We start from the raw sequence: 57,671 nt of genomic DNA on the forward strand, positions 1-57,671 counted from the left end.
CTGTCGCAACCGACCTGGCTGACCGTCACCGCCGATGATCGCGGGGCAACGTTTAAGAGACGGCTCAGGGTGCAGCCGCGACCACGTTTTCTACAGGGAGTCATCAAGGCGGCGCAACTGTGAGCATGTTCTCCCGATCCGTGGTGGCGCTGGGCGAGGCCGCCTTCATCGGCACCGACGACAACAGCGTGCCCGATGGCCTCTACTGGCGCGTGACCCCGGGTGGATCCGCAGACCTGCCGTCCGGGCCGATTCTGCTGCGCCACCTCGATGTCGCCGCTGCGGCGGTGGACGCCGTGGATGCCGCCACCGGCGCCGCGCCCGACGGGCAGACGCGGGTCACCCCGGACGCACCGGTACTGCTGCTGCCGCAGTCGTTTCCCGGCGCGATCATCTGCTGGGCTCACTTACAGATCGAAGGCGACGTCCGAGTGGCGGCGATCTCGGGGCGGGTGGCCGTCGGCGGCGCGTGCGTCGAACTGTCGGCGCGCACCCACGAGCCGTACACCGTTGCCGGCCACGACATGGCGGGTGTGCTGGTCTCCGGGGACGGTCGCATCATCGAATCCGCGTTCTTCGCCCTGCCAACCGAATTCTCCGGCGACACTGGAGATATCCCGTTCGGTCCACACGTCCACGCACCTCCGGAGGACGTGATTCCCGGTCGTGGCTACGCGTTTCCCGGCGAACCGGCCTCGTGGAAGGATCGTGTCGCCCTCAGTGCGCCGCGAGCGAAGGTCCCCTATGCCCATCTCGATCCACACGGACCGTGGGATGCGGAGGCCGAGTTGAACCGGGTTGAGCACCTGTGCCGCACCGACCGCTCCGTCGCCGAATGGCTCCACATCGCCTACAACGCAGTGGTTTCCGGTGAACGCGGCATTCTCACCGGCACCACCAGGGCTGCCGGTGACCCCTACCGCGTGGTGGCGGTGCAAACCTGTGCGACGGCGTTGACGGTCGGCGCGCTGGATCCGGGTGTCGGACGCTGGTTGGGCCGCTCCGGGATGCTGCCACACGGCGTGGTCGACGCCCAGGGATTCAGCCTGCTGGTGGCGACGGTGCCGCTGCACGTGTACAGCGGCAGCCTGCCGATCGGCGTGACAGTGGTGCACGACTCCTCCGACGAATCCCTCTACGACAACCGGATCGGAGCCGACGGTGGCTATCTGAACCTTGTCGACGAGGTGCGGAACTGGCCGCCGCACCCTGAGTTCGGACCACCGGACCTTCTCCTGGCGCATATCCCGATGCCGTACACCGTCGGAGTGACGCCGGCCCGTCCGGTGCAACCGGTGCTCGAGGTTGCTCCGGTCCATGCCGCCGCACCCGGCGGTGCTGCTCCGTGGTGGGCTCCCGACCGTCCCCGACGCTGGGAACAATCCATCACAATCGGAAGCCGGCCGGTTTCGGCCTACGCACTGCACGGCCCGATCCCCCGCGGGCCTGTCGCCTTCGTGCGCTCCGCGCCTACGCAGCAGAGCCTGCATCCGGTGCTGGAAGGCACCGATCTGGCCGCGCCGATGGTGCCGGGTTGGTCTGCTGTCGGCGCCTCGGTGCTGACAGGTGCAGAGGAAGTGGCCGAGGAAACCGAGGCGACGCCGGTGACCTGGTCGGTGACGCTCAGCGACTGGATCGGCCGGTGGGGTGAACCGGGCGTCCTCAGTCCGGTCGAACCACCCGAGCCCCCACCGCCCGCACCGCCCACCATCGAGGCCGGATTGGATCGGAGTGTCCTGCCCGCCGGATCCGCTTCGACGTCACCCGGTGACGTTCACGTGTTGTTTCGTGTTCCTCCGGCCACACTGCCGGGCGCGCTACGGCCGCACAGCATCATCTGGTCCGTCAACGGAGGCGATCCCCGGTCACTGGATCTCGTCAGTGCGGCCACCGATCCCGGCGAGGCGGCGATTCTGGTCCGGACGCGGTTCCCCGCGCCGCCAACCACTCCCGGCGAACATGCGACCGTTCTCATCAAAGCGCATGTTGTCGACAGTCGCGGCACCTCGTCGGAATCGGTTTCGTCGATCGTCGACGTCAGCGACGGACGTCCCCTGCGGCCTCCTACCGTGTCACCGCACCTGCTGTTGACGTCACGCCGCTCGGGAGATCCGCATGTGTCGATCACGGTGACTGTCCGCGCACCCGGTGGTCTCAGCGACGGGGCCTATCGCTTCTACGTCGCTTCGGAGTCGGCGCTGCGCACCGCAGCGGGCATCCCGAACCCGGGAGGCGTCACCCGCGCTGCCCGCGCCCAACAGATCGGTGGCGTGACCGGCGCGGCGGCCCGGCGGGCATCGATGCCGGCGCTGCCCGCGCCCGTCCAGGTGGACTCCGGACTTGCCAGCGCCCGATTGGAGATACCCGCGGGCACCGTCGATGTGCTCGCGGTCCGTGCCGTCCCTGTCACTGCCGAGGTGAACGGGCAGGGGCGCATCGTGCGCGACGGGGTGGAAGCGCCGTTCGCGACGGTCCGGCCGGCGTTCGTCGTCGTCCCTCTCGACGACGTTCCGCCCACCCCGGAACTCGAACTCGTCCCGACAGCCGCAGCTTCGGGGTCCGAATCCACCCGGGTTCTTGCTCGGATCACTGTGCGCGGCGTTCCAGCAAACGTGCTGGACCATTATGCGCAGGAGCCACTTCAGGCACGTGTCGTAGAAGCGTCAACGGAGGGTGACCCGTGGTTCTGGCCCGAGATTGCCACAGTCGCGTTGCAACAGTCTGGCGATGATCCATCATTGTTCACTGCCGAGGTGGGCGTCGATGTCCCGGCGTGGTCGTGTGCCGGGTTGGCCGTCGCGGTGCGCTACCCGCCCGAGGACATGGTCATTCCCGGCGCCGACGTCGTGCTCGCCCCCGAGTTGACGGCGACCGGAGTGCAAGGCTCCCGCATCGAGTCACCGTGGGGGCCGGTCTCGGTACCGGCATGGGTGCAGGTCACCGGAAACGAACCCGGAGTCTTCTCTGCCCCCGACGGACTGGGTGGCGTACGAGTCACGACCTTCGGACTGCCCGAACTCGCCTCGGGCGCAGCGACCTTCCGGATGAAGATCCACAGCGGACTGGGTGGTGCGATGCAGGAGGTCGCCGACGTGGCGGTGACGCCGCAGACCCCCGAGGTGTTCGTGACATCCGGAATGATCGGTACCCCTGGGGCACGTGTGTTCGCCGTGCTGCAGACACCCTTCGGTGAGTACCTGACGCCGGTCGACGTGACGCCGTGAACTGATCACGCCGGCATCGCGCCAGCTGACACCTCCTGTCATGCGGATATCAAGAGCCGAAATAGGCACCGCCCCAAAGTGAATGCGATATCGCTGTGCCCGACAGCGTTACACCGACCTCGGCCGGACGGTCGCCGTCGGTGCGTCCCACATCGCACTGAGCGGCATCGTTCTCAGACCGGACAGTGAGCTCACTTCTGGCTGGCTCCGGAGTTCAACACTTCTCTACGACAACGGTTTTCACCATCTGCGCGACGGTGACCAGCACTGATGACCGCGCGAGGATCGGTGCACCGTATGTAGGATTTCCCCATGGGAACAGCTGCATGACGGTGCGTGATTGATGTGTCCATGCCCGAGGAACAGAGCACGGACTCCGGAGCATCGGGGTCTCGGTTGCGACGTCGGCTCCTGACCTTCGGCCTCCCGCTCGTGGCGTTGGCCGCGCTGTACGCTGCTGACCTGGCGGTTACCTCGTCCAAGCTACCCAGGGGCGTCACCGCGGCTGGTGTGTCGATCGGCGGATTGACGCCAGACGAAGCCCACCAACGCCTGCATGACGAGATCACTCCACGACAATCACGACCGGTTCCCGTGACGCTGGAAACGCTCGAGGCCACCATCGACCCGGAGACGGTCGACCTCACCGCTGATCTGCAGGCCACCGTCGAACAGGCCGGCGGGCAACCGCTGAACCCGGCCGCCCGGATCATGTCGTTCTTCGTCGATACCCCGGTGGAGCTGGTGACCTCGGTGAACGACGAGGCGCTGACCGCACGGCTCGAGGAGCTCGGTTCCTCCGTGGCCGAGGCCCCCGTCGAAGGCTCCATCGTCTTCGTCGACGGCAGCCCCGAGTCCTCCGATCCGAGATCCGGCCGCCGCCTCGACGTCGATGCCGCCGCAGACCTGTTCATCCACAACTGGGCCCGCGGACAAACACTGGAGCTGCCGATCCTGGAACTCGAGCCGCGCACCACTGCCGATGACGTCGCGGCCGCTGTCGGTGACATCGCCGAACCCGCGATGACCGGACCCGTTGTCATCACCGGCGACAACAGCACCGAAGGCGTCATCAGCACAGACGTCATCGCAGCGGCGCTGACCTTCCGCCCGGCGCAGGGGCGGTTGGTGCCCGAGATCGACGAGACCCTGATCATCGACGCGCTCCGCCCCCAGCTCGCGGCCTCCGAGATCCCCGGACGCGCCGCCGATATCGATTTCGCCGCCGTCCCGCCGGCGAAAGTGCCCGCGCAGGACGGCCGCCGGGTGGACTACGAAGCCACACTGGAGGACCTGCTCACGGTCGTCAGCAGCACCGAGGACCGCGAGATCACCGCGGTGTACGTCGACGACGACCCCACCTTCACCTTCGAGGAGCTGCAGGCGCTCGGTCCCATCGAGGTCATCGGCGAGTTCCAGACGGGTGGATTTTCCAGTGACTCGGGCCGCAACATCCGACGCGCCGCCGAACAGATCAACGGCATCGTGGTCCGCCCCGGCGAGACGTTCAGCCTCAACTCGGCGACCAATCCACGCAACACGGCCGCCGGTTACGTGGAGGCGGGCATCATCGAGAACGGCAGGCCGGCCCGCGGTGTCGGTGGCGGGGTGTCCCAAGTGGCCACCACGCTGTTCAATGCCGCCTACTTCGCCGGCATGGAGGACGTCGAACACCACGAACACAGCTACTACATCAGCCGCTATCCAGCGGGCCGGGAAGCCACGGTGTTCGGCGACGTGTTGGACGTGAAGTTCCGCAACGACGGTCCGACGTCGGTGCAGATCCAGACCGAGTGGACGCCGAGTTCGGTCACCGTCCGACTGGTCGGCATCAAGCGGTTCGAGGTGACGTCCTCGCAGAGCTCGCGCAGCCGCCCGACACCCCCTCCGACGATCACGATTCCTTCCGGTGAAGCATGCAGCGCCAGCGGCGGCGCGTCGGGGTTCACCATCACCGACACCCGCACGTTGCGCGACATCACCAGCGGAGAGACACGCAGCGAGTCCCACACCGTCGTCTACGACCCCATTCCCCAGGTGGTGTGTGGCGTTGCGGAGCCCGAAGTGCAAGCGGAAGTCGACGCAGCACAAGAATGACACCCACCCCGGCAAAAGATCTTCTGCTGCTGTTGGTGGTCAACAGCGTCACTGTTGCGACGACGGTGGCACCGCGGAACTGGTCGCAGGCTTGACGGCACCTGCTGCCAGAACGCAGATCAACGCCGCGCAGGCAGGTACCAGTAACGCGGAGTTCAGCGACGTCATCTCCGCGATCCACCCGATGAGCGCGGGCCCGGCAAGCAGAGCCACGTACCCCAGGCCCACCACTCGGGAGAGGGCACGGCCCGAGGAGTCGCTCGCGTTTCCCGCGGCAGTGAGCACCTGGGGAACACCACCTGAGAGTCCCAACCCGAACAGGACCCATCCAGCGAGGGTGAGTGGCAGCGCCGGCGACAGAAAGACCAGAACCAGTCCGGTCGCGGCCACCAGCGAGCCCCAACGCAGCACCCGCGCCGCACCCAGGTGTTGGGCCACCCGATCCGCGGTGAAGCGACCGACCGTCATCGCAGCGACGAAGGCGCCGAGCGCAAGTGATCCCACCGCCGCACTTGTTCCGAGGTGTTCTTGGGCGTGCAGGCTGCTCCAGTCCATCGCCGATCCCTCGCAGAGGAGAAGCAGAAACGCCAGTAAGCCCAACACGAGCAGCCGAGCGAAGGGCAAGCGCCCATCCGAGGCCATCTGCGCGGTAGTCGGTGCGTTCGCCGCCAGCGTGGACCGGTCACGTGATCGTCCCACCCCGAGGAGGGTCGGCGTGGCGATCGCCAGACCCGCCACGCACAGCACCACCACGGCTCCGGTGGCAGGCAGCACCGAGACTCCTGCCGCGTAGCACACCGCAGCGACGAGCGAACCCGCCACGCTGCCTACGGAGAACATCGCGTGGAACGCCGCCATGATCGGACGTTCGTAGTCGCGTTCGACATCGACGGCGGCGGCGTTCATCCCGACCTCGACGGCGCCGACGGTAGTCCCCAGGATGAACGCACCCACTGCGGCATGCCAGAAAGTGTTGGCCGCCAACGGGATCGCGACCACCACCGCCATTGCACCCGCTCCGGCAAGGGCCACCACGCCGCTACCGGCACGGTCCACCAAGAACCCGCTGACCTGCATGCTCGTCAGAGAACCCGCCCCGAGTATCAACAGCACCGCGCCCAGCTGCCCCGTCGACATATCCGTCTGCTGCTGCAGAGCGGGTAGGTGAACCGCCCAGGTGGCGATCACCATTCCGAACGACGCGAAGACGACGAACACCGCCGCACGCGATCGTCGCAGGGTCGCGCGGTGCGTGGTCTCGGTCATCGTGACGCAGCTTAGTCAGCCTGTTGTCGCCGCCAACCAACCACGTTGCGCAGTGAACGCCCCTCGGCGAAACGGCTCACCTGCTCCCCGACGAAACGCATCATCCTCGGCGCCAACGCCTCCGATCGCGCACCGACATGTGGGGTCAGGATCAGGTTGGGGGCATCCCACAGCGGGGAGTCCTCGGGCAGCGGTTCCGGATCCGTGACGTCCAAGGCCGCGCTGACGTGTCCGCGATGCAATGCCGCGAGCAGTGCCCGGGTATCGACCACCGCTCCCCTGGCTACGTTGACCAGTAGTGCCCCGGCCCGCATCCGCGCCAGGAAGTCGGCGTTGACCAGCCCACGGGTCTCCGGCGTCAGTGGCAGTGACAGGACGACGACGTCGGCATCGGGCAACAACGCCGAAAGATCCGACATCCCGCTCACTCCAGGACGCGGCGTGCGGGCCACCGGCACCACGTGTGCCTCGAAGCACTCCAATCGCGCCGCGATGGCCGCGCCGATCGATCCGTAACCGACCACGAGCACCGTCTTGTCTGCAAGGCCCGGCGTCGTCCGTGGTTGCCAACGGCGCTGAGCCTGGTCGCGGGTGAATCCGGCCACGCCGCGTAAGGCGCTGAGCGTCAACGTGACCGCCAGCTCGGCAGTGGCGGTGTCGTGCACGCCGCGGGCACTGCACAACGTCGCTGCCGGCGGGATGAACGGCAACACCCGGTCCACCCCGGCCGCCAGGCTCTGCACCACCCGGAGTACGGGCATCTCGGCCAGACCGGCCAGGGTGTTGTCGTCGGGGCCGTACGGCAGCACCACCATTTCGACGTCACCGCATCGCTCCCACGGCGGCTGGGCATAGTCGACCACCTCGCCGCGCAGCCCCTCCGGCATCGGCCACGACGGGGTGAACGGCAACCAGACTCCGCTCATGTCAGCGGGATCAACGCACCTTGAACTTGGCGTCACGCCAGGCGAAGGCGGCCCGCATGCCCTCGGCCTCGGCGATCTTGTCGAACTCCTCGCGCTCCGGCGAGGTGCTGGACTGCAGCATCACGAACGTCTCACGTCCGGCGTCGATGGCCGCACGCAGGCCCTGCACCTCATAAGCGCGGTTGAAGGTGCGCTTGTTCATCGCCATCGAGATGGTGGGCGACTTCGCCAGGTCGGCAGCCATCTCGAACACCCGCTGTTCCAGCTCCTCCGGTTCAGCCACCGCGTTGACCATGCCGAGTTCCAGCGCCTCTTGCGCTCCGACGCGGCGCCCCGTCAGGATCAGCTCCCTGGCCTTCTTCATCCCGACGATCCAGGGCAGGATGTTGAACGGCGGCGAAGCCTGGAACTGGACGTCGGGGATCCCGAACTGCACGTCGGTGGAACAGATGGTGAAGTCGCAGACCAGAGCCAGTTCGTTGGCCCCGCCCAAGCAGTAGCCGTGCACCTGCGCGATCCACGGCAGTCGGCTGTTCCAGATTCGCCACCAGGGAGCGGCGTTGCGCTCGGTGTAAGACAGCAGATCCGGCGGGGTCTCGCGCGGGATCAACTCGTCGGTCATGTCGTGCCCAGCCGAGAAGGCGCGTCCCGCTCCCTTGATGATCGCGACTCTGATCTCGGAGTCGCTCTCCAATTCGTCAATCGCAGAGCCCAATTCGGCGAAGGTGCGTTCATCGATGGCGTTCAGTTTCTCCGGGCGGTTCAGGGTGACGATGCCCAGGTAATCCTTCTTGGTCAGGTCGATGGTCTGATAGTCGGTCACTGGACTCCTTGCGAACTCTCGGCGATCGCCCGCCCGATGCGGGTGATCATGTCTTCCAGAACTGGTGAAGGGGTGGCGAAGTTGAACCGTGCGTACCGGCGGTCGGCACCGAACTTCTCGCCGTTGTTGAGCGAGACCCTGGCGCGCTGGAGGAAGAACTCAGTGGCGCTCTGCCCGTCACCGAGCCCCACGGCAGAGCAGTCAAACCACGCCATGTAGGTGCCCTGGGGAACATCCCAGACCACTTCCGGTGCATGCTCTGCCATGAGCTCGACCAGTTGGCGGCGGTTACGTGCCAGGTAGCCGACTACATCGGCGAGCCACGATCCGCCGTCCCGATAGGCCGCGGTGTTGGCCACCAGACCCGGGACGCCGGCGCTGAGGGTCTGCGGAAGCCGGACCGGCGCGAGCACATCCAGATCGGCAGGATTGGTGAGTATCAGCTGAGCGCATTTGAGCCCCTGCAGATTCCAGCCCTTGGATGCCGACGTGGCGGTGATCGCGTGCGCGGCCGCGGTGGCCGAGATGGCCGCGTAGGGCACATGGCGGTGATCGCCGAACACGAACGGTGAGTGCACCTCGTCGGCGAACACCCGGACCCCGTAGCGATCGGCCAGGTCGGCAAGTGCTTGCAGTTCCTCGACCGAGTGCACCACGCCCAGGGGATTGTGCGGGTTGCAGAGTGTGAACAGCCCGGCGCCGGCGCGGAAGGCCCGCTCGATCCCGTCGAGGTCGAGCACCCAGCCACTGCCGGAGCGCAGCATCGGCACGCGCACCACTTCTCGGCCGAAGGCAGCGGGCACCTGCAAAAAGGACAGGTAACCCGGAGTGGGCACCACGACCGGCGCACCGGGGCGTCCCAACACCCCCAGGGTGATCTCGAATGCCTTGACGACATCGCCGACAGGGACGATCAGCGCGGGATCGAAGACCACCCCGAAGTTCTGCCTGTGCCAGTCGGCGCAGGCCTGCGAAACCTCTTGCAGCAAAGCAGGTGTGGCGTATCCGAGCGACATACCGTCGGTGTGGAGACGCCGGAGTGCCTCGGTGACCGCGGGGGCGGTGCCAAAGTCCATCTCGGCAATCCAGGCACCAAGCACGTCGTCCGGGTGAGCCAGCCACTTCATCGCACCGCGGCGCCGCAACTGCGCAGGCGTCAAAGCGTCATAGGCGACCCATGAGGCGGGCGAGGCTGTCTGCAGGTCCGTGCTCAACCGGCGTCGACCCACCGCCGGCCGGGGATGGCACGCAGCAACTCCTGTGTGTACGTCTCCTGCGGATCCTCGAAGATCTGGGCGGCTGGGCCCGATTCGACGATCTTGCCTTTGCGCATCACGCCGACATGATCGGAGACCTGCCGCACCACCGCGAGATCGTGGGAGATGAACAGGTACGCCAGGCCGCGTTCCTCCTGCAGGCGAACCAGCAGGTCGAGGATCTGCGCCTGCACGGTCACGTCCAGCGCCGAGACCGCCTCGTCACACACGACGAACTCAGGGTCCAATGCCAGCGCCCGCGCGATGGCGACGCGCTGACGCTGACCACCGGAGAGTTCGGCGGGCAGACGGCGCAGCATCTTGGTAGGCAACGCCACCTGTTCGATGAGCTCGAGTGCCTTGGCTCGGCGCTGGTCCTTGCTGCCGATCCCGAACGACACCAGTGGCTCGGTGATGATCTGCTCGACGGTGAAGCGGGGATCCAGTGAGGCGTAAGGGTTCTGGTAGACCAGCTGCATGCGGCGGCGCATCTCGCGCATCTTCTTGGCCGGCAGCTTGGTGACCTCGATGCCGTCGAAGTTGACATCACCACTGGTCGGAGTCTCCAGTCGCAGCACCATCCGGGCCGTGGTGCTCTTGCCGGAACCGGACTCCCCCACCAGGCTGTAGGTCTGGCCGCGCTGGACGTCGAACGACACCGAGTCCACCGCACGCAGCGTACGAGGTCCGGTGGCGGTGCGCGGCAGGCCGAACTCCTTGGTGAGCCCCGCCACCACCAGCAATGGCCAGTTGGCCGCCGGGGTCGACACCTCGTCGGCCGGACGTTCGGACTCGGTGACGGTGGTACGAGTCCGGCCCAGGCGCACACTGGACATACTGGGCGCGTTGGACAGCAGTGTCTGGGTGTACGGGTGCTGCGGATCACCGAGCACCTTGTCGGTGGGGCCTGCCTCCACCACCTGGCCGCGAGACATCACCACGACCTTGCCCGCTCGGTCGGCGGCGACTCCCAGATCGTGGGTGATCAGCAGCATGGCCGTGCCGGTCTCACGGATCAACGCTTCGATGTGATCCAGGATCTGACGCTGCACGGTGACGTCCAGCGCGCTGGTCGGCTCGTCGGCGATGATCAGCTTCGGCTTGGCGGCCATGGCCGCGGCGATCAGCACCCTCTGGCGCATACCACCGGAGAGCTGGTGGGGGAACTGCCGGGCACGTGAGGCCGGGTCACTGAGCCCGGCCTGTTCCAGCAGTTCGACGGCACGGGCCGCGGCGTCTTTCCGGCCTGCCAGACCGTGGATCCGCAGGACCTCGCCGATCTGGTCGCCGATGCGTTTCACCGGGTTCAGCGAGACGATGGGATCCTGTGGTACCAGCCCGATCTGGCGGCCACGGACGTGCTGCCACTCCTTCTCGGACAACCTGGTCATGTCGGCGCCGTCGAATGTGATGGATCCGGAGGTGATCTTGCCATTGCGGGCGAGCATGCCGATGACCGCCTGGGCGCTGGTCGACTTTCCGGAGCCGGATTCTCCGACGATAGCCACGACTTCACCGGCGTCGACGTCGAAGGCAACGTTCTCGGCGGCGGTGAAGGTGCCTTCAGACGTCTCGTAGGAGACCGTCAGGTCCCGGACCCGCAGCAGTGGTGTGCTGTCCTGGTCGGTGTGCTCGAGTTCTGCAGATCCTGCCACGGCAGTCATCAGTGCTCCTCCTCGCGCTCGATTGCGCGAGCAATACGGTTGGCCGCCAACACGATTGCGGTAACAACCACACCCGGCAGCACGGTGAGCCACCATGCCGTGGCCATGTAGTCGCGGCCCGCGGAGATCAGCGAACCCCATTCCGGGTCAGGCGGCTGGGCGCCGTAGCCCAGGAAGCTCAGCGACGAGACGGCCAGGACCGCACCGCCGAGTTCCAAGGCGGCCATCGCCAGCACCGGCCCGGTGGAGTTGGGCAGGACGTGGCGGACCAGGATGTGGCTGCGGCGCGCCCCGACGGCGCTCGCGGCTTCGACGTAGGTGGCGGTGCGCACTCTCATCACCTCGGCACGCATCAGACGCGCGAAGCTGGCGACGCTGGCCAGACCAACGGCGAGAGCGACATTGGTGGTTCCGGGGCCCAGCACGGTGATCAGTGCCAGCGATAGCAGCAGACTCGGGATGGACATCAGCAGATCCACCACCCGCATGATGGTGGTGTCGACCGCGCCGCCGAGGAAGCCGGCCACCAGGCCGAAGAACGAACCGACGCACAGGGCGATCGCCACCGCCATCACGATTGACTGCAGGGACAGCCGCGATCCGTACACCAGTCGGGCGTAGTTGTCTCGGCCCAGTTGATCAGTGCCGAACAGATGGGTGAAGCTGGGCGCCTGCAGCGCCTCCGATGTCTGGCCGGCCATCGGATCGTAACTGGTGAAGACCCCGGGGATGACGGCCCACAGGACCGCCAGAACCAGGATCGCCACCGACAGTGCCAACCCCCAACTCATGCGCTTGCGCAGCCGTTGGGCCAGCCGCCGGCGTGGCGTGGGGCCGGCGTCCGGAGTGCCGTCGCCTGCGGGCTCAAGGCTCTTCTGCTGAGCAATGATGAGTTCGGTCACTACAGATGTCTCTTTCTGGGCTGCAGACTACGTGGGCTGTTGGACCAGGCTGGCGGACGCCGTTGTCCGCCGTCTCGACCCGGTGCCGAGCTGTCGGTCAGGACAGCCAGGTGTCGTAGAGCCGCAGGCGCGACCCCGCCTCGAATGCGAACCCCTGCACGGATTCACTCATCGCCCACAGGTTCACAAAATCGTGGATCGGGATGATGACACCCTCGCCGATGATGTAGTCCATCGCCTGCTTGAGGATCGCCGCACGATCGTCCTCGGTCGGGGCGACGGCCTGCGCCTGGAGCATGGCGTCAAGCTCACTGGGGGCGTTGCGGTAAGGGTTCTCGCCCGTCGAATCCAGGATGATACGCAGGATGTCCGGATCGGTGCGGGTCCAGTTGGCGTACATGGTGTCCCAGTCACCCGCGGCTTCCACCGCGTCAGACTCGGTACCGCTCATCGCGCGAATCTCGACACCGATGCCGATGTCGGCCAACTGCTGCTGCATCAGCTCGATGGTGGGGGTTTCGTTGGCATAGAACTGGATGACGTCGAAACTGACCGGCACGCCGTTCTTCTCGTACAGGCCGGTACCGCCCGCCCTGGTGTAGCCGGCGCCCTCGAGCAGCGCCTTGGCGCCGTCGGGATCGTAGGCGAGCATCTCGGACTGGTCGATGAAGCCGGTGGTGGTGTCGGCCAGCGCACCCTTGGCCGGCGGAGTCACGTCGGTGAACAGCGTATCCATCAGCTGCTGACGGTCGATTCCGATCTGCACAGCCTTGCGGACGGCCGGGTCCTGCCAGACCGCCTTCTCCCGGTTGAGGAACAGCACCATCGGGATACCGGGGTTGGCGCGTCCTTCGATCACGAAGCCGCTGGCTTCCAGGTTCGGCACATCCTGGGGCGCGGTGCCGTCGATGATGTCGAGCTCGCCCGACATGAGGCTGCCACTGCGGACGCTGGATTCGGGGACGATGTTGAACTCGATGGAATCGAGGTAGGCATCACCGGTGTGGTTGACAACCTCCGAAGCCCAGTCATAGCCGGTGCGCTTGGTCAGCACGGTCGAGGCATCCTGGGTGCGGCTCTCCACCACGAACGGCCCCGATCCGATCAGGCCGGTGCCGTCGCACAGCGATTCAGGTGCTGCCGAAAGGGATTCGGGGGCGAGCATGCCCAGCGTGACGGTTGAGGTGGCGTTGAGGAACTGGGCGTTGGGTTCAGCAAAACTCACCACCACCGTCTTGGGGTCCGGAGCCTCCACCGAGCTCATGCCGTTGAGCATGGCGGTTCCCAGCGACGACAGCGCACCCAGACCCGCGATCGACTCGAAGTTGGCCTTCACCACGCTCGCGTCGAACGTCTCGCCGTTGCTGAACGTCACACCGTCGCGCAGGGTGAAGGTGAACTCGGTGTTGGTGTCGTTCGCTTTCCATGACTCGGCCAGCCACGGCTTGAATTCCATGGTTTCCGGATCCTGGTCGATCAGCGAGTCGACGAACTGCCGACCCATCGTGATCAGGGTGCTGTTGCCGGTCTGATGGGGGTCCAGACACGACGAATCGGACGACAGACCAATGCGAAGTGTTCCGCCGGACTGCGGCGTGCCGTCACCGGAACCGCTGCCGCCGCTGTCGGTTGGGCTGGACCCACAGGCCGCCACGAACGTTGTCGCAGCGGCGGTCACGAACACGCCGGCAAGCCGGGCGCGTCGTTTCCGATGGGACGTTGTCATCTTGTCTCCTCGAGAAATCAGATTCGATGCACCGGTGCTCATTGGGCGGCGTGGCCGGTTGTAACGCAACGTCGAGGATGCGTCCGGTTTGATTCAGTCAGATAGAACTACATTCAGCAACACTTAAACATGATTGGGACGTGCACGTAACCTGGCCGTCACGGCTGGGTCTGGGTGACCACGACGTCGACCACTCTCAAACCCTGTTCCAACACGATCACCGGGTTGAACTCGACCTCGGCAACACGTTCGTCGAGCGTCTCGGCCAGATGATCGAGGCCGGCGAGGAACTCCTCGACCGCACCTCGGTCGGCAGGCGCAGCACCGCGCACACCGGCAAGGAACTCCGCGGCACGGGAGTCCCGGAGCAACCTGGACACGTCGTAGTCAGACAGCGGAGCAAGGGCGCTGGCGGTGGATCCGATGAGCTCCACCAGGATGCCACCGAGGCCGACAGTGACCAGCACGCCGAATGCGGTGCGCCGCAACGATACCAGGAGTTCGACCCCAGCCGGGACCATCTCCTCGACGAGGTAACCGTCGATGCGCGCCTCCGGTTCGGCCGCGGCCACCGCGGCGACCATCCGCTCGAAGGCCGCCGTCATGTCCTCTGCCGACGAGATGCCCAGCGCGACGCCGCCCGCCTCCGTCTTGTGCAGGATGTCCGGCGAGGAAACCTTCAGCGCCACCGGAAATCCGATGCGCGTGGCCGCTTCGGCGGCCGACTTCGCATCCGAGACAAGGGCGCTGCCGGGAACCGGAAGCTGGTAGGCCTGCACCAGGGCTCGTCCGGCTACCTCGGGAAGGGTCACCTGCGCAGCAGGTTTCGCCGTGTCCAGCGCCGTGCGCCGGGCGTTGGCGCGATCTCGCAAACCTTGGTAGGACAGTGCGGCGCCGGCGGCGACCATGCCCTCGCGGATACCTTGCAGGCCGGGCACCTCACCGAGCGCACCGCGCACCAGAGGGTCGATCTCGGCGCCGACGCTGGAGAGGAAGAAGATCGGCTTGTCGGCCTGCGCCGCCACGTCAGCGACATCGCCTGCGATGCGCGCGTAATTGTGTGCGTGCGGCCGGTCCAGACCGGTGGGCGCGTCCAAACCGACTCCCACCAAACCGATCCCGGTGTCGTCGACCAAAGCGCGCAGGGCAGCCCGGTACATGTCGCCGTCGTGCACGGCGCTGCCGGTGGCGTCGAGAGGGTTGCGGGGGTTGGCGAAGTCCGGCAGCACCGTGCGCAGACGGTCGATCGTGGTGTCGGTGAGCTCCGGAAACGTGATACCGGCGTCCGTGGCGAGATCGGAGACCAGCGAGTTCTCACCGCCGGAGAGGCTCAGGATGGCCAACCCTCCGCCGGCGGGCAACACCCCGTGTGAGAACAATTCCACCGTCTCGGTCAGCTCATCGAGGTCGCCCACCACGACCACGCCCAACGACTCTGCGAATGCCAGGAATTCACCGTAGCTGCCGACGAGTGCACCCGTGTGCGCAGCGGCGGCCTTGGCGCCGACATCGGTGCGTCCCAGCTTCAGGCACACCACGGGCTTGCCCGCAGCAGCTGCGGCCCGCGCGCCGGCACGGAAGGACTCGACATCCCGAACAGTCTCGACCACCAGCGCGATCACCTCGACCGAGGGGTCGGAGGCAAAATGGTGCAGGTAGGCGCCGGCATCGAGAATGGCTTCGTTGCCCGCCGAGACCACGTGCGAGAAGGCGAACCGGCCGCAGGACACCATGGCGATGCAGATCGAACCGGAGTGCGACAGCAGCGCGACCTTTCCTGCAGGCATGTCGTCCGGCAGCGTCGAGTAGTACAGCGCCGAGCCGTGGCCCGGGGAGAAGACGCCCAGGCAGTTCGGTCCGGCCAGCGCCAGGCCATGAGTACGGCACACCTCGGTCAGACGTGCCTGCAACTCGTCGCCGCCGGCCACCTCGGAAAAGCCGGATGCGTACGTCACTGCCGCCTTGACACCCAGCTTGCCGGCCTCCTCGGCCACGGTGACGACGTTCTCTCCCCCCACACAGATGATCACGGCATCAGGAATCGCCGGAAGATCGGACAACGCTGGGTAACAACGGATTCCGGAAACCTCATCCCGCTTGGGATGCACGCCCCAGATCTCGCCGGTGTAGCCGAACCGTCTGAGGTTGGCCAGCGACCCGGCCCCCACGGACCCCTTGCGGTCGGACAACCCGACGATGGCCACCGAGGCGGGTGAGAAGAGCGCGGAGATGTTGTCGGCGCTCACTGCTGATCCTTCTTCGCAAGGCGGGCCACGAAAGGGTCGAGTTCGATGACAAACCGCTCGTGTGTGCCACGTCCGATCACTTCGACGTCGTCGCGCGCTTCGACGTCGAAGCTGACCCGGCGACGGTCCACCCCGGTGACAGTGGCGGTGGCGGTGACGGTCATGCCCAGCGGCGTCGCGGCGAGGTGTACTACGTCCACGGTGCTGCCGACCGTCTCCTGCGCTGAGGTGATGAAGGGTGCCAGCGCCACCATGGCTGCCTCCTCCATCAGCAGGACCATGTTGGGGGTCGAGAAGACCTCAACCGGTCCGCGCACGATGGTGCGGGTGCTGTCGACGGTCCACGACTTGGATCCGGTCGCGCCTATGGGTATGGGGCCTGACATGAGTTCCTCTCAATTGGTGATGGTGGGGCGGGCAGCCAGTGCGGAAAGTCGCCGCACCGCCCAGGTGGAAAAGAATTCGACGCCGGTGGGCATGACCGAGCTGTCGAGGATCACGTGTGACGAGTGCAGGGAGTCGACGTGGCGCCAGGCGCCCGGAGGCGATCCGCCGAGACGGTACATCGCGCCCGGAACCTGTTGCAGCACACGGGAAAAATCTTCGGACCCGGTGCTGGGCTGCGGCAGGTGGTGATAACCGTCGTCGCCCAGCATGTCGCGGGCCACCTGTGCCCCGAAGTCCACCTCGGCGGCATCGTTGACCGTGGGCGGGTAGAGCACTTCGTAGTCGATGTCGACGCCGACTCCGTGAGCATCGGCGATGCCGCGGCAGACCCGGTGGCACAGCGCTTCGACCTGATCACGCACCGCAGGCTCGACCGCGCGCACGGTGGCCTGGAACCAGGCGTCGTCGCTGATGATGTTCCGGCGGGTGCCGGCGTGGAACTGTCCCACCGTGATGACGGCCGTCTCGCCGGCGTCGATGGTGCGCGTCATCGCGGTCTGCAGCGCCAGCACCATCTCCGCAGCCGGCGGAATCGGGTCGAGAGCCGCGCTGGGACGCGACCCGTGTCCACCACGTCCCCGCACGGTCACCGTCAGGCTGTCGGCCGCCGCGTTCAGTGTCCCTGGGCGGCCGGCCAGTGCGCCCGGGGCGACCTCGTTGACCGACATGTGCAGTGCCACTGCGGCGTCCGGACATCTGCCGCCGATCTGCAGCAAGCCCTCCTCCAGCATGACACCCGCCCCGTTGCTGCCCTCTTCGCCGGGCTGGAACATGAACAGCACGTCACCGTCGAGTTCGTGCCGATGTGCGGCCAGAACTCGTGCCGCCCCCACCAGCATCGTGGTGTGCATGTCGTGCCCGCAGGCGTGCATCACCCCGTCGATCTCGGAGGCATAGTCCAGCCCGGTTGCCTCGGTGAGGGTGAGCGCGTCCATGTCGCCGCGCAGCAGGACCAGCGGCACGTCGGCGCCTCGATCCAGCGACGGCTTGGTCGACCGCAGGACGGCGACCACCGACGTGCACCGACGGCCGACAGTGATCTCCATCCCCAGGCCGTCCAACTGCTGCAGCACGGCCGCCTGAGTCAGCGGCAGGTCGAGCCCGAGTTCGGGATGGCGGTGCAGACGATGACGCAAAGCGGTCAGTTCGCCACGCAGACAACGTGCTTCCTCGGCAAATGTCGATGCACTTGTCATGGTCAGGCGTGTCCAATCAGCGAGCGGCGAGTGAACGGACGTTGACCCGCGGGTCGATCACCGAGTACACGAGATCGACGATCAGGCTGGTCACGACGAACAGGACTGCGGAGAGCACGACCACGCCGAGCACCACCGGGATGTCCTGGCGATTCACCGCAGAGACGGTCAGCCGTCCCAGACCCGTTCTACTGAACACGGTTTCGGTCACCACAGCGCTGGCCACCAGCTGGCCGACCAGGAGTCCCATCATGGTCAGCGGCGGAATTGCCGCATTGCGGATCGCGTGGTGCAGCAGTACCCGCATTCGCGAGGCGCCTTTGGCCCGCGCCGTCACGACGTAGGGTTCCGCCATGGCGGTCCGCAGGCTGCGCGCCAAGACCTGCGCGATGGCCGCGCCCACCGGAAGAGACAGTGTCACAACGGGCATCACCAGGCTTGCCCAACCCTTGTTGCCCATCGGTGGGAACCAACCCAGCTGGAACGAGAACACCTGGATCAGGAGCAGACCCAGCCAGAATGCGGGCACCGAGGCACCGACAGCCGGAAGCGACAGCAGGAGCTGGCGCAGCCAGCCCATCCGGGTGTACGTGCTCAGCACCGCCAGCACCGTCCCCCACAACACCGCGAAGATCAGCGCAAGTGCAGCCAGGGTCAAAGTGCTGGGCAGTACGGAGGCGATCTCCTGGACCACAGGCCGGCGGGTCTGCAGCGAGGTGCCGAAATCGCCGTGAAGCGCGTTGCCCAACGCACTGAAGTACTGCACTATCAGCGGGCGGTCGAACCCGAACTGGGCATTGATCGCCGCGATCTGCTCCGGAGACACCGTGGCCGCGACGTTCCCGGCTCCGCCAGAGTTCAGCACCAGCCTGACGGGATCAGACGGCATGGCGAACAAGATCAAGAAGGCGAGGGTGAATGCCGCCCAGAGCACGAGTGCAGCTTGGGCGAGCCGACGGACCAGGTACCAGAACACACCCCGACTTTAATCACACTTAGATTGGGGACGCACATTTTAAGTGCAAATGAAATCTGGTCTTAACTTAAGGTCCTCAGACCCTTGACCGGGGCGGTTTCAGAGTCTTCGCAGCTCGCTCAGTATCCGAGACACACCGTCGGGGAGCCAGCGGAGGCCCGGCAGGGTGAGCGACACCACTTTGACCCCGCAGACTCACGTCGGCTCCCGCTGCAGCACGGACGCGGAAATTTCAGTGCCAGTACTCGCCCGCAACAGGCAGACGCATCACCACACGGTATGCGAGGCAGCCCGGCCGTCGCTGGCGAATCGACGCCGATGGCGGGCGTCGAAGCTGGCCGCATCACCGGCCCGCCCCCCTCTCCGGATGCCCCAGCCCGAGCGAGCGTCCCAGCGTCCGAACCGATTACGAGCATCCCGCCCGTCGCCACCATTTCGCGCCGCGGCACCGGATCGACGAGGGCCGCGGTGGGAACATCGACTACCGACGTGTTGCGGCGTCCGAATGACCGAGTTACAGTGACATTGAAATCCTGGTTTGAGGCCATCCACCGACGCATGGCTGGCGAGCCCTGCTGGTTACGTCACAGCGACGACGATCCAGCCCCACATTTCTTGAATTTCCTTAGGAGTCTTGGTGTCTGAAGGCAAGATCGTCATTGTCGGTGCGGGTATTGGTGGGTTGGTGCTTACCCTGGCCTTGCAGCGCGTTGGGATCGAGGTGGAGGTTTACGAGGCGGCTGAGTCTCTTGATGAGGTGGGTGCGGGGGTGGCGTTGTGGTCGAACGCGACTCGGTTGTTGCATGGTTTGGGTTTGGAGGAGGAGTTGGCTGAGTTCGGTTCTGAGCCGACTCAGTTGATCATCCGTGACGGTGTCGATGGCACCGACATCATTCGGCATGAACTGACGGAGAACAACTGGTACCGCAACGAGTTTGGTGCTCCTTACTACGGGATCCACCGCAGGAGTTTTCAGAAGATCCTCGCCGATCGGGTGAAGCCTGGGACGATCAATCTGGGGCACCGGTTGGTCGGTATCGAGCGTGTCGATGCCGGTGTCACCCGCTTGCGGTGGGCCAACGGCAGCAGCACCGATGCCGGCCTGGTGGTGGGCGCTGACGGTATCCGTTCGGTGGTGCGGTCCTGGATGTACGACGGCTTGGACTACACGATGTTCTCCAAGACCAGTGGGTTCCGTGGTGTGGTGCCGCTGGCTGATCTTAAGGAGTTGCCTGATCCGACGGCCACTCAGTTCTGGGTCGGCGACGGAAAGCACTTTCTGCACTTCCCGATCGGCCCCGACTACACCCACGCCACCTTCCTGGCCGTCGTGGAGGACCCGAAGATCTGGACCAACCCCTCTGGTTCCCGGGTCAGCTGTACCCCGCAGGATGCGGTGGCACCGTTCTTGGATTGGCACCCGGCGATCGCTGAGATGATCAACGCCGCTGCGCCCGACGAGCGGTGGGGGCTGTTTGGTGTCGGCCCCATGCCGACCTGGGTGAAGGACAACGTGGTGCTGCTGGGCGACGCCGCTCATGGCCTGCTGCCGCACCACGGCCAGGGCGCCAACCAGTGTGTGGAGGACGCGATCATCCTGGCTGATCTGCTGGCCGAGCCCAGTGAGGCCAGCCAGGCGCAGCGTTTGCAGCGGTACTGCGATCTGCGGATGGATCGTGCGCAGCGAGTGCAGAAAATTTCGTGGGTCAGCAACCGGTTGTTCCACCTGCCTGCCGGCCCCGAGATCCCGGTCCGCGACGCGACGTTCAAGAACCTCTACAACAACGTCCGTTGGATCCACGAGTACGACGCCAGCACCGCAGTCGCGCTGCCCACCACCGTCTGACCCCCTTATCCCGTTACCAGCCCGACGAGGAGCACTGCCATGATCAACTACATTCCCAGCATCGAGGGCATCGGGTCCTTCGGCGACTACTCGCCGGTGTCGATTGCCGACGGCCTGGTTGCGGTGGCCGGCCAGTTCGGCACCGACGACCTGGACCCCGCAGGACAGGTTCGTGGTGCGTTCGCGAACGTGGGCAAGGCCCTGGCCGCGGCCGGGTTGGGATTCGACGATGTGGTGAAGTTCACCACCTTTGTGGTGGGTCGGGAGACCATCCCGGTGTTCATGGAGGTCCGCAAGGAGGTCTTCGCCGAGATCTATCCGTCCGGCGTGTACCCACCGAACACGCTGTTGGTGGTAGCGGGGCTGGTGCACGAGGAGTTCGTGGTCGAGATCGAGGCACTGGCGCAACCCAAGACCGGTGCCTGATCTGATGGGGTATCCGTTCAGTTATGGCCGGGATCAGGTGATCTCCTATCCGGTGACGGCTCTCGGTATTCGGACCCGGGTGGTGGAATCACACGGTGGCACCACACCGTTGATCTGCCTGCACGGCGTCGGATCGCGGGCTGACCGCTTCATCCCGGTGATCCCCGGTCTGGTGGACGCCGGATTCCACGTGTACGCCATCGACTTCCCCGGGCACGGGCTCGCCGACAAGTTCGACGGCATCGACTACCGGCCACGCGGATTCGCCGAGTTCATCGCCGCCGTGCTCGACGAACTCGGCCTGGCCGATGTGGTGATCGCCGGGACGTCCCTCGGTGGCCAGGTGGCGGCCCGGATCGCCTGCGACCGCCCGGATTTGGTGACCGCCGTGGTGCTCATCGGCACCATGGGCATCGCCGAGCTGCCCGAGGAGAACAAGGTCGCTGCAGAGAACGTCTCCAACGGCAGTGAGGACGCGATCCGCACCAAGTTCGCCTTCCTGGTGTCGGATCCGGCGATGATCACCGACGCCTGGGTGCGCGAGGAGTCGATGATCAACTCCTCCGCCGGCGCCACCGCAGCCCTGAGTGCTGCTGCAGCGCTGCTGAACACCGAAGCCAACGACGACCGCCAAGATCAGCGGCTGCGGTCCCAACGCCCGGATATGCCGGTGCTGATCGTCTGGGGCGAGAACGACAAGTGGACCCCGCTGCCCATGGGGCAGACATCCCATGAACTGCTGCCCGGCTCGCATTTTGTGGTCATGCCCGGTTGCGGTCACGCCCCCTACTTCGAAGACCCCGACACCTTCACCGAGGTCGTGTCCGCATTCGCCATCAAGGAGGGCCTGCGATGACTGAGCGTTGGTTGCTGATCGAGAACGGCACCGTCATCGACGGGGACGCCAACCCACCGATCCCCGACTGCGCGGTATTGGTGCGTAATGCGCGGATTGTGAAAATGGGGTCGGTGGATGTCGAGACCGACATCCCTCGCGGGGCCACCCTGACCCGGATTGATGCCCGCGGCAAAACGGTGATGCCCGGCCTGATCGATGTGCACTGCCACATGACCTACGGCCTGGCCCGCACCGAAGAAGAGATCTCGATCTATACCCCGCCGGAGTTGCGGACCCTGATCGCCGCGGCGAACGTCGAAAAGGTGTTGTCGGCGGGGGTGACGTCGTTTTCCCAGCCGGGTGGGAGCTACTTCATCGGGGTCGGGCTACGCGAAGGCATCAAACGCGGACTGGTGCACGGTCCGCGGATGACCTCGGCAGGCCGCTACCTGACCACCAGCAACGGGTTGACCGACTGGTTCCCCGATGCGACCGGCAACCCGGAATCCAGTATCGGGAAGTTGACCAATACCGCGGATGCGATGAAAGACGAAATCCGCCGCCAAGCCAAGGCCGGGGTGGATCTGATCAAACTGGCGGATTCTCCGTATGGGGATTTTCAGGCGTTCACCAATGATGAGTTGAAGATGTGCGCCGACCTCGCTCATCAACTCGGACTCAAGATCACCATCCACGCCCGCGGGGATGGGGAGATGAACGCCGCCGTCAACGCCGGGTTCGATCACATCATGCACGGCAACTACATGTCCGATGCCACCATCGAGAACCTCGCGGCGAGTGGGATTCCGTTGGCGCCGACGCAGTTGTTCATGCATCACATCGTGGAGTTCGCCGAGATCTCCCGGAATCGTCCCTCCATCGTGGAGGCCACCAAACGGATGAACGACGCCACCCAAGAAACCCTGCACCGCGCCCACGCCGCCGGCGTGAAATTCGCCATGGGCACCGACAGTGGTTTTGCGACGGTGCCCTACGGGGTGTGGCACGCCCGCGAACTCGAAATGCTCATGCTCTACACCGGCATGACCAGCCTGGAAGCCATCCAAGCCGGCACCAAACACGGTGCGAATGCCGTGAACCTCCCCGATGACGTGGGTGTCCTGGAAGAAGGCAAACTCGCCGACATCCTCATCGTCGATGGGGATCCGGTGGCCGACATCCGGGTCCTATATCAACCCGGGAAGGTTGAGACGGTGATCCTCAACGGCCAAGTACAAACCTTCCCGGACGACATCCGCGACCGCTTCATGCGTAATGATTATCTGCCGCATGAGTACGGCTGGGAAGTGCTGTCCTACGAACGGGTCTACCACGGCGCTCCGCAACCCAAGACGCAGTTGGATTGGACCTCCGAGCAACGCCACGACGTCGTCAACGACGTCCGCAAATCCGAAAAACTCGGCGCCCTCGCCGCCGCCGGTACCGCCGCCAACCTCAACGGGGAAGGCCCTGCAGCAGAATGAAATACGTCCACTTCCGACACGGCAACCAGTGGGCCGTCGGCCAGCTCACCGACGACAACACCATCCTCGAAGTGCACAGCAGCGACCCCACCCTGGGTGTGCTGGCACTCGTCGAAGAAGGCAGCGTCGCTGCCGCGCCACGGCGCGGTCAGACCCACCACGTCGACGACGTGGAACTCGGTGCGCCGTTCCCGCTGCCGCGGCGCAACATCTTCTGTGTCGGCAAAAACTACCGTGAGCACGCCGCCGAATTCGCCGGCAGCGGCTACGATTCCGGCGCCGCCCAGGTGATCCCGAAGTTCCCGATCATCTTCACCAAAGCCCCCTCGTCGGTCACCGGCCCCGATACCCGCGTCACCGTCTCCGAAAACCTCAGCCACGAATTGGACTACGAAGCAGAACTCGCCGTCATCATCGGCACCGGCGGCCGCCACATCACCAAAGAGAAAGCCCTGGAACATGTCTGGGGATACACCCTGGTCAACGATCTGACCGCCCGAGACCTACAACGCGACCATCAACAGTGGTTCCTCGGCAAATCCCCCGACAACTTCGCACCCATGGGGCCGTGGGCCGTCACCAAAGACGAGATCAACCTCGACGATACGGTCATCACGTGCACCGTCAACGGTGAACTGCGGCAGAAGGCCAACACCGCCGACCTGATCTTCGACATCCCCACCCTCATCCACACCATCTCCGCCGTCATGACCCTGCAACCCGGCGACATCATCGCCACCGGCACACCCGCCGGCGTCGGCATCGGCTACACCCCACCACAATTCCTCGCCGACGGAGATCTGGTGGAGGTGACCGCAACCGGCCTGGGCACCCTCCGCACCCACATCCACTTCGAATGACCTGGATCAAACCCATTCACCGCTGAGGCCACGGATGCCGCGATGAGTGCGGAAGCAGCGAGTGCGCGCCTCTGCGGCGCGGGATGTCGAAGACACGAAACTCGGTTTCACGCCAGGCAATTGGATCCGGGTCCCGGCGCGAAAGCAGCGCCGCTATGGGCTCTCCGGGTCTGCGAAAAGCCCTTGGAACCGGAGGCGATGGAGACCTGGGCACGCGCGGACAGTCTAGTGATGGTCTATTCCAAGGCGGTGTCCATCGTGGCGGCGCCATAGCCAGCGACAGAAACAGTTTGTGCATCACGCCGGCAACACCGCGCTATCCGAGCTCCCCAGCAGAGATCAGAGCCCCGAACATGTCCGTGGACCAGCCTGACGCTGCGGTGAAGACCACGGTCAGCGAGAAGCGACAGCCTCGATCACACCCTGCGGTGACTCACTTCTCGACACTGCTGTCCTGCGCAGGCCGGCCTTCTCCAACAGCGTGTCGTACTCGGCGATAGACCGTTCTCTGCCACCGGTGACGGCGAGCATGTTGAGGTCCATCAAAGCTGCGATGCCGGGATCATGGCCCTGCCCGACGATCATCTCCACGATCGCGATCCGCCCACCCGGACGCATCGATTCGCGACAGCGCTGCAGGATTCGGACACAGTGATCGTCGCCCCAGGGGCGCGGGTGGTCTCGGTCAGTTCCAGCGGACACCTGCGCTCGCCGTTGATTTTCGACGACATCGACTTCCGGTTCCGTGAATACGAACCATTCAGTGCCTACGGCCAATTCAAAACTGCCAACGTGCTTTTCGCGGTCGGTGTCACCGAACGATGGGCTGACGACGGGATCATCGCCAACGCGTTGATGCCCGGTGGCATCATGACCGCGCTACAACGGCATCCAGGCGAGGAATTCAGGGACGGCGCAGAGGAACGCTTCCGCCGCGCCGGCAGCCGCCTCAAGACCCCTGAACAAGGTGCGGCCACCTCGGCGCTATTGGCCGCCTCGCCCCACGTCGCCGGCGAAGGTGGCCGGTACTTCGAGGACTGCCGTGAGGCCACGGTGGCCGATCACCGCGACGAATTCGGCATCACGGGTGTGGCGCCCTATGCCCCTTGGATCGAGATAATGCGCAGCGTCTTTGGCAAGTATCGGCGCATCTCACCAGCTGACGCCCTGGGCCTAGCGGGCATCGATGTGACCGCCGGTTGAGCGGCGGCCTCACGTCGAACGTTCTGCGATTGAGGGGAACGGGGTTTGAGACGGCTTGGAGGTGAGACCGCGCCGGTGGCGGCGGAACCGGCACCGGCCAGAGTCGAACAAGGGCGCGACGGTCCTCACTGGGCCGGCAGCACCTCTGCGAGCCCGATCGCCGTGGCTTGCAGAATCAGGGTGAGCCTGGGTTCGAAGTCGAGTGCGTAATGGCCCCACTCGGGTTCCTGCTCGTAGAGCTTCGCAAGCGTCGGAGACGGGTGCGCTGTTTGCCACAGGCTCGCGGTCAGCGCAACCGTTGTCGTCACCAGGGTCTGAACCTGGGTCGGGGTCATCGTCGTTGTCCGCTGCAGCGAGCCGACGAGTTGATCATGGGCGGCAAACGCGATGAGTTTGTATCGGCGCGCGCGGTCCAGCTCGACGTCATCCTCGAGCGTCATCGCCACGTGCGCCAGCAGATCGCAGAACACCGGCAGCGAAGCGATGGTCTTCACCAGGATCTCAGCGATCTCAGTGGGGCCGAGGTCGCAACGACCTGCTGTTGCATTCTGGATCGCATCGCGCCACTGACCCCACCCACGTTCGGCCAGTTCCAGGAGAAGCTCTTCCTTGCTGGCGTAGTACCGCCGCACACCTGTGCGATGCAGGCCGGCTCGAGCGGTGACTGCCGCGACCGTGACGAATCGGACCCCGCCCAGCTCGAGGGCGACGGATTCGGCCGCGGCGAGGAGATCCTCTGACCGTTTTGCCTTGTCCTCGACCGAGCGGGCTCTTTCACGCACGGACTCAGGCTAACGCGCGCCACGCCCAATCGTTAACACATCACACCGTGCGTAAAACCGACGAGTTGTGCTACCGTTCAGATAACGCATCACATAGTGCGTTATCTCGGCCCGGATATCGACCAGAGGAACCTTCACATGCGCGCTGTCTCTGCCACCACCTTCGGTGATCCGAGCGTTCTCTCGGTCGGCGAGTTACCTGACCCTTCCCCGGGTTCGGGCGAGGTCACCATCGACGTGACCCATTCGGCGGTCGGAATGGTCGACCTGTTCTTCCGGCAGGGGGCCTTCTCGGACAGTCCGGGAATGCCGCAGCCTCCGTTCGTTCCAGGACTCGAGGTCACCGGAACCATCCGCGAACTCGGCCCGGGCGTCACCGACTTCCGTGTCGGGGAACAGGTTGTGGCGATGTCGCAGACCGGCACCGGCGGTTACGCGTCGGTGTACGTCGCGAACGCATCGTTCGTTGTGTCGATCGACGGCTTCGCCATCGATCCTGCTATTGCGGTCTCGATGATCCCCAATGCCGCGATGGCGTACGCGGCACTCACCGAGGTCGCGCATCTCAAAGAGGGAGAGAGCGTGCTGGTGCACGGGGCCCTGGGAGGACTCGCCAGTGCGTTTCCCGGGGTCGCGAAGCGCCTGGGGGCTTCCCGCGTTGTCGGCACAGTGCGTCCGGGGAAGCTGCGCGCGGCGAACCAGACCAAACTGCCCTACGACCAGATCGTGGACTCGACTCAGCTCATCGATGTGTTGGGGGGACAGAAATTCGATGTGGTCATCGACCCGGTCGGCGGTGAAATCCGATCGCAGAGCCTTGCCCTGATGGGACCCGGTGGGCGGTTGATCGCAGCGGGCAATGCCAGCGGGGATTGGGAGCACAGCATCGCCGACAGCCAACTCTGGATGGGCAGCGTCACGATTGCCGGCTTCAGCGCAGGCGCCTTCCTGCCTGCACACCCGCACGTGGTGCGACCCGCGCTCGAGGCCGCCCGTGCCGCCGTCGCCGCCGGGCTCGGCGATGCCAACATCGAAGCCCTGACCTTCGACGAGGCAGTACTGGCACACACCCGGATGGAAAGCCGGGACCTCGCAGGTCGTTTCGTCCTGACGGCGACGTCATGACTGTCATCGGAAGGATCGCCGAAAGGCTGGCTCCACTTCCGCCGGCGACCACCCGCAAAGTCACCGTCGAGCGAGATCTGCGAATTCCGATGGCTGACGGCATCACACTTGTCGCCGATCGTTGGTCACCCGAACCTCACGACGAAACGCCGCAGGAGCAGATACCAGTTGTCCTGGTACGCACCGCATATGGGCGGGGTGCACCGCTGGGTTGGCTCTATGGGCCGGCCTTGGCAGAGCGCGGGGTGCAGGCGCTCATCGTAAGCTCACGCGGTACCTTCGGCTCCGGCGGTGAGTTCTTGGCGATGCGCAACGAACGTGAAGACGGTCTGGCGACTCTGCAGTGGCTGGCCGAGCAGCCGTGGGCGCAAGCCGGTGTGATCCTGGCCGGCTCCAGCTACTTCGGCTACACCCAGTGGGCGATCGCCGACGTCGCACCGCCCATCGTCAAGGCCATGGTTCCCCACATCACCTCGTCGCGCCTGGCGCTCGGCCTCAATCACCCCGGTCGATTCGAGCTGGAGACAATCGTCGGCTTCTCCTGGAACACTGCCCCACAGCTGCGTGGGGACCAGCCACTGCCTGCTTCGCAAGAGCGACGAACCTACCTCCTGCGTGCAATGCTCGGCGCCGACCGCCGACACATCGACCGCGCCCTGAACACGTTGCCGCTCAAAGATGTCGACACCACGCTGCTCGGCCGAGACTCACAGAAACCCGAGTCGGACATCGCCCGAATTTCTCTTGCCTTGCAACAGATTTGAAGCTTCCGCGACCAGACGATTGTGTCCGTAGCGGTCCCTCACCGATCAACAATGTCGGCGCGGCGGCATTGTCAAGGCGGCTGACACCCGTCGCGCTCGGTTCGTCGACTAGTTGAACGGCGAACGCACCGGAACTTATCGCGGTTCTTGCGATTGTCGGATTCTGCCAGCAGTGGCTCGCGCAATGGCACCGACTGATTCGACACCGCACACGACTTGCAGCTCCGCCCTTTCGAGCTCGCGCCAGACCTGATTCATGCTTGGTCCAGCTGGTATCGGCTTGCCTGTCAAACAGAGGTCGTAGAAATGGCGCGCAGGAGCACTTGCGTCTTGCTCGGCAGCGATTGGGGCGAGAGTCCCATCGGAGAGTGCCCGGAGCACATGGGGTTGAGTTAGGTAATCCGCGAATAGGTCCTGTGCGATTATATTATTGGCTCCGAATGCGGGCACAACAGTCCGTGCACGACAGTCAAAGGCGTGGCCGGCTTACCATCTCGAAAAGGTGGGACGCCGGTAATGACCGCATGATCCCACGCAGCCGAACTCCACGATCGCAACCCTTAACCACTTCCCTCTGGCAGCGGTCTCGCTGACGCCAGACTGTCGACCCCATCGGCGACGACCTGCGCACCGTATGGAAGGCACTGCAGGAACCCCACCTCCTCTGCCCCAGATCAAACTTGGGCATGTTCTGGGGGCCGGTCATCACGACTGGACGTGCCACTACTCGGGTCCTTCTTTACCTCGGCCGGATTTCGTTGGCCGCACGCCATCTTCCGGCTATTGAATGGTGAAAGAAATATTGTCACTGTGCTGATACCCGGAAGTCGTCTGGTATGTAGTCACCGTGGCCGTGTAGGTGCCGGGCATGGGGACGTCAAAATACGTCCCCATTGAATCGCTGCAGTTAGAGGATGACTCGGCATGGTCATAGCCCCCGCCCTCTACCCGCACAGTTGATGTGCATCCGCCCTTCACGTCGAAGCCCCCAGCGGATGACTCCCAACTGACCTTGACGTTCTTGCCCCCATCGTTGTCGGCGAAGTAGGTGTTGAGTGGTCCAGCAGGGTTGTATGCCCAGGTGCTGATCCGAATTCGGTCAACGGCAGGAGTGGCCGGCGGCGCTTCGGAAGTCGGTGGCGACGGTTGAATTACCGGGGGCTGGGCGACGGGCGGTGGATCTTCTGTCTGCGGTCCCTGCACCGTGGGATCGAGGGCGTCTGATGGCGTCCACGACGGCGACGAATAAGCGGGCGCTGCTGTTCCCGTGGGCGAGGAGGGCGGCGATGCCGAAGATGTCGTGCCTCCACCGAATCTGTCGTTCAGTTGCAGCGAGCTGAGCCACGCCCCAGGCAAACCGGTGAGGAGCTGCAGGACTCCGATGAATACGGCGATGGCGCCGAGTACCATCGTCACACGCGCATAATCGGGAGTTCCGCTCATCCCAACGTCCCCACCTGGTCGTTCCCCCCGACACGTCGATCTACTGCGATCACAGAGAGATAGTAGACGGAGGGCTTGAAGATTGGCGCCCCGTCGGCGGCCTCAGCAACGAAGGGACTATGGCCGAAAGCGGCCGCCGGAGATATCACATACGAAGTGCGAACGTAGGCGCAACGTCCATGTCGGCAATGAGCGCGACCACGTACTGAAACTACTCGCCAATTCGAGACTTGCGTGAAGAGCCCCTTGGGGCCCATGTCACCGTAGAAGAAGCGAATAATGGCACCGGCGGATAGAAATGTTCTCGGTCTCTAAGGACCTGCCCGGCTTTCGCGGCGGGGCTGGCCGCCGAAGGTGAGGCCTTAACGCCTTCCGATCCGGGCTCACGCGGCACTGGACACTGGGGGCTACCGACTGGGGCGAAGCCAACGCTCGCATTCATTTCGTCATCCGCTCTGGCGCGGGGCCATCGACTCGGTGGCCGCTGGGTGGTCTGGAGGTTGGATCACCTCAAAGCACCGCCGACACAGAAATGTCGGACACAGAACGAAGCTCAACGATGACTACTTCGCGGATGCGGTGGCTCTGAAGAGTCGTTGAGCGGGCCACCGGGCAAGTCCTAGCATTAGGACCATGGCGGCCGGTGCTGTACCTGGTTCGGCCGCTACAGTCTTTGTGTTCGCAGGGGCTGGTGTGTCGATGAGTACGCCGACGAGTTTGCCTCTTTTCAATTCCATGCGTGACGCCGTGCTCGACAAGCTCGGCTTCGGCGACTATGTGCGTACTAGCTGGGATTTGCCAGCCACCGACCATCAGAAGATCGTTCAAGACATGGCTCCTGAACCGTTCTTCGGCCGGTTGGTCGAAGCCGGGGTGGATTTGTCATCGTGGCTGCGCGATGTCCTACATCCGACCCACGCGCAGCCGAACGCAGCCCATGACGCCCTCGCCGAGTTGTGCGCGGCAGGCGCCAAGGTCTGGACAGTCAATTTCGATCCATTCATCGAAGAGGCTGCGCTGGCGTCAGATCTCGAACTCGACGTCATCGCCTGGCCTCGCGATCCTCAGCGCCACACCGTCGTTGGCGAACTGCTGAAGCCGCACGGCTCGCTCGGCGGCAAGTTCATCATCACCCCGGCCGATGTGCTTCGTCCACTCTCCGACGCGTGGCTAGCTCGCCTGAGGGCAGACCTCGCGGGTAGCACACACGTCGTGTTCGTCGGGTACAGCGGACGAGACGTCGACTTCCAAAACGTCTGGCGGGAGGTCATCGACGATGGTCAGCAGATTCTATGGTTTGACAGGCCCGGCAGCGACCGCGACCACAAGCTGCGAGTGCTCAAATCGCTTCCTTCGGTCGAGTTCCCCGCCTCCAAAGCCCACCGAGATCGGGACGGAAAGACGACTTACAATCCGTCCTGGGATTTTGTCGAATGGTGCCGGACGAACCGACTAGTCACATCCGTTGATGGCGCGCGGCAGGCAAGCCTCCTTGGCGAGAGGAACTCCAGCACCTTCCCCGACCTCCCGCAATCGGGACCCATTGTCCAAGCACGTTTCGCACAAACGCTGGGCGCCGTTCAACGGGCTCAGCGACTGTTGTGGACGGCCGTGCGAACTCGCGCAACCCGCACGACGGCCCTCACGTTGTTGATCCGATCCTGGCTCAACACTTCATCCCCCACGGCACGCGCGGTGACCTCCGCTTGGTGGGCGATCCCGTCAGTCGGGCGAGCCGCAGCGTGTCGGAAACGGCTCCGCCACTACCGACTGGTGCAGCTCTTCAATGCTGGCCATCACAGACGCGTGGTGCGGCTTACCGACGGGCTGACGCGGCGAAATCAACTACCTGATGCGCTCCTTGGTTTGAGGTGGGGCTCGCAAAAGATGCTGGGAAACGTCGCCGGTGTCATCGAAGAAGCCGGAACGACTGCTCGCGAAGGCCGGTCAACCAATAGCGCGCTGCGGTGCGTTGCGGCGTTCCACTGGTGTCACAGCTTGGTGTGGGCAGGACGTTTCAGCGAATTACGGTGGGCATTTGAAAGCTACTTCAAACCTATCGCAATGATCACCGACAGCCGGTGGATGGCCTGGGCCGACTACATCGAATCCTGCCTCATGCTTGCCGACTCAGGCGAACGTGATGTTGCGCAGGCACTTGAGCGACTGGACAGCGCAATAACACGATTCGCTGCCGAAGGTCACCGCACCGGTCTCGTCGACGTGCGGACCGTGCAGTTGACGGCCCTACGACTGGTCGGCGACATAGGTCGATATACCGCCGCAGCATCCTTTCTACAATACGAAGATCGCACCGACCCCCTGAAACCATTCGGGCGTCAGGCGCTCATTCTGGAACTCGCACAGGCCCTGGCCTACAAGTGCGACGGCGTCGACCTTGCGCGACGGATCGTAGAACCGCTGTGCCACAGCATCTTTCCTGTTCACGCCGCCGTGGCGTATGTCTTGTGCGGACAATGGGAGACCGACGAAGCGGGTTCTACCGAGTATTTGACCTCGGCGCAAAGAATTGCTTCCGATCAAGGATTCAGAAGCATCGCGACGTTCTGCGACCTGTTGTCGAGTCAGCCTCTCGCGGCTCGTCGAGGCACTGAGCTGGTTTTCCCCTAGTGTGGCGACGTTCGCGCAATCGGCTCATCTTCGATGGTCGCACACGAGATGTGTTGATCAATTTCTAAACAGTTCACTGGCGTGTTCCCGCTGAATGAATCCAACTGATCTGTACCCGTGTTGTTGGTCCACGGTCATGCGAGTAGAGGGCAGAGTGATCATCAGGAGGTCACATGCCCCGTCAGTACTCATCGTCGGTCCGCCGGCAAATCGTCGCGCGACTGCGATCGGGTGAACCGGTGGCTGCCGTTGCGGTCGAGACCGGGATCTGTGAAGCAACTCTGTTCCGTTGGAAACGTCAGGCACTCATCGACGCCGGGGTCATCGAGGGCATCCCGAGTGTGGAGGCTGACGAACTTGCCGCGGCTCGCAAGCGAATCGAGGCGCTCGAGGCCGAGCTAGCCCTGACCCGCGACGCGTGCGAACTGTTCGACGAGCAGGCGGTGGTGCCCCCAAAACGCCGACGCGCGATCACTGAAGGGCTGATCGCGCGAGGACATTCAGGCCGATCAGCCTGCCGAATAACGGGATTGACGCGTTCTCTATTGCAGTACCACCGGCACCGCCCTGTCCCGGACCGCGAAGTGCGTCGCCTTATTGTGGCCGACACGATCACCGAGATCCACCAACGCTCCCGTGGCACCTACGGGCGCCGACGGGTCCGCGCGGCGCTGCTGGCCGACTACGAGATGAACGTCAACCACAAGCTCGTCAACTCGATCATGTCCGAACACGGCCTATCTGGGATGCCGCGTCCTGGGCGGCGGAAACCCAACCTAATTGGTGTCGATACCCCCGTTGACCTGGTCAACCGACGATTCAGCGCCATCAAGCCGAACGAACTGTGGTGTACGGATATCACCGAACACCCCGCGCGTGATGGAAAGGTGTACTGCTGTGCGATTCTGGATTGCTTCTCGCGGATGATCGTGGCCCGCACATTCTCTACCACCCCCGACACCGCCCTGGTCAACAACGCAGTCAACATGGCTGCGGATAGCAGAAACCTAAGTGGCCCAACGATTCTGCATGCCGACCATGGTAGTCAGTTCACGTCCTGGAGCTTCGGTGAGAACATGCGGCGGTGGGGCCTGCTCGGCTCGTTCGGTACCGTGGGCGACTGCTTCGATAACGCCGCCATGGAGTCGTTCTGGGCACGGATGCAGGTCGAGCTGCTCAATACCCGCAAGTGGGCCACCACCATCGAATTGGCCGCCGCCATGGCCGATTACATCGACAACTTCTACAACGTCGAACGCCGCCACAGCTACCTCGGTAACATCAGCCCCACAGAGTACGAAACGCTCTGGACATCCACCTATTCGATCCCTCAACTCGCATGACCGTAGCTCGAAACGGCGCGCACGGATCAGTTGGACTCATTCAGCGGGAACACGCCACGAAATCAGGCCAGGTGCGACCGCTTTGCAAGTTTGACACGCGCTCGCAGCTTCGGGTCAGAAGTGGACACCGTGTGGACGTAGCGAGCCATGCCCACAACTTCCGGCGTCGCTACCCGACCCGAAAGCGGCTTCTAACAGCACAAATGCGGTGCCCCCAGTCGGACTCGAACCGACACTTGGCGGATTTTAAGAGCGTCACACTTGAGGTTTGGCATTTTGCGAAGACTTTTGGTTACTTTAGGCGATAGCCAAATCTCCACGTCGACGACGAATCGACTGATGAGAAGGATGTGGTAGTAGTTCGCTGTTATCGGATGCGCTGCGGACCAACTGCGGACTGCGTGCTGAGTTTGGTTCAGAGGAGAGCTGTCTATCGAATTGCAGCGCGCCTACCGATTGGCTCAGCGATCCATTCCCTCTAGGTATCGCTGGACATCTTCATCGTGACGGAGCCCCTCTTCACGATACGACTCGGCAACCGACCGAAGTGCTCTTGCGTTGCGTGGGTACGCCGCTTCTACAGCTCTGGCCCAGTCTTCGTACTTAGATGCCAGTTCGTACTCTTGCTGACCACCTTCTGACAAACCGCGTGAGGTCACGCCCCTCTTATTGAGCAGGCCGATCACGAAGCCTCGTTCGAGTCGGTCATTGGGCGCAGTCTCAAGCACCTCTCGTACTGCTCTGGTTGGGAACGTATTGTCGCTATCCGTGGGAGCGTGGGCGAAGACCTCTCCAATCTGCAACTCCCCAATCTCGAGCCGATCTGAACGCTCTAAGCGCGAGCGCACTTCGTCAAGCCACTGCTGGAGCGCGTCACCGTCGACGCTGCCGTCTGCCAAAGTGCCTGGAACGACACGCCATTCGCGAAGCATCCTGTATGCGTTCGATGCCAGAGCTGGATTGACTTCGCGCTCTTCGTCTGTTTCCTCTCGAGTGGAAGGCTTGAAGGCCATTTCGATCAGCTGCACGTAAGTCGAAGGGTCTCGCGCGAGTAGCCGTTGCAACGACGGGGTGCGGGATTCGTCGACAAGTGCCTGAAGAAACTTCCACTCCAGGAGAGCGATCGTCGTTTCATCGATCCCGCGGTCACGCAGATAATCGAGCAGTTTGGTGAGGTCGTAGTCGGAAACACGACCAATTTCGGGGTCCTCGGCAGTCCCTAATTGTGTCAGCGCGTCGATCACCACCTCCGCATTTAAGCTTTCATCGAGTCGGTCGACGTACAGGCTGAGTGTGTCGACGGCGGCAGCCGCGCGGCCATGAATCAGAAGACGCCGTGCAGCTTCGTTGACGTGCGGAAAATCAGTCCCACGGCCGTAGGGAAAGAATTCGGACCAGTAAGCCCTGTCAACGTCGGCGCCAAGCTCTGCTACCAGCGCCCACGCCTCAGTGACTTCTGTGGCCGTCTGGAGTAGGCGTGCCTGAACCAACGGGCGACCAGTGAACTGCTCGACCATCGAGCGGATTGCCGTGATGTTGCCGCCGCCGCGAGCACGCGCGAAGCCATCCGCAAGTTGGACTAATTGGCTATTCGCGTGGTCCAGAAGAGAAAGAGCTTCGCTGTCGTACTGGTCGCTGGCAGATGCAAGTGCAGATCCCACTGAACCCGGCAACTTCACCGTTGCCGCTAAGTCCTGCGCCGCGCCGAAGCCGTCCTCGTTCAGAATTTCAGTCACCGCATCCACCTGCCGGCGTTTCACTTCGGCTTCGTACGCAGCGAAATCGTCACGGACCGAGACACCAATATCTAAATGCCAGTCGTCAAACAACCAGCGATGCGATTCAGAGGCGCGTCGGGGTCGTAGGCGTTCGGCGACAGCTTCCAGAGGGGATAACCACTCGTCGGGAAGTGACCAGTCTGCATCAGGGTACTGCCGGTGTCTGCGTACGAGTTCTTCCAGCGCATTCCACACGCCAAACGTCTCGTCTTCACTCAAGCGATCGCGGTTAAGAACTTCAAGAGCGGCTATCGCGTCACGCCGCTTTCGTTCGGGTAGATGGTCGAACTCCGGGATGACATCGGTCCATCGAGCGGGCTCATCTGTCGCGATGTGCACTATCCGCGCGGTCAACGAATCAATCATGCCGAAGTACTCGCCGTAAGTGACGGCCCGCTCGGCATCGCGAGCCCAATCGCGAAACAGCGGCCTGTGCGTTTGCATGCCGATTGCCGAACGTTCGGCTACGAGAGCGATCAGAAGCTCCCATGCGACATCTGGGTGACGCTGGAGCAGAGCATCCAACGTCATCAGCCGTGTCTCGACGGGCACGGACGTCTGTGGAATCGACGGACGAAAGATGTCACGAAGGCTCGCGGAGGGGCGATTACTCAGCTTTCCGCCAGGGTCAACTTCGGCGAGCGCCGCAAGCAGCTCGGCTGCAAAGCCGAAATGGTTTTCTGACCAAGCGATACCCTCCAACGCCCATACCAATCCGGTGTGCGGACTTGTGGCGTGCCAGCCCGCGTCTTGGTCTTGAAACAGACCGCGAATAAGTGGCTGCGTACCAGCAGTCGCCTCCCCAACGGCACGAAGAAACACGTCGGGTGCTGCTTCGCCTAGAAGAGGTAGCACGTCCTCCATCGATGCCCACAACTGAGCCGAGCGGTCTTCGTTCGCGCGTTGGAGCAGGCTGAAAACGACGCGTTCAGCCCACTCACGCGCGGATCGGCCTCCCGACAGTCGGATCTCGTCACCCCTCGCGCCCAGCAGCGCGATCGAGCGTCCAAGCCCCATTCGCAGGTCGTTGGAATGTACCCGGACCTTGCCGTAAATCGCAGCGCTCCAACGCTCATCGGGAGGAAGTTCAAGGCGCGGATCGACTGCGCCGAGAACGGTTTGTACAGCGCGCTCCAACGCATCGAGGTCGGCTTCTCGAATTGCGTGCTTCGCCGTTCGCCATGAATCATCCGCAGCTACAACGGCCCAGGTTGCGCCAACACGTGTAAAGAGGGGGTCCGGCTGACGGATGACGCGAAGCAGACGCTCTTCGATCTCGTCCATGGAGTCGGCGCTGAGATCTTCGAGCACCTCGACATCGCCGCTTCGCAACTGACTCCAGGCCCCTGCTAACCACGCTCGACGGACGGCCCGTTCGGATAGATCCTCAGACCATTGCTCAGGATCGGGCTGACCAAACCGTGTGGCCACTCGCTGAAGGGCGATCAAGCTCTTGGTACCGGCGCGCGCGTATTTGGGAAGGTCGGCGTCGGAGACACCAGCTTCCCGCAATGCTGCCTCGAGCGCCAGGTGGTCGATCGGCGGGAGATCGATGTAGCCATCGCCGTCGCCATCGCCGTCGGTAATAACGAAGACGACGTGATGGTTGTCGACGAGCTGCGCCTCCCGACGCAATTCCTCTTCGTAAGGCAGCAGGATCAACAGCCGAGAGGTGCTATCAAGCCGTCGGAGCGAAATTCCGTCATGCACGAGGAGCGACCGGGACAGCATCGGCTCGGACGAATCGGGTTCCTGCGCCGTCATCGTGCACGCGACGAAGGCGAGCCCATCGTCGACGCTCGCGGCCCTGATAAACGTGCGGCCCACATCCACCGACAGACGTCGAAGCAGCATCGACGCATGGTCTTCCCGACCAGCTAGGACGACGCCTGCGGTGAGTCGTGGGTCAAAGCCGTTGGAGAACCTGCGCCACCACTCCTCGATCGTGCGGACGCCAAGTGTTGGCATATCGAGGAGTTCTGAAAGCCAGATACGGACTGCGGCAGCCTCTTCGAGCGCTTGTTCTATGTCATCCGCGTCGAGCACTCGCACGTCACGCCATTTGCCTTCATCCCGCTTCCTCTTCTCCCAGTCCTTTTTCTCTTTCCAGCGGCGTGGTGTCACGAACACAAAGGTGGTTGCGGCCATATCGACCCCTGGATTGTCCGTGCGATTTCTGTAGTCTCGGTTCGCCTTGTCTGCAGGATCCTTGCCGGTTCCCATCTCCCAGACGCTTAAGCCATCCGGCACGAAGGACGTCGCTCTAGTCGCCTCCACCACACCGTCGTAGCCCTGGATCCCGATGCCTTCACCGCCCCGCATCTCCACGCGTTGGACCTGGTCGTTCTCGTGCCGGACGAGACGGCGGACGAGGCGAGGGAGGTCGGCCTGCGCGGAGCGTAGATCGGCCCAACGCTCAACATCGGTAGCGTCAGCGAGGTGCGGCAGTCCGTGCGCCATATCTATGAGACCCTCCTGGCTAACAGCGTAGATTGTGGCGAGCACTCATCGTGGCAATCGCATGCCGAAACGCCTTTGATCAGCGAAGACAGGCTTCTGGGATTCATAAGTCACGAACCCCGGCTTCGGTCGCCCCGCGACCATCCTGAGCCCATGTCACGGTTTTGATGGCACGGTCTTGTGTGATCGAACCGCGCGAGGACGTTTCTGAGACAGCCGTCGTCCTCCCCAAGAGGGCATCGCAAGCTGCCGGTCCCTAGCGACGTTCATGCAGTTGAGAGTCCACAGAGTGGGTCGACGGAGAGATTTTTCGCTAGGGGATGCGGCGCTGTTGCAGGGGTGTCCGCCCGAGTACGGCAAGGGGTACCGCCCCAGGCAAACGTTGCGCTCCGGCAGCCTATGACATCGGCCAGGATTCTTGACCTGCGGAAGAGGCGATTCAAACGGCCCCATGACAGAACGGCGGCTGGGTTAACGTCGACCCATGGGAGGTCCCAGCGGTCTCGCGAGGCAGATGGAGCGGTTCGTCAACGAATTGTCGACGATGAATGCCCCCGACGCAGAGCGCCGGCTCCTTCCGCTGCTGAATCCGATAATGGCAGCGCAAGGCTTCGACGTGGCGCAGCAGCTCGGCCCCGATGGAGGGTTCGACTACGTCGGAACCGCGGCGCCCGACAGCGCGCAACAGGGTCGGATAGGCGTCGAGTACAAGCATCTCAGGCAGCCGGTAGGAGTGAGGGAGACCGATCGGATCATTGGGCTCGCGGCGCGGAGCGACGTAGGCCGAATAGTCTTGATCAGCCGGTCAGGCTTCACCCGCTCGGCCGCCGAGCGCGCCCTACAGAACCCGGTAGCCGTCGAACTCCTCGCGCCCGATGATCTACTTGCCCTTGCTCGTTCGATCGCCACGGCTGCCGCCGAACCAGGACCTCAGATCGCCGCCTTAATACGCGGCGTGAGCGAAGAAATGGCCAAGCTCGTAGCTCAAAACCCTGATGCTCTTAACTACCTGGAATGGCGTGACCTTGAACGGATGGTGACAGTCGTCCTTGACGGGCTCGGCTTCGAAGCCGAGCTGACCCCAGCATCCAAGGATGGCGGGAAAGACATCATCCTGACTTTGAACACCGAGTCCAGCCCAAGGACATACATCGTCGAACTCAAACACTGGCGATCTGGAAAGAAAGTCGGGGAGAACTGCGTGCGGGATTTCGTGAAAGTTGTTGCGCGCGAACATCGTCAGGGCGGCCTGTTCCTATCAACCCATGGCTTCACGAAGGGTGCGTTCGAGTCGCTGACGGAGATCGAGAGGACTGCAGTCCGATTTGGCGAGAGCAAAATGGTCGCCAATCTGTGCCGGTCATTCGTCAGAGTCGGCGCTGGGTTGTGGTCACCAGACGACCAAGGTTTAGCCGACCTTCTTTTTTCAGACAGCATCAACGTCTGAGGGTGCTAGCTGCGGTTTCGGCTATAACCGGACTGGATAATGTCGAGGCAGGTGCTTTCGATTCAATTCGCCAAGGTTACGAAGATTTCCCGTCGGTGGTTAGCGCGGAAGCAGACGCGGACAGCTTTACCTGGGAGCTGATCGAAACCTTTGAGGATGGCGCTGTGACCGCGAGATCCGAATCACTGGCGTGCTAACGATCAGCGGTGTGCCAACCGAGACCGACGTGCGGGATCGTTCTGGCTGGTCAATAGGCGACGATGACGACTCCGATGTTGCTGGAGGCGATGAAGAGGAAGAGGATGAGCGCAGTTTTCGAGTTGCCTTCACGTACGACGTCCTGGTTGACGGAAATAGTGTCGAGCTCTTTGAGCTCACAGGAGTAGAAGCCACCGACGAACCAGACAGAGCAGCTGGCTGAGTCGACGAGCCGGGTTCAATTCGCCCGGCCTTCCTGCTCAGCGAGCACGCGGTAAACCGCAGCTCAACTCATGCCGAGTGCCTGACCGATGACTGTGGCAGGTTCACCCGTCGCACTCGTACGACACGCCAGCTCGGCCTGAAGCTGGTTAGGGCTCTAGGACGACCGATTGCTCGACCGCGAGCACGGCGCGCCTCGCGGGCCGCTGAGCGGCATTCTTTAACTAGCTCGAACGCTGGCCTGCCAGGCTAGAGGGACTTGTGTTCGGTAGAGACCTCGCGTGTCGCCGATGACGGTTTCCGGTACCAATCCGTTCCCAAATAATCATTAGCCTTGCGAATGTTCCCAAAAGTGTTCCCAACCCCATGAAAACGGCCCCCGGAGTGATCTCCGAGGGCCGTTCTACCTAGTAGCGGGGACAGGATTCGAACCTGCGACCTCTGGGTTATGAGCCCAGCGAGCTACCGAGCTGCTCCACCCCGCGTCGGGTGAACACAAGGTTACTGATGCGGCCCGAGAGCTCCAAATCGCATGGTCAGAGGTGCTTTTTGAATGCGGACATGCAGGTCGGCGGCACCGAAGCAGACGCCAGCGTGACGGGGATTACACCTGGTGACGCGCCACCTGGCCGACGCGGAACACCCCGGAAGGGTCATACCGCTGGGCCAATGCGGACAGCCAGTACAGCGTGTCCTCGTCGTAGCAGCGCGCCAGGCGCTCCTGACCGGTCGCGGGAGCGAAGTTGGGCAGGGCACCGCCGGTGGACCAGGGTGCGACGGCGGCGATCACCGTCGCGGCGTGGGCAGGCACCAGTCCGGCGATCTCCGGGGCCAGCGCACCAATGGTGGCCAACGCGAACGCGGCATCGCGGTGGCAGAACGCGCTGCGATGGGCAGCTGGCCGGGACAGCGCACCGCCGAGGTGACGCAACTCCACGATGGCCTGCACAGAGCCTGCGTCCGGCCCGGCGACGGCCAGCAGCGCTTCCACCGCCTCAGACGTCAGCTCACGAAGCAACGCATGGTCTTCATAGATCGGCATCGGATCCACCGGGTCGGCGTGCACGGCACCGATCGCCGCGTACGGCATCACCGCCACCGCATCGATGATGGGGGTCGCGACAGCCCGCATGGGCGCCAGCAGCCTCTCGGCTTCGGCCACGTCACCCAGCGCCACATAGCGCAGCGACAGCGAAAACCGGCCCGCCAGCGGCTCTGGGACGCCCGGAAGAGCTGGAAGCTGCTGCAAGGCAATAGACGTCGTCACAGTCTCGGGCAGTTCAGCGACCCACTCCTGCCAGGCATGAAGCACCGTGGCGGCGTCAGATCCGCCGAAATACAGTGCACCACCGTAGAACTCGGCGATCGGTAGCAGTTCGATCTCCACGGCGGTGACGATACCGAGAGTGCCCTTGCTCCCCCGTAGGCCCCAGAACAGCTCCGCGTGCTGATCCGGTGTCACCCAAAGGATCTCACCGGCTCCGGTCACCAGCTCGAAACCGCGAACATGATCCGAAGACAATCCGATGCTGCGCACCAGTGGACCGATGCCGCCACCGGTGAGAAAACCGACCACACCAACCCCCGGCGCCGACCCGCAGGCGCCGGCCAGGCCGTAGGGTGTGGCGGCGTCGAGCACCTGTTGCCACCTCACCCCTGCACCAACGAGCGCGGTGCGGTTGTGGGCATCAACATGGCAGCCGTTGAGGTTGGCGGTGTGCACCAGCAGCGTCGAGGGTCCAACCGGCAGCGCGCCGTGACCAGTGGCCTGTACCGCCACCGTCAGCTTGTGAGCGACGGCGAACCGGACCGCCTCGGCTACATCTTGGGTGTTGGCGACGTACACGACAGCTGCCGGGCGCATGGGCACCGCGACATTCCACGGGGTGGCCCGGTCGTAGCCCGGATCAGTCGGCAGTGCGACGGTGCCGCTGAGGCGGGCGCGCAGCGGCGCGACGGTCTGGTCGTCGAGGTGTTCACCGGTCAGGTCGGTGACGGTCATGCTCGGTCCCTTTCACACGAAGAAGTTGATGCTCAGAGCGTCGCGGACTGCCCTTGGCCTTCTCTTGGCAAAAACTTGGCGGTTATCCCGAACCGGATTCCAAGCGGGCGGCAGCGTCAGCCAGACCCAACATCCCCATTCGGCGGGCGTCATCCTCGAGATTGCCGGCGTCGCCTCCCATCTGCAGCTGCAACAGCCGGCACCGCAACAACGTCGGCGCCCCGCCGGTGCGCTGAGCCAGCGCCACCGCGGTGGCCAGGTCCGACTCCGCCGGCTCCCCCAGCAGGAACCGCAGGCGGGCAGTCGCGTGCGCCACCGGCCCAGCCAAGCCCACCTGCCCGATGACGGCGATCCGATCCCGGTACGGATCAAGTCGTGTCAGCAGCTCCGGCGCGAACTCCGGCAGGTCGTGGTCAACACAGAGATGCGCCAGCAGCGCGTAGTACCCCAATGACATCCAGGTGTGCACCGCGGGGCCGTCGACACCGCGGCGCAGCAGATCCTGCGCAACAGCACGCTCTCCCCCGCGCATCGACTCCAGCGCCACCCGCACCACACCGACCATGCCTTCACCACCGGCCTCCGGGACCTCACCGGACAAACGCCCGGTCTCTGGGAGACGACCCTTCTCCCGGATCAGCGAGGCGGCGGCCAGCATCCCGCTGCCTGCCTCGTACAGTTCGGTCTGCTCGTGAACAGCGGCGGCGATGCCGTGATGGCGTTCGGTTTCGGCAAAATCGCCGCGCCACAAAGCAATCAGCGCCTCGGTCCAGCGCAGCTGGGCTCGCAGCACCGGCAGCTGCAACTCTTCGCTGCCGTCGATACCAGCTCGCAGATGCGCCACTGCGGCATCCAGGTCACCGAGGTTCATCGCCGCCATGGTGGCCACCGAGTGCGCTATCACCGTGTCTTCACGAATACCGCTGTGCTCCAGCGCCGTCAGCTGTGCCACCCACTCGAGTGTCTGGGCACTCAGCGACGCCACGCCCGAGTAGGTGATCAGATGCCCCATCAACGCGTCGGCCAGCACGTCGGCGTCGCCGGTGCTGCGCGCCAGCTGCATCGAACGATCCAGTTGACCGGCGGCCACCGCGGCGTCCGGGTGATAACAGTGCCCGACAGCCAGTGCGGCGCGAATCCTGGCCTCAGCACCCGGATCTCCGGACGCCAACTGTGCAGCCTGATTCAGCACCGCAATCAGTGGCCCAGGATCCACCCCCGGCGCCAGCCACGGCCAGCCACCACTGACCCGCAGCAGAGCACTGGCCAGCCGGCCTGCAGTGGCGGTTCGCCCGGTGCGCAGCGCTGCGAGGATGTGCCGCTGCACCGTCTCCAGCACCGTCTGCCCGCGGCCTGCGCGGGCCAACGCGTCCAACAGAGAAACGGTCAACGCGTCACGCTCGGCGTCACTGCGGCTGGCAGACGGCAGCAGGTCGTAGGCATCGAGGGCTGCCTGCCACCAGCGCGCGGCTGTCTCCGAACTCCAACGCTGCGTGGCCGATTCGGCTGCATGGCGACAGGCGACAACCACCTCGGCGGGTTCTGCCAAGGGCAGCGCCGCGACGAGGTGCTGGGCGCGCCGAGTCAGCGCATCATCGACGCGGCTGTGCTCGAGCACCTGCGCCACGGTGGCGTGCAGGCGCTGGCGGCGCAGCGCGGGCATGTCGGCCAGCAGTTGGGTCCGCAGCAGTCCGTGCGCGAAGGCGTAGCCGTCACCGTCGTGGGCGGGCACCACGATCCGTTCGTCGGCCGCCTCGTCCAGGTAGTCGGCCAGGGTGTCGACATCCAGCCCGGTGGTATCGGCCAGCACGCTGAACTCCACCACCTCACCGATCACCGCTGCGGCTCGAAGCACCTGCAGCACAGCGGGATCCAGGGCCGCCAAGCGCCGGTCGAGCACCGAACGGATGGCACCGGGAAGTTCGGTGCCTGCACGTTCGGCCTTGGGCAGCCGGGCGTACTCGGAGACGAAGAACGGGTTGCCGCCAGTACGGTCGGCCAGCACCGCAGCTTCGGACTCGGATAGCACGTCCTCGGCCACCAGGTTGGCCAGGGCAGCCACCTCGGCGTGGTCCAGTGCCGGCACCACCAGGTGCCGGTTGCCGTCACCACGGGCGGCTGTCGCCAGAAAACGCGCCAACTCCGGGCCGTGGTCGACATCGCGGACGGTGACGACCACGAGGATCGGGTGATTGCGCAACGCCCCGGCGATGTAGGCCAGACAACTCGCCGATGTCGGGTCGGCCCATTGCGCGTCGTCGATCACCACGACAATGGGCCGGCTCCGCGAAACCTGTTCCAGCAGGGTCTGAATTCGTTCGTAAACATGAAATCGCGCGGTATCGGAATCCACCTCGGCGGGCACCTGCAAGAGCTGGTCGGCGTCGGCGCCCAACGCGCGCACCAGCTGACGCAGGGGCCACCACGCCGGGGTACCTCTTTCGTCAGGGCAGCCCACCCACACCACCTGCGCCCCGCGTTGCACACCGCGAGCGGCGGCCTCCTCAGCCAGTCGCGTCTTACCGATCCCCGGCGGGCCGGTGAGCACCATCCATCGGGTATCGCCGGCCAGCATGTCGTCGAGCAGCCTTGTCACAGCGGACACTTCGCGGCTGCGTCCGATCAAGCCCGACGGTGGCACCTCCGTCACCGCGGCGACCGTGACAGCGGGCGCGGGCACCTCAGCGGCGCCGGTCCACTCGGGTGAGCGCGGCCAGGCGGCCAACTCCGGGGCCTGCCGCAAGATCGCGATCTGCAACTCCCGCAGCTCCGATCCCGGCTCCAAACCCAGCTCGTCGTCCAGAACCTTTGTGTGCGCGGCGAATACATCCAGTGCCTCGGCCGCCCGTCCAGCCCGGTAGAGCGCCAACATCTGCAGCCAGGCGCCACGGTCACGCAGCGGATCAACCGAGCGCAACTCCCCCGCCTGGGCCACCGCCTCAGGCACCCGCCCCAGCGCCAGCAAGGCCGTCACGCGGTGCTCGAGGCATTCGACGCGCAGTTCGTCAACGCGGCCTGCCTCGTCTCGCACCCACGGCTCGTCGCGCATGTCGGCCAGCAGCGGGCCACGCCACAACGCCAGCGCGTCGTCGACCGTCGTCAACGCCGTCCGCCACGCACCGTCACCCACAGCGGTGCGCGCGGCGGCACAAAAACCGGTGAAGGCGCCCAGATCGGTCTCGACAGCGTCGAGAAAGTAGCCCGGCGCCTGCCGCACGATCGGCGAGGCCGCACCCCCGGACACACGCAAAGCCTTGCGCAGGTTGGAGATGTAGGCCTGCAAACTCGCCATCGCGCTGCCGGGAACGTCGTCACCCCACACCGCATCGACCAGGCGATCGGTGGAGACCACCCGGCCCTGGGCAATCAGCAGCACCGCCAGCACGGCTCGCTGTTTGGGCGAGCCGATGTCCACCGGTGTGCCCGCATGCACCACCTGCAGCGGGCCAAGCAACCGATAGTGCACGCGTGGAGTCTAAAGACGCATGTCAAGCGATGCCGGCTGGATCGTCGTAGCCCGGCCCGCCTTCCCCGGCACCTTCGTCGCCGCATCGGCGACCGGACTAGCGGGTCTGGCGGTACTTGTTCATCGCGTCGTCGAGACGCTGCAGAGCCTCACCGAACTCGGCGAAGTTACCGCTGGTCTGCGCTTCCTGCATACCGTCAAGCGCGGTCTGCACCTCGCTGAGCGCAGCTGCCTTGGCGGGCGAGAGCGTCACCGGCTGGCCTGCGGGCGCGGGCGGTGTTGCTGCCTGCGAGGGCACCTCAGGCTGTGCGGCCGGCGGTTGCGCCGACTGCTGCGCATCAGGCGGCGGTGTACTTCCCGGGTTGCCCGCAGGGGCGGCGGATCCCGGCGTCGGAGCAGGCCCCGTCGCAGTGGATCCGGCACCGGCGCCGAAGATCTCGTCGAGCGCGTCCCGCACCGTCGGGCCGTAACCCACCTGGTCGTTGTACATCATCGCCACCCGGATCAGACGCGGATAGGACGACGCCGCATCACTGCTTCCTGGCGAGGCGTAGATGGGTGCCACGTACAGCAGACCACCATTGCCCACCGGCAGTGTCAGTAGGTTGCCCCACCGGATCCGGTTCTGATTGTCGCGGCCGATGACGCCGAGATCCTGGCTGACCGCGGTGTCGGTGCTGATGGCATTGAACGCCAGCTTAGGGCCGTTGACCTGACCCGGAATGGTCAGCACCGTGAGCTGACCATAGGTGGCCGGATCCGAGGACGCGCTGATGTAGGCGGCCAGGAAGTCGCGGCGGAACCGGTTCATGGCGCTGGTCAACTGGAACGACGCCTGACTGCCGTCCTGCGCAATGTCTTTGGCCACGATGTAGTACGGCGGCTGGAAGCTGGAGGCTGTCGGGTTGGGATCCAGCGGTACGTCCCAGAAATCCGACGTCGAGAAGAACGTGATGGGGTCGTCGACGTGGTACTTGGCCAGCAGCGCCCGCTGCACCTTGAACAGATCTTCGGGGTAGCGCAGATGCTGGGCCAGTTCCTCGCTGATGTCCGACTTGGGCTTCACCGTGTCGGGGAACACCTTCATCCACGCCTGCAGCACGGGATCGCTCTCGTCCTGCGCGTACAGCGTGACCGTGCCGTCGTAGGCGTCGACGGTGGCCTTCACCGAGTTCCGGATGTAGGACACCTGCCGGTCGGGCAGCAGCCGGTTGGCCGCGACCTCGTTGGAGTCGGCGGTGGCGCTCGACAGTGAGGTGAGCTCCGAGTACGGGTAGTTGTCGAGGGTGGTGTACCCGTCGACGATCCACACCATCCGCTTGTTCACGATCGCCGGGTAGACACTGGTGTCCGTGGTCAGCCACGGCGCCACCGCCTCCACGCGGTCCGCAGGGTCGCGGTTGAACAGGATCTTGCTGTTCTCGCCGATGACGCCGGAGAACAGGAAGTTGCGCTCGGCGAACTTGGCCGCGAACACCGACCGGTTGAACCAGTTGCCGATCGACACGCCGCCGCTGCCCTGATAGGTGTAGTTGCGGGTGTCGGTGTTGGTCTCGTAGTCGTACTCACGGTCCGGGCCGCCGTTGTTGCCGACAATGGCGTAATCGGCAGGCGCCGAAGCGATCACGGGACCGTAGTAGATGCGCGGCTGATCCAGCGGCGCAGGCCCGGGCGAGACGACGGATCCGTTGCCGCCGACCACGCTGGCCAGGAACTCGGGGTAACCGCCGTTCTGGTTGGGGTCGTTGGCGATGCCACGCACCGTGTTGGCCGGCGAGGCGATGAACCCGTTGCCGTGGGTGTAGACGGTGTGCCGGTTGATCCAGTCTCGCTGGTTGTCGATCAGTCGTTCCGGGTTGAGTTCGCGAGCGGCCACCACGTAGTCACGCAGTGCGCCGTCGTCGCCGGTGTAGCGGTCCATCGCCAGCTGCTCGGGAAGCTGTAGAAGTTCTTGCCCTGCTGGAACTGGGTGAACGCCGGGCTGACGATCGTGGGGTCGAGCAGCCGGATGTTCGACGTGGTGGCACGGTCAGCGGCCACCTGTTGCGCGGTGGCGGCTTCGTTGCCGCTGTAGTCGCGGTAGGTCACGGTCTGGTCGGTGAGCCCGTAGGCGTCTCGAGTGGCAGTGATACTGCGGGAGATGTACTCGGATTCGCGCTGAGCAGCGTTGGGGCGCACGCTGATCTGCTCGACCACCAGCGGCCAGCCCGCTCCGATGATCACCGAGCTCAGCAGCAGCAGCACCAGACCGATGGCCGGGATGCGCAGGTCACGCAGGACCAGCGCCGAGAACACCGCCGCCGCGCAGATGACGGCGATGGCGAGCAGGATGAGTTTGGCGGGCAGCACAGCGTTGATGTCGGTGTAGCCGGCGCCGGTGAAGGGCTTGCCGCCGCGGGTGTGACTGAGCAGCTCATAGCGGTCCAGCCAGTACGCGAACGCCTTGAGCAGCACCAGGACACCGACCAGCGCGACCAGCTGGATACGGGCGGGCTTGCTCAGCACCCCGGCGCGGCCTGCCAGCCTGATGCCGCCGAAGATGTAGTGCCCCACCAGGTTTGCGATGAACGCCAGGAACAGCGCCACCATCACGTAGTTGAGGACCAGCCGGTAGAACGGCAGGTCGAAGGCGTAGAAGCCGAGGTCGAGACCGAACTGCGGATCCGTGACGCCGAAGGAGCCGCCGTTGAGGAACAGCTGGACCGCCGGCCAGTAGCTCTGCGCGATCAGGCCCGAGAAGAAGCCGATGGCCACCGGAATGCCGATGCCGACCAGCTTGAGCCGCGACATCACCGCGGTGCGGTAGCGCGCCACCGGATCATTGGGGCCAACCGTGGGCACGAACACCGGCCGCGACCGATAGGCCAGCGCCAGGCCCGCGAAGACGATGGCGCCCACTCCCACCGCCACCACCACGAAGACGATGAGACGGGTCAACAAAGTGGTGGTGAACACCGAGCGATAACCGAGCTCGCCGAACCACAACCAGTCGACATATGTGTCGACCAGCCGAGGGCCGACCAGCAGCAGCACCACGGCCACCAAAGCGATGGCAATCAGAATCCGGCTGCGCCGAGTCAGCTTCGGCATCCGCGCGGCGGGCCGCATACCCACGTGTTAACTCCCTGGTGGTGGTCTGGTGAACAGGTGTACTGTGACGGCCCCAACTGTACTGAACGTGGTTCGGGCAAACGCCGGATCATCGGTCAGCAACCAGGTGGTTCGCCACCGGCTGAAAGCGTGTGCAGTGCTTCGACGGCGCCGCTGAGCGACTCCACCTTGACCATTTCCAGACCGTCCTGGGGGTCGGACTTGGCTTCCTCGCAGTTGGCGGCAGGCACCAGGAACACCGTCGCACCGGCTTCCCGGGCGGCGAGCATCTTGTGGGTGATGCCGCCGATGGGGCCGACGGTGCCGTCCAGCCGAATACTGCCGGTGCCGGCGACGAACTTGGATCCACTGAGGTCACCGGTGGTGAGCTTGTCGACGACGGCCAGGCTGAACATCAGGCCGGCGGAGGGCCCGCCGATGTTGGCGAGGTTGAAGTCGATGCTGAACGGCGCCCACGGCACGGTGAGCACCGAGACGCCCACCAGACCGGAATCCTTGTCAGGATGCTTGCCCAAGGTGATGGTGGTGGTGCCGGCGGGTTGGTTCTTGCGGCGATAGTCGACGACGATCTCGTCGCCCGGTTTGGTGTCTGCCAGCAAACGCGTGAAGTCCTCGGTGTTGGCGACGGGCTGCCCGTTCACCGCATCGATGGCGTCCCCGTCCTGAAGCTTCCCGACCGCAGGTCCCGGGTCGTTGACCGAGGCGACCGTCAACGCCGGCGCGTAGTCGAGATAGCCCAGCGCGGCGTACTCGGCACTGTCCTCGGACTTCTCGAAGTCGGCGGTGTTGCTCTCCTGCACCTCTTCGCGCGTCTTGCCCGGCGGATACACCAGATCGCGCGGGACCAGCTGCTCGCGACCCGACATCCACAGGCTCAATGCGTGGCCGAGAGTGAGGCCATCACGCTGCGACACCGTGGTCATGTTCAAGTGCCCGGTCGTGGGCTTGGTCTCGGTACCTTCGATTTCGACCACGGGCTTGCCGTCGAACTCGCCGAGGGTGTCGAAGGTGGGGCCCGGCCCCAGCGAGACGAACGGCACCGTCACAACGGCCAGCAGCACTCCGAAGGCGACTATCGGTACGAGCGCCACCACCAGCGTCATAATCCGCCTGTTCACGAGGCAAGAGTACGGGCACCATGTGAGTGGGCCTGCTCAGCTGAGGAGTCAGGCGCAGCGCAGGTTCACTGTGAGCGTGACCGCCGTGCGCGCAGCCGCTGGCCACGGTGAGTACCGTTGGAGTCATGGCTGACCTGCCCTTTGGCTTCTCGTCCGGCGAAAGCAAGGATCCCGACAAGGATCCGAACCGAAACAACCCGAATCCGAACGACCCATTTGGCTTCGGCGCGGCGGGCGGCGACTTCAACATGAACGATTTGGGACAGATCTTCACCCGCCTGGGTCAGATGTTCTCCGCCGGCGGCGCCGGCATGCCCGGTGCCTCGGCAGGTCCGGTCAACTACGACCTGGCCCGGCAGCTGGCCTCCAGCAGCATCGGCTTCGTCGCTCCTATCCCGGAAAACACCACCAAAGCCATCGCCGACGCGGTGCACCTTGCCGATCTGTGGCTCGACGGCGTCACTCCCCTGCCCGCGGGCACCAGCAAGGCCGTCGCCTGGACCGCCACCGACTGGCTGGACAACACCATCGACACCTGGAAGCGGCTGTGCGACCCGGTGGCCCAGCAGATCTCGACCATGTGGGCCTCGGCGTTGCCGGAGGAAGCCAAGAGCATGGCCGGGCCGTTGCTGGCGATGATCTCCCAGATGGGTGGCATGGCGTTCGGCTCGCAGCTGGGGCAGGCGCTGGGCAAGCTGTCCAAAGAGGTGCTGACCTCCACCGACATCGGGCTGCCGTTGGGCCCCAAGGGTGTGGCGGCGCTGCTGCCCGAGGCGGTCGAGGAATTCTCGTCGGGCCTGGAGCAGCCGCGCGCCGAGATCCTGACCTTCCTGGCCGCCCGCGAAGCTGCCCACCAGCGACTGTTCGTACATGTGCCGTGGCTGGCCAGCCAGCTGCTGAGCAATGTCGAGGCCTATGCCAAGGGCATCACCATCGACATGTCCGGTATCGAGGAGCTGGCCCAGGGCTTCAACCCGGCCGCCATGACCGACCCGGCCGCCATGGAACAGCTGCTGAACCAGGGCATCTTCGAACCGAAGGCCACCCCGGAGCAGACAGCCGCGCTGGAACGCCTCGAGACGCTGCTGGCGCTCATCGAAGGCTGGGTGCAGACCGTTGTCAGCGCCGCTCTCGGTGACCGGATCCCCGGCGCCTCGGCGCTGTCGGAGACGCTGCGCCGTCGCCGCGCCACCGGCGGACCCGCGGAGCAGACGTTCGCCACCCTGGTCGGGCTGGAACTGCGGCCGCGCAAGCTGCGCGAAGCGGCAGTGCTGTGGGAGCGGCTCACCGATGCCGCCGGCGCCGATGCCCGCGACGCGGTGTGGCAGCACCCCGATCTGCTGCCGGACGCCGACGACCTCGACACACCTGCCGGATTCATCGACCGGGTAATCGGTGGCGACACCGGTTCAGACGAGATCGACGAGGCCATCGCGCAGTTCGAGAAAGACTTCAACAGCGGCCGAGACGATTCCGGCGATCCCCCTGTGGAGAAGTAAAAACCTGATCTGCAGGCGCCGTGTCACAGTCGGCGCCATGGTCGGCCGCTACAGCCTCGATCCGGCGATGCCGGTGCTCCTGCGACCGGACGGCACCGTCCAGGTGGGGTGGGATCCACGTCGTGCGGTCACGGTCCGTCCGCCCGGCGGGCTCACCGCCGGGGCGCTGGCGGCGGTGCTTCGCCGCATGCAGGCGACCGCGGGAATGGAAGAGCTGGCCCGGGAGGCGGCCCGTCACGGCGAGGTGGGGGCCGAAGAGCTGACCGGCCTGATCGGTGCGCTGGTGGGCGCCGGGGTGGCCCGACTTCAGCAGAACTCGGACGCCGGACGGGCACCGTCTATCCGGGTGCACGGCCGCGGCCCCTTGGCGGCCACGATGCTCGACGGGCTGCAGCGGTCTGGAGCGCGCCTCAAGCACACCAGCCACGCGCACGCCGCGGTGCATTCCGAGACGACGGACCTGGTGGTGCTGACCGATGTCCTGGTGGCCGACCCGCGTCTGTTGCGTGACCTGCACGACGCGCGTGTGCCGCACCTGCAGGTCCGGGTGCGCGACGGGAAGGGATTGGTGGGGCCACTGGTTCTTCCCGGGCTCACCAGCTGCTTGGATTGCGCTGACCTGCACCGATGCGACAGGGATGCGGCCTGGCCCGCGGTGGCGGCCCAGTTGCGCGACACTGTCGGCTCTGCCGACCGGGCCACCGTGCTGGCCACCGCGGCGCTGGCGCTGGGCCAGGTCAACACGGTGCTGGGCGCGCTGCGCGGCGTGCCCGGGCCGCAGCCACCCGCCACCTTGTCCACGACTCTGGAGTTCGACACCTCCACCAGCACCATCACCGCCAGGCATTGGCCGCGCCACCCCCGCTGCACGTGCTGACATCGCCAGTTGCCACATCGGTGCACGTCCGCACAGGAAGGTCGTGGATGATGGTGTGGTGGCAGACATCAGACGTGGAAGCGCTGCGCGAAACGCCAAGCTCGCAACGTTGCCGGTGGGTTTCGCCGGCCGCGCCGCACTCGGATTCGGCAAGCGGCTCACCGGCAAGTCGAAGGACGAAGTCAACGCCGAACTGATGGAGAAAGCCGCCAATCAGCTGTTCACTGTCCTCGGTGAGCTCAAGGGCGGCGCCATGAAAGTAGGCCAGGCGCTCTCGGTGATGGAAGCCGCCGTGCCCGAACAGTTCGGCGAGCCCTACCGCGAAGCCTTGACCAAACTGCAGAAGGATGCGCCGCCGCTGCCCGCGGCCAAAGTGCACCGCGTGCTCGACCAACAGCTGGGCACCAAGTGGCGCGAACGCTTCACGTCCTTCGACGACACCCCCGTCGCCTCCGCCAGCATCGGCCAAGTACACAAGGGCATCTGGTCCGACAGCCGCGAGGTGGCCGTCAAAATCCAGTACCCCGGTGCCGATGAAGCGCTGCGCGCCGACCTCAAGACCATGCGGCGCATGGTGTCGATCTTCAAGCAGCTCTCCCCCGGCGCCGACGTCCAGGGCGTGGTCGACGAGCTGATCGAACGCACCGAGATGGAACTGGACTACCGGCTGGAGGCCGACAACCAGCGTGCCTTCGCCAAGGCCTACGCCGGCCATCCGCACTTTGTGGTGCCCGCCGTGATTGCCAGTGCCCCCAAGGTGGTGATCGCGGAGTGGATCGACGGCATCCCGCTGGCGCAGATCATCCGCAACGGCACCCAGGATCAACGAGATCTCATGGGGTACAGGCTTTTTGAACTCACCGACGATGCCCCACGCCGCCTGGAGATGATGCACGGCGACGCCCATCCCGGCAACTTCATGCTGATGGACGGCGACAAGATGGGCGTCATCGATTTCGGGGCCGTCGCTCCCCTGCCCGGCGGTATGCCCCGCGAACTCGGCCAGCTGCTGCGCTACGCGGTGGACAAGAACTACGAGAAGCTGTTGCCCACCATGGAGAAGATCGGCTTCATCCAGAAGGGTGAGAAGGTCGACACCGCCGAGATCGACGAGATGCTCAAGCAATACGTGCAACCACTCGAGGTCGAGGTGTTCCACTACAACCGCAAGTGGCTGCGGAGAATGGCCGCGGTGGACTTCGACCGCGCCGCCGGTCAGATCCGCACCGCGCGACAGATGGACATCCCGGCCAAGCTCGCCATTCCGATGCGCGTCATCGCCTCTATCGTCGCGATCTCGTGTCAGCTGGACGCGCACGTCCCGGTGCGGCAGATCGCCGAGGACTTGGTGCCCGGCTTCGCCGACCCGGACTAGACACCCGAAAGCCGCCGAGACTGCTGGGCAGTCTCGGCGGCATCGACGTCACGCTGCGACCGAATCCTTGCGCGGCCGACCACGCGGGCGCTTGCGCGCGACAATCGCGCCTCGCTCGATGATCTCACCGCCCCACACACCCCATGGCTCCTCGCGCTCCAGCGCGGCGGTCAGGCACTGGCGGCGGATCGGGCACTGCGCGCACAGCACCTTGGCGCGCTCCAGATCGGCGGGGGTTTCGGCGAACCACAGATCGGGGTCTCCGGCATGGCAAGGCAGCTCCGGCAGCTTCTGCGTGTCCTCTACGGCAGGGACCGTCAGGGCTGACATGTCCTTCACCTGCTTCCTGGTTTCGTGGCTTCTCGTCTTTGCTTCGAGATCCGGACCAGGCGTTTTGCGGGTGTTGTCCCGGTAAAACACTGATGGCCACGGATCCGGGTGACTTCGGGTCCGTGGCCATTTGGCTGCTGTGTCGGGCTTCTAGAGGAAACTCCGATCCACGGACGCGTCAGTCTCGGCGGCGGTGCGGCGCTTGCGCTGCGGCGCAATGGCGGCAACCGCCCAGGCGGCATGAGCCGCGGGGGTGTTATGCGGTGCGGTCATCACCGCAGCTCCGAACCTGTCCAGCAACAGGACATGGGAGGCCCCTGCCACATTTGCCACGGCGGCATTGCTGCCTACCGAGCCGTGCTGCGTGAAATCAATCATTGGTGGGGCTCTCCTTTCTTGTTGCGCGGGCCATCTGACGGCCGTGGGTCGTACGCGTTCGAGGCTAGACGGTCCTCATAGACGAGCACAAGCGATTTTCTGACCTGCAGTTTCACGGCCGTGCACGCACCAACTCCAGCACATCGGCGCCGTACTGCTCGAGTTTGCGCGCCCCGATGCCGGGAATGGCGACCAGCGACGCGTCGTCGGTAGGCAGCATCTCCGCAATGGCGATCAATGTGTTGTCGCTGAACACCACAAACGCGGGCACCTTCTGTTCCTTGGCGGTGCGCGAGCGCCAGTCCTTGAGCTGGAGCAGCAGCTCGTCGTCGATCTCGGAGGCACACGACTCGCAGCGGCGCAGCATGATCGCCGAGGGACTGCTCAGCTCGGCGTTGCACACGCGACAGCGTTTGGCGGGCCCCCGCTGTTTGCGCCCGCCCGCACGGTCGGGCGGCGGCTTCGGGGTGATGCTGCTCAAGAAGCGCGACGGCTTGCGGCTCTGCCGCCCACCGGGGGTGCGCGACAGCGCCCAGCTGAGCGTCAGATGCACCCGGGCCCGAGTGATCCCGACGTAGAGCAGACGCCGTTCCTCCTCGACGGCCTCACTGTCGGGACCATGCGACAGCGCGTGTGAGATGGGCAGGGTGCCGTCGGCCAGACCCACCAGGAACACCGCGTCCCACTCCAATCCCTTGGCCGCGTGCAACGACGCCAAGGTGACGCCCTGCACGACGGGTGGGTGGCGGGCGTCGGCGCGAACCCGCAGCTCGGCCACCAGCCCGGGCAGGTCCAACTCGGGTCGGGTGGCCACTTCCTCGTCGACCAGTTCAGCCAGCGCGGTGAGTGCCTCCCACCGTTCCCGTGCCTGGGTGCCAGACGGTGCTTCGGCGGTGAGACCGAGCGGTTCGAGGAGCCGACGAACCAGATCCGGCAGATCGGCGTCCTGGGCGTCGCGATCAGCGGCCCGCTGCAAGGCCACCAGAGCCTGCCGGATCTCCTGCCGACTGAAGAAGCCCTCGCCGCCGCGAACCTGGAACGCCACCCCGGCCGCCGTCAAGGCCTCCTCGTAAACCTCTGACTGGGCGTTGATCCGGTACAGCACGGCGATTTCGGCTGCGGCCGTTCCTGATTCGATGAGCCCCTTGACCGCACGCGCCACCGCGGCGGCCTCGGCCACCTCATCGGGGTACTCGCGCATCGCCGGCCGCGGCCCCGGCGGACGCTGGCCCACCAGGTGCAGCCTGCTGCCCGCTACCCGACCGCGAGCATCCGCGATGACCCGATTGGCCAATTCGACCACCTGCGGGGTGGAGCGGTAGTCCCGCTCCAGGCGAACCACGGTGGCCTCGGGAAAGCGCCGCGAGAAATCCAGCAGGTACCGCGGGGAGGCACCGGTGAACGAGTAGATGGTCTGATTGGCATCACCCACCACCGTCAGGTCGTCACGATCGCCCAGCCAGGCGCTGAGCACCCGCTGCTGCAAAGGGGTGACGTCCTGATATTCGTCGACCACGAAGCAGCGGTAGCGATCACGGAACTCCGCGGCCACCGCCGCGTCGTTCTCGATGGCGGCCGCGGTGTGCAGCAGCAGGTCGTCGAAGTCGAGCAGCGCGACTTCACCACGCGCCTTCAGGTTCTCGTAGTTGGCGTACACCGCGGCGATGCGGTTGGCATCCTTGGGGATGTCGCGGCCCACCTCTGCGACGGCGGCGGCGTACTGCTCCGGGGTGATGAGCGAGGCCTTGGCCCATTCGATCTCACCGGCCAGGTCACGGACGTCCTCGGTACTGGCTTGCATCTTGGCCCGGTTGGCGGCCTGCGCGACGACGGAGAACTTGCTGTCGAGAAGCTGCCACCCGGTAGAGCCGACAACACGCGGCCAGAAGTACGACAGCTGGCGCCGGGCGGCGGCGTGGAACGTCAGCGCTTGCACCGACCCCACCCGCGCACCGGTCTGCGCGTCGGCGTCCAGGCTCCTCAGGCGGGTGCGCATCTCCCCCGCCGCCCTGGACGTGAACGTCACGGCCAGTACCTGACTGGCGGCAACGTGCCCCGACCCGACCAGATGGGCGATGCGGTGGGTGATGGTGCGGGTTTTGCCGGTGCCCGCACCAGCCAGCACACACACCGGCCCGCGACCGGCCAGCACAGCCTCGCGCTGTTCGTCATCGAGCCCTGCGGTGAGAAGGCTGTCAGTGGGCATGGGACCCATCATCGCAGCGCCCGGTGACACGCACCGGGCCGGGAACCCCGGGCAGCAGGAGATCCGGCACTATTGAGGTATGACGGTCAACGAACTCACCATGTATTCGACGACGTGGTGCGGCTACTGCAGGCGCCTCAAGACGGCCCTGAAATCCAAAGGCATCGGCTACACCGAGGTGGACATCGAGCTCGAACCCGAAGCCGCCAAGTTCGTGCAGTCGGTCAACAACGGCAACCAGACCGTGCCCACGGTGAAGTTCTCCGACGGCACCACCATGACAAATCCGTCCGTGAAGGACGTCGAGGGCAAACTCGCGGAGCTGTCGATAACCTGACCAGCGCGGTCAGTCCGAGGCGTACGCCCAGGACTCGATGATCTCCCTGGCGATCGAAATCGAGCCGGGTAGAAGCAGTTTGGACTCCGAGGCGGCAGCGCTGCTCCAATCACCGATCTCCAGCGCAGCCCGCACCTGCGCCCTGGTGAACCAGTGCGCTTCGGCGATCTCACCGTCGTTGAACGCAAACGGTTCGTCGGGATCGCCGACAGCGTGGAATCCCACCATCAACGACCGCGGAAACGGCCACGGCTGGCTGCCCAGGTAGCGCACGTCGTGCACCGTCAGGCCGACCTCTTCGGCGATCTCGCGGCGCACACACGTCTCGAACGACTCGCCGGCCTCCACAAATCCGGCCAGCAGCGAGAACATCCGGTCCGGCCACACCGTCTGGCGGGCCAGCACCACCCGGTCACCGCCGTCGTGGACCAGGCAGATCACCGCAGGATCGATCCGCGGGAACTCCTCGTGCCCGGTGACGCTGTTGACCCGTGACCACCCGGCTTTGACGGGTGTGGTGGGCGCCCCGTCCACGGAGCTGAACCGGGCACTGTCATGCCAGTTCAGCAGCGCCGTGGCCGAGGCCACCAGCTGCGAACTCACGTCGTCGAAAACCGTTCCGGCACGACGCAAATCGAGGACATGGGAGTCAGCTCCGTCCTGCGGCGGCTCCAACGTCGCGCGGATGGCCCAGACGTGCCTGCCGCCGTCGATCCGACCGAGGAACACCGCGTCGGCCGGCGGCTTGTCACCCAGCCCTGCGGTGGTGCCCAGCACCACGTGCCCGTTGGAGATCAGCACCTGACCCCGGCTGTCGACGCGCAGTACGGCGGCATCGGCCCACCCCGCGATGGCGGCGTCGATATCGGTGCGGAGCTGATCGGAGCGGTCGGCGCCGACCCGGGACAGCAGCGGTACGTTTCGGAGTTGGAAGTCAACCACGGTCATCCTCCGCGCTGCGCACGTAAAGCAGGCGGTCGGTGGCCTCCACGGCATCCACTTCGGGATCGCTGACCTGTTTGAGCTGCCCGTCGCGCACCACACCCAACACGATGTCCTTCAGGTGACGCGGGGACCCGCCGACCTCCTTGGGCTCGACCTCACGTTCGGCGATCGCGAAGCCGGCGTCGGGGGTCAGGAGGTCCTCGATGAGCTCCACCACACTCGGCGTCTGAGTTGCGATCCCCAGTAGTCGGCCCGCCGTCTCCGAGGACACCACCACCGAGTCGGCACCGGATTGCCGCAGCAGGTGCTGGTTCTCCGACTCCCGGATCGAGGCGATGATCTTGGCATTGGGCGCCAGCTCTCGGGCGGTCAGCGTGACCAGCACGGCGGTGGGGTCGCTGTTGGTGGCCACGATGATGGCCGCGGCG

The 57,671-nt window shown here is 64.9% G+C and carries 42 protein-coding genes, 1 tRNA gene and 1 pseudogene (2 of these 44 only partly in view); 19 read left to right on the top strand and 25 right to left on the bottom strand.

The genetic code is table 11. The features are described 5' to 3' along the window. The 3 genes from BVC93_RS01670 to BVC93_RS01685 all read left to right on the top strand — a co-directional run. Window positions 1-123, top strand: partial view of a hypothetical protein gene (locus BVC93_RS01670; RefSeq protein WP_157516730.1) — the final stretch only. It extends 4,986 nt beyond the left edge of the window; the window shows 123 of its 5,109 coding nt (coding positions 4,987-5,109); the start codon falls outside the window, past its left edge; its stop codon occupies window positions 121-123. A gap of 2 nt (window positions 124-125) precedes the next feature. Further along, the gene (locus BVC93_RS01675; protein WP_083735654.1) at window positions 126-3,224 is read left to right on the top strand and encodes a hypothetical protein; all 3,099 of its coding nucleotides are present in this window, start codon (window positions 126-128) and stop codon (window positions 3,222-3,224) included. A gap of 351 nt (window positions 3,225-3,575) precedes the next feature. Then, on the top strand, window positions 3,576-5,321 hold the full coding sequence (locus BVC93_RS01685; protein WP_083740719.1) for a VanW family protein: 1,746 nt from the start codon (window positions 3,576-3,578) through the stop codon (window positions 5,319-5,321). A 48-nt stretch (window positions 5,322-5,369) separates the two neighbouring features. On the opposite strand, the gene BVC93_RS01690 is transcribed toward BVC93_RS01685, so the two are convergent. From BVC93_RS01690 to BVC93_RS01740, 11 genes are all read right to left on the bottom strand, one after another. Further along, window positions 5,370-6,587 (bottom strand): MFS transporter, encoded by a 1,218-nt coding sequence (locus tag BVC93_RS01690; RefSeq protein ID WP_157516731.1) that lies wholly within the window; start codon window positions 6,585-6,587, stop codon window positions 5,370-5,372. 11 nt (window positions 6,588-6,598) lie between these two features. Beyond that, window positions 6,599-7,513: a 2-hydroxyacid dehydrogenase gene (locus tag BVC93_RS01695; protein ID WP_083735656.1), complete on the bottom strand. Its 915-nt coding sequence runs from the start codon at window positions 7,511-7,513 to the stop codon at window positions 6,599-6,601. A 10-nt stretch (window positions 7,514-7,523) separates the two neighbouring features. Beyond that, the gene (locus BVC93_RS01700; protein WP_083735657.1) at window positions 7,524-8,336 is read right to left on the bottom strand and encodes an enoyl-CoA hydratase/isomerase family protein; all 813 of its coding nucleotides are present in this window, start codon (window positions 8,334-8,336) and stop codon (window positions 7,524-7,526) included. Next, window positions 8,333-9,550, bottom strand: coding sequence for a MalY/PatB family protein (locus BVC93_RS01705; protein WP_157516732.1), 1,218 nt, complete (start codon window positions 9,548-9,550; stop codon window positions 8,333-8,335). Before BVC93_RS01705 ends, BVC93_RS01700 begins: the two co-directional genes overlap by 4 nt. Further along, window positions 9,547-11,256, bottom strand: coding sequence for an ABC transporter ATP-binding protein (locus BVC93_RS01710; RefSeq protein WP_083735659.1), 1,710 nt, complete (start codon window positions 11,254-11,256; stop codon window positions 9,547-9,549). Before BVC93_RS01710 ends, BVC93_RS01705 begins: the two co-directional genes overlap by 4 nt. After that, entirely contained in the window at window positions 11,256-12,158 is a 903-nt protein-coding gene (locus tag BVC93_RS01715) for an ABC transporter permease (RefSeq protein WP_083735660.1), read from the bottom strand. The genes BVC93_RS01710 and BVC93_RS01715 overlap by 1 nt, the downstream gene beginning before the upstream one ends. A 97-nt stretch (window positions 12,159-12,255) precedes the next feature. Continuing rightward, entirely contained in the window at window positions 12,256-13,884 is a 1,629-nt protein-coding gene (locus BVC93_RS01720) for an ABC transporter substrate-binding protein (RefSeq protein ID WP_192860155.1), read from the bottom strand. A 158-nt stretch (window positions 13,885-14,042) separates the two neighbouring features. Beyond that, on the bottom strand, window positions 14,043-16,130 hold the full coding sequence (locus BVC93_RS01725; RefSeq protein ID WP_083735662.1) for an acetate--CoA ligase family protein: 2,088 nt from the start codon (window positions 16,128-16,130) through the stop codon (window positions 14,043-14,045). Next, window positions 16,127-16,516, bottom strand: coding sequence for a thioesterase family protein (locus BVC93_RS01730; RefSeq protein ID WP_083735663.1), 390 nt, complete (start codon window positions 16,514-16,516; stop codon window positions 16,127-16,129). Before BVC93_RS01730 ends, BVC93_RS01725 begins: the two co-directional genes overlap by 4 nt. Before the next feature lie 9 nt (window positions 16,517-16,525). After that, a complete protein-coding gene (locus BVC93_RS01735) occupies window positions 16,526-17,773 on the bottom strand; it encodes a M20 metallopeptidase family protein (RefSeq protein WP_083735664.1) in 1,248 nt (415 codons plus the stop codon). A 16-nt stretch (window positions 17,774-17,789) separates the two neighbouring features. Next, window positions 17,790-18,749 carry an ABC transporter permease gene (locus tag BVC93_RS01740; RefSeq protein ID WP_157516733.1) on the bottom strand — a complete coding sequence of 320 codons (960 nt, stop codon included), beginning with the start codon at window positions 18,747-18,749 and terminating at the stop codon, window positions 17,790-17,792. Between the two features lie 637 nt (window positions 18,750-19,386). Here BVC93_RS01740 and BVC93_RS01745 point away from each other — a divergent pair. The 5 genes from BVC93_RS01745 to BVC93_RS01765 are packed head-to-tail and all read left to right on the top strand — an operon-like array spanning window position 19,387 to window position 24,203. Further along, the gene (locus tag BVC93_RS01745; protein WP_192860008.1) at window positions 19,387-20,595 is read left to right on the top strand and encodes an FAD-dependent oxidoreductase; all 1,209 of its coding nucleotides are present in this window, start codon (window positions 19,387-19,389) and stop codon (window positions 20,593-20,595) included. Between the two features lie 39 nt (window positions 20,596-20,634). Further along, complete coding sequence (locus tag BVC93_RS01750) at window positions 20,635-21,021, top strand: RidA family protein (protein ID WP_083735666.1); 387 nt, start codon at window positions 20,635-20,637, stop codon at window positions 21,019-21,021. Next, window positions 21,014-21,877 carry an alpha/beta fold hydrolase gene (locus BVC93_RS01755; protein ID WP_083735667.1) on the top strand — a complete coding sequence of 288 codons (864 nt, stop codon included), beginning with the start codon at window positions 21,014-21,016 and terminating at the stop codon, window positions 21,875-21,877. Before BVC93_RS01750 ends, BVC93_RS01755 begins: the two co-directional genes overlap by 8 nt. After that, window positions 21,874-23,343 carry an amidohydrolase family protein gene (locus BVC93_RS01760; RefSeq protein ID WP_083735668.1) on the top strand — a complete coding sequence of 490 codons (1,470 nt, stop codon included), beginning with the start codon at window positions 21,874-21,876 and terminating at the stop codon, window positions 23,341-23,343. Before BVC93_RS01755 ends, BVC93_RS01760 begins: the two co-directional genes overlap by 4 nt. After that, window positions 23,340-24,203 carry a fumarylacetoacetate hydrolase family protein gene (locus tag BVC93_RS01765; protein ID WP_083735669.1) on the top strand — a complete coding sequence of 288 codons (864 nt, stop codon included), beginning with the start codon at window positions 23,340-23,342 and terminating at the stop codon, window positions 24,201-24,203. The genes BVC93_RS01760 and BVC93_RS01765 overlap by 4 nt, the downstream gene beginning before the upstream one ends. A 393-nt stretch (window positions 24,204-24,596) precedes the next feature. Here BVC93_RS01765 and BVC93_RS01770 read toward each other — a convergent pair whose 3' ends face one another. Next, window positions 24,597-24,821: a methyltransferase gene (locus BVC93_RS01770; protein ID WP_236950206.1), complete on the bottom strand. Its 225-nt coding sequence runs from the start codon at window positions 24,819-24,821 to the stop codon at window positions 24,597-24,599. Between the two features lie 33 nt (window positions 24,822-24,854). Here BVC93_RS01770 and BVC93_RS01775 point away from each other — a divergent pair, with 33 nt between their 5' ends. Next, complete coding sequence (locus BVC93_RS01775) at window positions 24,855-25,406, top strand: hypothetical protein (protein ID WP_192860443.1); 552 nt, start codon at window positions 24,855-24,857, stop codon at window positions 25,404-25,406. A 125-nt stretch (window positions 25,407-25,531) separates the two neighbouring features. Here the strand turns inward: BVC93_RS01775 and BVC93_RS01780 are convergent, their stop codons facing one another. Next, window positions 25,532-26,188 (bottom strand): TetR family transcriptional regulator, encoded by a 657-nt coding sequence (locus BVC93_RS01780; protein ID WP_157516734.1) that lies wholly within the window; start codon window positions 26,186-26,188, stop codon window positions 25,532-25,534. Window positions 26,189-26,326: 138 nt separating this feature from the next. Here BVC93_RS01780 and BVC93_RS01785 point away from each other — a divergent pair, with 138 nt between their 5' ends. Next, entirely contained in the window at window positions 26,327-27,313 is a 987-nt protein-coding gene (locus BVC93_RS01785) for a quinone oxidoreductase family protein (RefSeq protein WP_083735672.1), read from the top strand. Continuing rightward, complete coding sequence (locus tag BVC93_RS01790) at window positions 27,310-28,077, top strand: CocE/NonD family hydrolase (protein ID WP_083735673.1); 768 nt, start codon at window positions 27,310-27,312, stop codon at window positions 28,075-28,077. Before BVC93_RS01785 ends, BVC93_RS01790 begins: the two co-directional genes overlap by 4 nt. Window positions 28,078-28,857: 780 nt before the next feature. Here the strand turns inward: BVC93_RS01790 and BVC93_RS32905 are convergent. Next, window positions 28,858-29,493 (bottom strand): hypothetical protein, encoded by a 636-nt coding sequence (locus BVC93_RS32905; RefSeq protein ID WP_157516735.1) that lies wholly within the window; start codon window positions 29,491-29,493, stop codon window positions 28,858-28,860. 660 nt (window positions 29,494-30,153) lie between these two features. On the opposite strand from BVC93_RS32905, the gene BVC93_RS01795 reads away from it, so the two are divergent. Next, complete coding sequence (locus BVC93_RS01795; protein ID WP_083735674.1) at window positions 30,154-32,151, top strand: SIR2 family protein; 1,998 nt, start codon at window positions 30,154-30,156, stop codon at window positions 32,149-32,151. Window positions 32,152-32,324: 173 nt separating this feature from the next. Continuing rightward, on the top strand, window positions 32,325-33,494 hold the full coding sequence (locus BVC93_RS01800; RefSeq protein ID WP_083735675.1) for an IS3 family transposase: 1,170 nt from the start codon (window positions 32,325-32,327) through the stop codon (window positions 33,492-33,494). A 461-nt stretch (window positions 33,495-33,955) separates the two neighbouring features. Here the strand turns inward: BVC93_RS01800 and BVC93_RS01805 are convergent, their stop codons facing one another. After that, the gene (locus tag BVC93_RS01805; protein ID WP_157516736.1) at window positions 33,956-37,732 is read right to left on the bottom strand and encodes a hypothetical protein; all 3,777 of its coding nucleotides are present in this window, start codon (window positions 37,730-37,732) and stop codon (window positions 33,956-33,958) included. 514 nt (window positions 37,733-38,246) lie between these two features. Here BVC93_RS01805 and BVC93_RS01810 point away from each other — a divergent pair. Then, on the top strand, window positions 38,247-39,179 hold the full coding sequence (locus BVC93_RS01810) for a restriction endonuclease (protein ID WP_192860157.1): 933 nt from the start codon (window positions 38,247-38,249) through the stop codon (window positions 39,177-39,179). A 208-nt stretch (window positions 39,180-39,387) separates the two neighbouring features. Then, a complete protein-coding gene (locus tag BVC93_RS32910; RefSeq protein WP_157516737.1) occupies window positions 39,388-39,600 on the top strand; it encodes a hypothetical protein in 213 nt (70 codons plus the stop codon). Window positions 39,601-40,010: 410 nt separating this feature from the next. Here BVC93_RS32910 and BVC93_RS01820 read toward each other — a convergent pair. The 5 genes and pseudogenes from BVC93_RS01820 to BVC93_RS01840 form a co-directional block, all read right to left on the bottom strand. After that, window positions 40,011-40,084: transfer RNA gene (locus tag BVC93_RS01820), tRNA-Met, on the bottom strand. A 119-nt stretch (window positions 40,085-40,203) separates the two neighbouring features. Further along, on the bottom strand, window positions 40,204-41,601 hold the full coding sequence (locus tag BVC93_RS01825) for an FAD-binding oxidoreductase (protein WP_083735679.1): 1,398 nt from the start codon (window positions 41,599-41,601) through the stop codon (window positions 40,204-40,206). Between the two features lie 82 nt (window positions 41,602-41,683). After that, window positions 41,684-45,067, bottom strand: coding sequence for an AfsR/SARP family transcriptional regulator (locus BVC93_RS01830; protein ID WP_236950207.1), 3,384 nt, complete (start codon window positions 45,065-45,067; stop codon window positions 41,684-41,686). A 97-nt stretch (window positions 45,068-45,164) separates the two neighbouring features. Beyond that, window positions 45,165-48,181: pseudogene (locus BVC93_RS01835) on the bottom strand (UPF0182 family protein). A 92-nt stretch (window positions 48,182-48,273) separates the two neighbouring features. Further along, window positions 48,274-49,296, bottom strand: coding sequence for a YlbL family protein (locus BVC93_RS01840; protein WP_083735680.1), 1,023 nt, complete (start codon window positions 49,294-49,296; stop codon window positions 48,274-48,276). 107 nt (window positions 49,297-49,403) lie between these two features. On the opposite strand from BVC93_RS01840, the gene BVC93_RS01845 reads away from it, so the two are divergent. From BVC93_RS01845 to BVC93_RS01855, 3 genes are read left to right on the top strand one after another with little or no spacing between them, the layout of a single operon-like run. Further along, the gene (locus tag BVC93_RS01845; protein WP_192860158.1) at window positions 49,404-50,795 is read left to right on the top strand and encodes a zinc-dependent metalloprotease; all 1,392 of its coding nucleotides are present in this window, start codon (window positions 49,404-49,406) and stop codon (window positions 50,793-50,795) included. 37 nt (window positions 50,796-50,832) lie between these two features. Beyond that, window positions 50,833-51,672: a cyclodehydratase gene (locus BVC93_RS01850; RefSeq protein WP_083735682.1), complete on the top strand. Its 840-nt coding sequence runs from the start codon at window positions 50,833-50,835 to the stop codon at window positions 51,670-51,672. 43 nt (window positions 51,673-51,715) lie between these two features. Then, window positions 51,716-53,047 carry a macrolide-binding ATPase MABP-1 gene (locus BVC93_RS01855; RefSeq protein ID WP_083735683.1) on the top strand — a complete coding sequence of 444 codons (1,332 nt, stop codon included), beginning with the start codon at window positions 51,716-51,718 and terminating at the stop codon, window positions 53,045-53,047. 48 nt (window positions 53,048-53,095) lie between these two features. On the opposite strand, the gene BVC93_RS01860 is transcribed toward BVC93_RS01855, so the two are convergent. The 3 genes from BVC93_RS01860 to BVC93_RS01870 all read right to left on the bottom strand — a co-directional run bounded on the left by BVC93_RS01860 (window position 53,096) and on the right by BVC93_RS01870 (window position 55,961). Beyond that, window positions 53,096-53,377, bottom strand: coding sequence for a WhiB family transcriptional regulator (locus BVC93_RS01860; protein WP_083740723.1), 282 nt, complete (start codon window positions 53,375-53,377; stop codon window positions 53,096-53,098). A 150-nt stretch (window positions 53,378-53,527) separates the two neighbouring features. Then, window positions 53,528-53,755 (bottom strand): hypothetical protein, encoded by a 228-nt coding sequence (locus tag BVC93_RS01865; RefSeq protein ID WP_083735684.1) that lies wholly within the window; start codon window positions 53,753-53,755, stop codon window positions 53,528-53,530. Window positions 53,756-53,867: 112 nt separating this feature from the next. Next, window positions 53,868-55,961, bottom strand: coding sequence for an ATP-dependent DNA helicase UvrD2 (locus BVC93_RS01870; RefSeq protein WP_192860159.1), 2,094 nt, complete (start codon window positions 55,959-55,961; stop codon window positions 53,868-53,870). A gap of 79 nt (window positions 55,962-56,040) precedes the next feature. Between BVC93_RS01870 and BVC93_RS01875 the strand changes: the two genes are divergently transcribed. Beyond that, window positions 56,041-56,298: a mycoredoxin gene (locus BVC93_RS01875; RefSeq protein ID WP_083735686.1), complete on the top strand. Its 258-nt coding sequence runs from the start codon at window positions 56,041-56,043 to the stop codon at window positions 56,296-56,298. 9 nt (window positions 56,299-56,307) lie between these two features. Here the strand turns inward: BVC93_RS01875 and nudC are convergent, their stop codons facing one another. Continuing rightward, on the bottom strand, window positions 56,308-57,246 hold the full coding sequence (gene nudC, locus BVC93_RS01880; protein WP_083735687.1) for an NAD(+) diphosphatase: 939 nt from the start codon (window positions 57,244-57,246) through the stop codon (window positions 56,308-56,310). Beyond that, window positions 57,233-57,671, bottom strand: partial view of a potassium channel family protein gene (locus tag BVC93_RS01885; protein ID WP_083735688.1) — the 3' portion only. It continues 656 nt past the right edge of the window; 439 of the gene's 1,095 nt are visible here — the last part of the coding sequence; its start codon lies beyond the right edge, outside the window; its stop codon occupies window positions 57,233-57,235. Before BVC93_RS01885 ends, nudC begins: the two co-directional genes overlap by 14 nt.

Source organism: Mycobacterium sp. MS1601, assembly GCF_001984215.1.
Classification (GTDB): Bacteria; Actinomycetota; Actinomycetes; order Mycobacteriales; family Mycobacteriaceae; genus Mycobacterium.

Coding starts and splice junctions, on each gene's coding strand:
- BVC93_RS01690 (WP_157516731.1), bottom strand. CDS start 6,587: ATGACCGAGACCACGCACCGCGCGACCCTGCGACGATCGCGTGCGGCG.
- BVC93_RS01805 (WP_157516736.1), bottom strand. CDS start 37,732: ATGGCGCACGGACTGCCGCACCTCGCTGACGCTACCGATGTTGAGCGT.
- BVC93_RS01860 (WP_083740723.1), bottom strand. CDS start 53,377: ATGTCAGCCCTGACGGTCCCTGCCGTAGAGGACACGCAGAAGCTGCCG.
- BVC93_RS01765 (WP_083735669.1), top strand. CDS start 23,340: ATGAAATACGTCCACTTCCGACACGGCAACCAGTGGGCCGTCGGCCAG.
- BVC93_RS01675 (WP_083735654.1), top strand. CDS start 126: ATGTTCTCCCGATCCGTGGTGGCGCTGGGCGAGGCCGCCTTCATCGGC.
- BVC93_RS01710 (WP_083735659.1), bottom strand. CDS start 11,256: ATGACTGCCGTGGCAGGATCTGCAGAACTCGAGCACACCGACCAGGAC.
- BVC93_RS01865 (WP_083735684.1), bottom strand. CDS start 53,755: ATGATTGATTTCACGCAGCACGGCTCGGTAGGCAGCAATGCCGCCGTG.
- BVC93_RS01760 (WP_083735668.1), top strand. CDS start 21,874: ATGACTGAGCGTTGGTTGCTGATCGAGAACGGCACCGTCATCGACGGG.
- BVC93_RS01695 (WP_083735656.1), bottom strand. CDS start 7,513: ATGAGCGGAGTCTGGTTGCCGTTCACCCCGTCGTGGCCGATGCCGGAG.
- BVC93_RS01785 (WP_083735672.1), top strand. CDS start 26,327: ATGCGCGCTGTCTCTGCCACCACCTTCGGTGATCCGAGCGTTCTCTCG.
- BVC93_RS01720 (WP_192860155.1), bottom strand. CDS start 13,884: ATGACAACGTCCCATCGGAAACGACGCGCCCGGCTTGCCGGCGTGTTC.
- BVC93_RS01825 (WP_083735679.1), bottom strand. CDS start 41,601: ATGACCGTCACCGACCTGACCGGTGAACACCTCGACGACCAGACCGTC.
- BVC93_RS01790 (WP_083735673.1), top strand. CDS start 27,310: ATGACTGTCATCGGAAGGATCGCCGAAAGGCTGGCTCCACTTCCGCCG.
- BVC93_RS01770 (WP_236950206.1), bottom strand. CDS start 24,821: ATGCGTCCGGGTGGGCGGATCGCGATCGTGGAGATGATCGTCGGGCAG.
- BVC93_RS01735 (WP_083735664.1), bottom strand. CDS start 17,773: ATGACAAGTGCATCGACATTTGCCGAGGAAGCACGTTGTCTGCGTGGC.
- BVC93_RS01850 (WP_083735682.1), top strand. CDS start 50,833: ATGGTCGGCCGCTACAGCCTCGATCCGGCGATGCCGGTGCTCCTGCGA.
- BVC93_RS01810 (WP_192860157.1), top strand. CDS start 38,247: ATGGAGCGGTTCGTCAACGAATTGTCGACGATGAATGCCCCCGACGCA.
- nudC (WP_083735687.1), bottom strand. CDS start 57,246: ATGACCGTGGTTGACTTCCAACTCCGAAACGTACCGCTGCTGTCCCGG.
- BVC93_RS01750 (WP_083735666.1), top strand. CDS start 20,635: ATGATCAACTACATTCCCAGCATCGAGGGCATCGGGTCCTTCGGCGAC.
- BVC93_RS01875 (WP_083735686.1), top strand. CDS start 56,041: ATGACGGTCAACGAACTCACCATGTATTCGACGACGTGGTGCGGCTAC.
- BVC93_RS01685 (WP_083740719.1), top strand. CDS start 3,576: ATGCCCGAGGAACAGAGCACGGACTCCGGAGCATCGGGGTCTCGGTTG.
- BVC93_RS01870 (WP_192860159.1), bottom strand. CDS start 55,961: ATGCCCACTGACAGCCTTCTCACCGCAGGGCTCGATGACGAACAGCGC.
- BVC93_RS01730 (WP_083735663.1), bottom strand. CDS start 16,516: ATGTCAGGCCCCATACCCATAGGCGCGACCGGATCCAAGTCGTGGACC.
- BVC93_RS01800 (WP_083735675.1), top strand. CDS start 32,325: ATGCCCCGTCAGTACTCATCGTCGGTCCGCCGGCAAATCGTCGCGCGA.
- BVC93_RS01795 (WP_083735674.1), top strand. CDS start 30,154: ATGGCGGCCGGTGCTGTACCTGGTTCGGCCGCTACAGTCTTTGTGTTC.